Annotated in this window: 50 protein-coding genes; 31 read left to right on the forward strand and 19 right to left on the reverse strand. The window is 43.8% G+C overall.

Annotated features, from left to right (window positions below):
• The first annotated feature begins 112 nt into the window (after window positions 1-112).
• From SE27_RS02780 to SE27_RS02790, 3 genes are all read left to right on the forward strand, one after another.
• The gene (locus SE27_RS02780) at window positions 113-1,309 is read left to right on the forward strand and encodes an MFS transporter (protein ID WP_052251697.1); all 1,197 of its coding nucleotides are present in this window, start codon (window positions 113-115) and stop codon (window positions 1,307-1,309) included.
• Window positions 1,310-1,448: 139 nt separating this feature from the next.
• Complete coding sequence (locus SE27_RS02785) at window positions 1,449-3,851, forward strand: YgiQ family radical SAM protein (protein WP_039620664.1); 2,403 nt, start codon at window positions 1,449-1,451, stop codon at window positions 3,849-3,851.
• Between the two features lie 344 nt (window positions 3,852-4,195).
• On the forward strand, window positions 4,196-4,741 hold the full coding sequence (locus SE27_RS02790) for a DUF2726 domain-containing protein (RefSeq protein ID WP_039620665.1): 546 nt from the start codon (window positions 4,196-4,198) through the stop codon (window positions 4,739-4,741).
• 85 nt (window positions 4,742-4,826) lie between these two features.
• Here the strand turns inward: SE27_RS02790 and SE27_RS02795 are convergent, their stop codons facing one another.
• The 4 genes from SE27_RS02795 to mdtD form a co-directional block, all read right to left on the reverse strand.
• Window positions 4,827-5,186: a RidA family protein gene (locus tag SE27_RS02795; RefSeq protein ID WP_039623762.1), complete on the reverse strand. Its 360-nt coding sequence runs from the start codon at window positions 5,184-5,186 to the stop codon at window positions 4,827-4,829.
• Between the two features lie 414 nt (window positions 5,187-5,600).
• Window positions 5,601-6,656: a DNA polymerase IV gene (dinB, locus tag SE27_RS02800; RefSeq protein ID WP_039620667.1), complete on the reverse strand. Its 1,056-nt coding sequence runs from the start codon at window positions 6,654-6,656 to the stop codon at window positions 5,601-5,603.
• 211 nt (window positions 6,657-6,867) lie between these two features.
• Window positions 6,868-7,653, reverse strand: a complete 786-nt coding sequence (locus SE27_RS02805; RefSeq protein ID WP_052251698.1) for a glycoside hydrolase family 25 protein — start codon at window positions 7,651-7,653, stop codon at window positions 6,868-6,870.
• Between the two features lie 77 nt (window positions 7,654-7,730).
• Entirely contained in the window at window positions 7,731-9,122 is a 1,392-nt protein-coding gene (mdtD, locus tag SE27_RS02810; RefSeq protein ID WP_039620669.1) for a multidrug transporter subunit MdtD, read from the reverse strand.
• A 371-nt stretch (window positions 9,123-9,493) separates the two neighbouring features.
• Here mdtD and SE27_RS02815 point away from each other — a divergent pair, with 371 nt between their 5' ends.
• Window positions 9,494-10,459, forward strand: coding sequence for a hypothetical protein (locus SE27_RS02815; RefSeq protein WP_039620671.1), 966 nt, complete (start codon window positions 9,494-9,496; stop codon window positions 10,457-10,459).
• Window positions 10,460-10,512: 53 nt separating this feature from the next.
• Here the strand turns inward: SE27_RS02815 and SE27_RS02820 are convergent, their stop codons facing one another.
• On the reverse strand, window positions 10,513-11,133 hold the full coding sequence (locus SE27_RS02820) for an LOG family protein (protein WP_039623765.1): 621 nt from the start codon (window positions 11,131-11,133) through the stop codon (window positions 10,513-10,515).
• A 339-nt stretch (window positions 11,134-11,472) separates the two neighbouring features.
• Here SE27_RS02820 and SE27_RS02825 point away from each other — a divergent pair, with 339 nt between their 5' ends.
• From SE27_RS02825 to SE27_RS02850, 6 genes are all read left to right on the forward strand, one after another.
• Window positions 11,473-13,050: a TerC family protein gene (locus tag SE27_RS02825; protein ID WP_039620673.1), complete on the forward strand. Its 1,578-nt coding sequence runs from the start codon at window positions 11,473-11,475 to the stop codon at window positions 13,048-13,050.
• A 79-nt stretch (window positions 13,051-13,129) separates the two neighbouring features.
• Entirely contained in the window at window positions 13,130-13,600 is a 471-nt protein-coding gene (locus SE27_RS02830; RefSeq protein WP_039620675.1) for a YchJ family protein, read from the forward strand.
• Between the two features lie 60 nt (window positions 13,601-13,660).
• Window positions 13,661-14,305, forward strand: a complete 645-nt coding sequence (locus SE27_RS02835; RefSeq protein ID WP_039620677.1) for a trimeric intracellular cation channel family protein — start codon at window positions 13,661-13,663, stop codon at window positions 14,303-14,305.
• 133 nt (window positions 14,306-14,438) lie between these two features.
• Entirely contained in the window at window positions 14,439-15,758 is a 1,320-nt protein-coding gene (gene niaP, locus SE27_RS02840; protein ID WP_039620679.1) for a niacin transporter NiaP, read from the forward strand.
• Between the two features lie 162 nt (window positions 15,759-15,920).
• Complete coding sequence (gene parC / locus SE27_RS02845; RefSeq protein WP_039620681.1) at window positions 15,921-18,140, forward strand: DNA topoisomerase IV subunit A; 2,220 nt, start codon at window positions 15,921-15,923, stop codon at window positions 18,138-18,140.
• Between the two features lie 146 nt (window positions 18,141-18,286).
• Entirely contained in the window at window positions 18,287-19,963 is a 1,677-nt protein-coding gene (locus tag SE27_RS02850; RefSeq protein ID WP_039620683.1) for an AMP-binding protein, read from the forward strand.
• A gap of 42 nt (window positions 19,964-20,005) precedes the next feature.
• Here SE27_RS02850 and SE27_RS02855 read toward each other — a convergent pair whose 3' ends face one another.
• Entirely contained in the window at window positions 20,006-20,392 is a 387-nt protein-coding gene (locus tag SE27_RS02855; protein ID WP_039620685.1) for a hypothetical protein, read from the reverse strand.
• Between the two features lie 106 nt (window positions 20,393-20,498).
• Here SE27_RS02855 and SE27_RS02860 point away from each other — a divergent pair, with 106 nt between their 5' ends.
• On the forward strand, window positions 20,499-20,897 hold the full coding sequence (locus SE27_RS02860; RefSeq protein WP_039620686.1) for an MAPEG family protein: 399 nt from the start codon (window positions 20,499-20,501) through the stop codon (window positions 20,895-20,897).
• A gap of 128 nt (window positions 20,898-21,025) precedes the next feature.
• The gene (gene ppa / locus SE27_RS02865; protein ID WP_039620688.1) at window positions 21,026-21,553 is read left to right on the forward strand and encodes an inorganic diphosphatase; all 528 of its coding nucleotides are present in this window, start codon (window positions 21,026-21,028) and stop codon (window positions 21,551-21,553) included.
• A 110-nt stretch (window positions 21,554-21,663) separates the two neighbouring features.
• Here ppa and SE27_RS02870 read toward each other — a convergent pair whose 3' ends face one another.
• Window positions 21,664-22,968, reverse strand: a complete 1,305-nt coding sequence (locus SE27_RS02870) for an OprD family outer membrane porin (RefSeq protein WP_039620691.1) — start codon at window positions 22,966-22,968, stop codon at window positions 21,664-21,666.
• Window positions 22,969-23,528: 560 nt separating this feature from the next.
• On the opposite strand from SE27_RS02870, the gene SE27_RS02875 reads away from it, so the two are divergent.
• Both SE27_RS02875 and SE27_RS02880 read left to right on the forward strand, forming a co-directional pair.
• A complete protein-coding gene (locus tag SE27_RS02875; protein ID WP_039620693.1) occupies window positions 23,529-24,308 on the forward strand; it encodes a TorF family putative porin in 780 nt (259 codons plus the stop codon).
• Between the two features lie 377 nt (window positions 24,309-24,685).
• Window positions 24,686-25,447 (forward strand): TorF family putative porin, encoded by a 762-nt coding sequence (locus SE27_RS02880; RefSeq protein WP_039623767.1) that lies wholly within the window; start codon window positions 24,686-24,688, stop codon window positions 25,445-25,447.
• Window positions 25,448-25,620: 173 nt separating this feature from the next.
• Here the strand turns inward: SE27_RS02880 and SE27_RS02885 are convergent, their stop codons facing one another.
• Window positions 25,621-27,108 carry a YifB family Mg chelatase-like AAA ATPase gene (locus SE27_RS02885; RefSeq protein WP_039620694.1) on the reverse strand — a complete coding sequence of 496 codons (1,488 nt, stop codon included), beginning with the start codon at window positions 27,106-27,108 and terminating at the stop codon, window positions 25,621-25,623.
• 65 nt (window positions 27,109-27,173) lie between these two features.
• Complete coding sequence (locus tag SE27_RS02890; protein ID WP_039620696.1) at window positions 27,174-27,398, reverse strand: accessory factor UbiK family protein; 225 nt, start codon at window positions 27,396-27,398, stop codon at window positions 27,174-27,176.
• A 279-nt stretch (window positions 27,399-27,677) separates the two neighbouring features.
• Here SE27_RS02890 and glnK point away from each other — a divergent pair, with 279 nt between their 5' ends.
• The 7 genes from glnK to SE27_RS02925 all read left to right on the forward strand — a co-directional run bounded on the left by glnK (window position 27,678) and on the right by SE27_RS02925 (window position 33,835).
• The gene (glnK, locus tag SE27_RS02895; protein WP_039620698.1) at window positions 27,678-28,016 is read left to right on the forward strand and encodes a P-II family nitrogen regulator; all 339 of its coding nucleotides are present in this window, start codon (window positions 27,678-27,680) and stop codon (window positions 28,014-28,016) included.
• A gap of 58 nt (window positions 28,017-28,074) precedes the next feature.
• Entirely contained in the window at window positions 28,075-29,472 is a 1,398-nt protein-coding gene (locus tag SE27_RS02900) for an ammonium transporter (protein ID WP_039620699.1), read from the forward strand.
• 139 nt (window positions 29,473-29,611) lie between these two features.
• Complete coding sequence (gene nrdR, locus SE27_RS02905) at window positions 29,612-30,070, forward strand: transcriptional regulator NrdR (RefSeq protein WP_039620701.1); 459 nt, start codon at window positions 29,612-29,614, stop codon at window positions 30,068-30,070.
• A gap of 20 nt (window positions 30,071-30,090) precedes the next feature.
• Window positions 30,091-31,194, forward strand: a complete 1,104-nt coding sequence (gene ribD / locus SE27_RS02910; RefSeq protein ID WP_039620704.1) for a bifunctional diaminohydroxyphosphoribosylaminopyrimidine deaminase/5-amino-6-(5-phosphoribosylamino)uracil reductase RibD — start codon at window positions 30,091-30,093, stop codon at window positions 31,192-31,194.
• Window positions 31,191-32,483 (forward strand): DNA adenine methylase, encoded by a 1,293-nt coding sequence (locus SE27_RS02915; RefSeq protein WP_039620706.1) that lies wholly within the window; start codon window positions 31,191-31,193, stop codon window positions 32,481-32,483. Before ribD ends, SE27_RS02915 begins: the two co-directional genes overlap by 4 nt.
• 26 nt (window positions 32,484-32,509) lie before the next feature.
• Complete coding sequence (locus SE27_RS02920; RefSeq protein ID WP_039620708.1) at window positions 32,510-33,169, forward strand: riboflavin synthase; 660 nt, start codon at window positions 32,510-32,512, stop codon at window positions 33,167-33,169.
• 108 nt (window positions 33,170-33,277) lie between these two features.
• Window positions 33,278-33,835, forward strand: a complete 558-nt coding sequence (locus tag SE27_RS02925) for a VTT domain-containing protein (protein WP_039620710.1) — start codon at window positions 33,278-33,280, stop codon at window positions 33,833-33,835.
• 26 nt (window positions 33,836-33,861) lie between these two features.
• On the opposite strand, the gene blhA is transcribed toward SE27_RS02925, so the two are convergent.
• Genes blhA through SE27_RS02940 form a run of 3 tightly spaced genes read right to left on the reverse strand, consistent with a single transcriptional unit; the run spans window position 33,862 to window position 36,386 of the window.
• Window positions 33,862-34,509 carry a cell division protein BlhA gene (gene blhA / locus SE27_RS02930; protein WP_039620712.1) on the reverse strand — a complete coding sequence of 216 codons (648 nt, stop codon included), beginning with the start codon at window positions 34,507-34,509 and terminating at the stop codon, window positions 33,862-33,864.
• 28 nt (window positions 34,510-34,537) lie between these two features.
• A complete protein-coding gene (locus tag SE27_RS02935; RefSeq protein WP_039620714.1) occupies window positions 34,538-34,945 on the reverse strand; it encodes a DNA polymerase III subunit chi in 408 nt (135 codons plus the stop codon).
• Window positions 34,938-36,386 carry a leucyl aminopeptidase gene (locus SE27_RS02940; RefSeq protein ID WP_039620716.1) on the reverse strand — a complete coding sequence of 483 codons (1,449 nt, stop codon included), beginning with the start codon at window positions 36,384-36,386 and terminating at the stop codon, window positions 34,938-34,940. Before SE27_RS02940 ends, SE27_RS02935 begins: the two co-directional genes overlap by 8 nt.
• A 159-nt stretch (window positions 36,387-36,545) precedes the next feature.
• Here SE27_RS02940 and lptF point away from each other — a divergent pair, with 159 nt between their 5' ends.
• The 4 genes from lptF to SE27_RS02960 all read left to right on the forward strand — a co-directional run bounded on the left by lptF (window position 36,546) and on the right by SE27_RS02960 (window position 41,651).
• Entirely contained in the window at window positions 36,546-37,646 is a 1,101-nt protein-coding gene (gene lptF, locus SE27_RS02945; protein ID WP_039620718.1) for an LPS export ABC transporter permease LptF, read from the forward strand.
• A 1-nt stretch (window position 37,647) separates the two neighbouring features.
• Window positions 37,648-38,718, forward strand: coding sequence for an LPS export ABC transporter permease LptG (gene lptG / locus SE27_RS02950; protein WP_039620720.1), 1,071 nt, complete (start codon window positions 37,648-37,650; stop codon window positions 38,716-38,718).
• Window positions 38,719-38,900: 182 nt separating this feature from the next.
• Window positions 38,901-40,448, forward strand: a complete 1,548-nt coding sequence (gene gpmI, locus SE27_RS02955) for a 2,3-bisphosphoglycerate-independent phosphoglycerate mutase (protein WP_039620722.1) — start codon at window positions 38,901-38,903, stop codon at window positions 40,446-40,448.
• A 27-nt stretch (window positions 40,449-40,475) separates the two neighbouring features.
• The gene (locus SE27_RS02960; protein WP_039620724.1) at window positions 40,476-41,651 is read left to right on the forward strand and encodes a S41 family peptidase; all 1,176 of its coding nucleotides are present in this window, start codon (window positions 40,476-40,478) and stop codon (window positions 41,649-41,651) included.
• A 5-nt stretch (window positions 41,652-41,656) separates the two neighbouring features.
• On the opposite strand, the gene SE27_RS02965 is transcribed toward SE27_RS02960, so the two are convergent.
• From SE27_RS02965 to gacA, 3 genes are read right to left on the reverse strand one after another with little or no spacing between them, the layout of a single operon-like run.
• Window positions 41,657-43,069, reverse strand: a complete 1,413-nt coding sequence (locus tag SE27_RS02965; protein ID WP_162481314.1) for a sigma-54-dependent transcriptional regulator — start codon at window positions 43,067-43,069, stop codon at window positions 41,657-41,659.
• A 15-nt stretch (window positions 43,070-43,084) separates the two neighbouring features.
• Complete coding sequence (locus SE27_RS02970) at window positions 43,085-44,653, reverse strand: sensor histidine kinase (RefSeq protein WP_039620728.1); 1,569 nt, start codon at window positions 44,651-44,653, stop codon at window positions 43,085-43,087.
• A gap of 24 nt (window positions 44,654-44,677) precedes the next feature.
• Window positions 44,678-45,313: a response regulator transcription factor GacA gene (gene gacA, locus SE27_RS02975; protein WP_039623769.1), complete on the reverse strand. Its 636-nt coding sequence runs from the start codon at window positions 45,311-45,313 to the stop codon at window positions 44,678-44,680.
• Window positions 45,314-45,533: 220 nt separating this feature from the next.
• Here gacA and SE27_RS02980 point away from each other — a divergent pair, with 220 nt between their 5' ends.
• A complete protein-coding gene (locus SE27_RS02980; protein WP_148308913.1) occupies window positions 45,534-46,586 on the forward strand; it encodes a serine hydrolase family protein in 1,053 nt (350 codons plus the stop codon).
• Between the two features lie 101 nt (window positions 46,587-46,687).
• On the opposite strand, the gene thrC is transcribed toward SE27_RS02980, so the two are convergent.
• From thrC to xerD, 4 genes are all read right to left on the reverse strand, one after another.
• Window positions 46,688-47,830 carry a threonine synthase gene (gene thrC, locus SE27_RS02985; RefSeq protein WP_039620729.1) on the reverse strand — a complete coding sequence of 381 codons (1,143 nt, stop codon included), beginning with the start codon at window positions 47,828-47,830 and terminating at the stop codon, window positions 46,688-46,690.
• Window positions 47,831-47,887: 57 nt separating this feature from the next.
• On the reverse strand, window positions 47,888-49,192 hold the full coding sequence (locus SE27_RS02990) for a homoserine dehydrogenase (RefSeq protein WP_039620731.1): 1,305 nt from the start codon (window positions 49,190-49,192) through the stop codon (window positions 47,888-47,890).
• 122 nt (window positions 49,193-49,314) lie between these two features.
• Window positions 49,315-50,130, reverse strand: a complete 816-nt coding sequence (locus tag SE27_RS02995) for a DsbC family protein (RefSeq protein ID WP_039620733.1) — start codon at window positions 50,128-50,130, stop codon at window positions 49,315-49,317.
• Window positions 50,131-50,238: 108 nt separating this feature from the next.
• A complete protein-coding gene (gene xerD, locus SE27_RS03000) occupies window positions 50,239-51,156 on the reverse strand; it encodes a site-specific tyrosine recombinase XerD (RefSeq protein ID WP_039620735.1) in 918 nt (305 codons plus the stop codon).
• A 172-nt stretch (window positions 51,157-51,328) separates the two neighbouring features.
• Here xerD and SE27_RS03005 point away from each other — a divergent pair, with 172 nt between their 5' ends.
• From SE27_RS03005 to ftsW, 5 genes are all read left to right on the forward strand, one after another.
• Window positions 51,329-51,592, forward strand: a complete 264-nt coding sequence (locus SE27_RS03005) for a FeoA family protein (protein WP_039623771.1) — start codon at window positions 51,329-51,331, stop codon at window positions 51,590-51,592.
• Entirely contained in the window at window positions 51,589-53,445 is a 1,857-nt protein-coding gene (feoB, locus tag SE27_RS03010) for a ferrous iron transporter B (protein ID WP_039620737.1), read from the forward strand. The genes SE27_RS03005 and feoB overlap by 4 nt, the downstream gene beginning before the upstream one ends.
• A gap of 42 nt (window positions 53,446-53,487) precedes the next feature.
• Window positions 53,488-53,739, forward strand: a complete 252-nt coding sequence (locus SE27_RS03015) for a DUF6587 family protein (protein WP_039620739.1) — start codon at window positions 53,488-53,490, stop codon at window positions 53,737-53,739.
• Window positions 53,740-53,902: 163 nt separating this feature from the next.
• Complete coding sequence (gene murD, locus SE27_RS03020) at window positions 53,903-55,249, forward strand: UDP-N-acetylmuramoyl-L-alanine--D-glutamate ligase (RefSeq protein ID WP_039620742.1); 1,347 nt, start codon at window positions 53,903-53,905, stop codon at window positions 55,247-55,249.
• A 21-nt stretch (window positions 55,250-55,270) separates the two neighbouring features.
• Window positions 55,271-56,467 (forward strand): putative lipid II flippase FtsW, encoded by a 1,197-nt coding sequence (gene ftsW, locus SE27_RS03025; RefSeq protein WP_039620744.1) that lies wholly within the window; start codon window positions 55,271-55,273, stop codon window positions 56,465-56,467.
• Window positions 56,468-56,815: the final 348 nt, after the last annotated feature.

A 56,815-nucleotide genomic window follows, 5' to 3' on the forward strand; every position in this document is an offset into this window, starting at 1 on the left:
TCATCGCAGGGATTAAAGTCGGTTTATGTCATTAATAAATTTGAGCTTAAGTCAGTAGTATTAATTGTCTAATTCTAAATCAGCGTATACTGACTTGGTATGAGGAGTTTTTATGTCTGATTCCAATCCCACATTAGGTAAAGTTGAGTATGGCTCGAAATCTTTTTTGGCTATTTTATGCGCTTTATTTTTAGCAGGATTTGCCTCATTCTCATCGCTATATTGTGTACAGCCGATGATGCCTATCTTTGCAAAGTTCTTTGCAGTTTCACCGACAGACAGTAGTTTTCCCTTATCTTTTTCAACCATTGCTTTAGCAACCGGACTACTTTTTACCGGATTAATCTCAGATCGCTTTGGTCGTAAAATTATTATGGTTTGGGCCTTATTCTTGGCCGCATGTTTGCTGATTTTTAGTGCAATTTTACCCAGTTGGCATGTATTTTTAGCCACACGCATCCTCATTGGTATTGCTGTGAGTGGTGTTGCTGCAGTCGCTATGACTTATATTGGTGAAGAAATTGCAGAAAAAGATATTGGCTTTAGTATGGGGCTGTATATCTCGGGTACAGCCATTGGAGGAATGGGTGGACGACTGATTGCCGGCATTTTGGTGGATTTTGTTTCTTGGCAGAGCGCAACGTTGATTATTGGTCTAATTAATCTGCTTATTGCGATAATTTTTTATAAAATACTGCCTCAATCACAATATTTCAAAGCCTATCCGATTCAGTTTTCTCGCTTTAAACAGTCTTTTAAAAAAAATCTAGCCGACTCTAAGTTAAGGCTGTTGTTTGCTGAAGGCTTTATTTTGATGGGCTGCTTTGTCACGATCTTTAACTATCTCAGTTATCATTTGTTAGAAGCCCCTTTCACTTTGTCACAAACGTGGATTGGCCTTATTTCAATTGTGTATTTGGCCGGTATTTATAGTTCGCCACGCGCTGCGCGTTGGGGACAACAATTTGGGCGGCATCGAGTGCTGTTGTTCATGTTGATCAGCATGATACTGGGTGTACTGATCATGCTGATTCCCTCCATTTGGGCTATCTGTTTAGGTTTATTGCTGTTCACCTTTTCTTTTTTTGCGGCTCATTCCACGGCCAGTAGTTGGGTTGCGGTGCAATCTTTACAGTATCGTGCTGTGGGTTCATCGTTATATTTATTTAGTTATTATTTGGGTTCTAGTGTGATGGGTAGTGGCAGTGGCCTGATTTGGGAAAACTTTGGTTGGCTCGGCTTGAGTACGTTTATTGCTGTGGTATTACTGTTGGGCTTATTTTTCGCATGGAAACTGCAACCGCGTTGATCTCTTTTTAAGTATAAAAATTTAAACGCTTGTTTTTGTGTGTTTTTTAATCATTAAAGTGAGCAAGATTCATGGTAAAATGACCAACTTTCATCTTTTGATGTCTCCTCTTTTACCTGCCAGCCGAGAATAGCTATTCATGTCTACTGCTTATACTGCTCAGACAGCGCCTACTGCGTTGTTTGATTACGACAAATATTGGGCGTCGTGTTTTGAACCTGCCCCATTTTTGCCGATGTCACGCGAGGAAATGGATCAACTTGGCTGGGATGCCTGCGATTTTATTTTAGTCTGTGGCGATGCGTATATCGATCATCCTTCATTTTGTTCGGGCATTATCGGCCGTACCCTTGAGGCACAAGGCTTTCGGGTGGGCATTATTGCGCAACCGGATTGGACCAATGCTGATGCATTTCGAGTCTTAGGTAAACCGACAATTGCGTGGGGAGTGACTGCCGGTAATATGGATTCGATGATTAACCGTTATACGGCAGATCGTAAAATTCGTTCAGATGATGCCTATTCACCCGATAATCAGGCCAATAAACGTCCTGATCGTGCTGCAACGGTTTATAGCCAACGCTGCCGTGAAGCTTTTCCGGATGTACCTGTTTTGTTGGGCGGTATTGAAGCCTCTTTACGCCGAATTGCGCATTATGACTATTGGTCAGATAAAGTGCGTCGCTCGATCCTGATGGACTCAAAAGCCGACCTATTGATGTACGGCAATGGCGAACGTTCGATTACAGAAGTGATGCATCGCCTCGCACGTGGCGAAAAAATTCATGAGATTACGGATGTGCGTGGCACTGCATTTATTGTCAATAAAAGCAATCGCGCATCAAAAGCCAAGTTTGTTGAAATTGCCTCGAATGATGTCGATAGCGTGGGCCGTGTTGATCCGATCATTAATCCCTATGTGATGACCGAAGATTTAGACGGCTGTGAAATTGAAAAAGACAAGGGCAACTCTTTGACGAAATATCAAAATTTCCAAAAAGAAGTGGTCACTAATCCGATCATTCGCCCCGGCGATGATTTAGATCAAGATACGCAAATTGTGCAATTACAAGCTGCACCGTCTAAAGCAATTAAACATAGATTACCTGCGCGTGAATTGGCGGTGATTCGTCTGCCTTCATTTGAAGAAGTGACTGAAGATCCGGTGTTATATGCCCATGCCAATCGCATTTTGCATTTAGAAACCAATCCCGGTAACGCGCGTGCTTTGGTACAAAAACATGGTGAGCGTGATGTATGGCTTAATGCACCGCCTATTCCGCTCACCACGGAAGAGATGGATTATGTGTTTGATTTGCCTTATGCACGTCTGCCGCATCCATCGTATGGCGAAGCGCGTTTTCCTGCATTTGATATGATCAAATTTTCAGTCAACATTATGCGTGGCTGTTTTGGCGGTTGTACGTTCTGTTCCATTACAGAACACGAAGGGCGGATTATTCAGAATCGCTCAGAAGAATCCATTTTACGTGAAGTGGAAAAAATTCGAGATACCGCTCCGGGCTTTACCGGTATTATTTCCGACTTAGGTGGCCCAACGGCAAACATGTATCGTTTGCAGTGTAAAGATCCTGAGATTGAGAAAAACTGCCGTAAACCGTCGTGTGTGTTTCCAGGAGTGTGTCAAAATTTACATACCGATCATGCACCGCTGACCCAATTGTATCGTAAAGCGCGTAGTCTAAAAGGCATTAAAAAGATTTTGATTGGTTCAGGTTTGCGCTATGACCTAGCGGTATTAAATCCTGAATACGTGAAAGAATTGGTTCAGCATCATGTCGGTGGTTATTTAAAAATTGCCCCTGAACATACCGAGAAAGGGCCATTGTCGAAGATGATGAAACCCGGAATTGGGGCTTATGATCGTTTTAAACAAATGTTTGAGCGTTACAGCAAAGAAGCAGGTAAAGAGCAATACTTAATTCCTTACTTCATTGCAGCACATCCGGGAACCACCGAATATGACATGATGAACTTGGCCATTTGGTTAAAGAAAAATGGTTTCCGTGCCGATCAGGTGCAAACTTTTTATCCATCCCCGATGGCCACCGCCACCACCATGTATCATACCGGTAAGAATCCACTGGCCAAAGTGGCGCGTTATACTGAAAATATTGATATTGTTAAAGGCGATAAGCGTCGTCGTATTCATAAAGCCTTCTTGCGTTATCATGATTCAAACAACTGGCCATTGCTGCGTGAGACGCTCAAAGAAATGGGCCGTGCCGATCTGATTGGTAACTCTAAGCAGCATTTGATTCCGACTTATCAGCCGCAAGGGGTGGAAGGTGAGTATCAGTCAGCCCGTAAGAAAAATTCAACCGTGGCCGGTGATTCGCAAAAACGCACGCATGATAGCGCGCGCCCTGCATCGCATGCGGCTGAATCTACGCGTAAACGACCCCAAAAAGGTCAACTATTAACCCAGCATAGCGGTTTGCCGCCGCGTGAAACGGGTGAGAGCAAAGGCCCATTTGGCGCTAAGCTAAAAGCCAAGGTCAAGCCAAAGTCGAAAGCTTAATGGCGATGTAATAAAGGATGCTTCGGCATCCTTTTTTATTCAGTACAGCGATGTAAAGGGCTTGAGCTGATTTTATCGGAATTGTTAGACAATATTCCTAAGTCGCATTGCATTCGGTTTCAAACTTGCGTTATGTTAAAGCCATGATCTAATCAGGGATGAATAGAGATGAAGGCTAAAAATGAAACAACTGCAATGTTTTGTTAGTTTGTATAATCATCTGGTGATGATTAAATACAATTTGTTGATTTTGAAAATCTAATAAAAATAACCGTTATATACTAAAATTTATAATAATCGGTGGGATACCGAATAGATTATAAAAAGCTTAAAGGAATAAGAGAATGATAATTTATATTTTGATCGGGAGCTTACTCCTGATGTGTGTGCTGTACATGGCATGCAAAGGTATGCAAGGCAATAACAAGCCACAAGATAGCGCTTTAAAGCAACGGGCGATGTTCAATCTGCATGAACAAATGACCTATGCACGGCTCAAAGAAATTTTACCCAACAGCACCATCTTGGCTCATGTGTCTTTTGATGCGTTGCTGACCACTAAATATTCGCGTACGCGGCATAAGTATCGCAATATGGTGGCAGATTTTGTGGTAATGAATCCACAGCATCAAGTGTCGGCCATTATTGCGGTGGATGATCCTATGGTGTTAAAGCGTCCACAAAATGCGCAATATCAAGATGCACTTTTGACTCTGGCCGGTTATCGGGTGATTCGCTATGAAGATGTACCCGAATACGCGCAATTAAGACAAGATTTTCTGCAAGCAGAGACAGCACCTTTACACCCCGAGACTGAGGTGGATGAGATGGGAAAAAAATATAGTTTTTATCCAAATTTACCCACCAAGAAAATCCGTCTCTTGGGTTAATGCCACTGGGCATGCCCATGATTGGTCATGCTCAGCAGTTTCTTAAACAGGCGTTCTTTAGTTCTTTCATTCAAGTGTTTGGGCCTTAAGCCACTGTACGTACTGCTGTGACGGTCATTTCCACCAACACATCCGGCGTGTAAAGCTTAGATTCAACACAGGTGCGGGCTGGTGCTTGACCATCTGCCACCCATGCATCCCAAATTTCATTCATCGCGGCATAATCTTGATCAATATCTTTTAAGAAAATGAGTACAGATAAAATCTGTGTTTTATCTGTACCGGCATCGGCCAATAAGCGGTCAATGTTATCGAGCGTTTGTTGAGTCTGAGATTTAATATCTTGTGCGGTGTCATCGGCCAATTGTCCAGCCAAATGCACCAAATTGCCTGACATAGCCACTTCACAATAACGTTTTTCGATATGAAGGCGTTGTACGGTCATCATTATTCATCCTGTATTTTGCTTGATCAAGCGTTATCTGTTGCACTCAAACACGCTCTGTATAGATTGCGCAGCGGTGTGTGTTGCGCAGTATTTTATCGCATGGCTGAAATTTTCGCGCATTTAACCGGACGTGACAATGCTGAAGTGGACACAAGATGATTTGAGATGAAAGCAGAGGTGTGCCAAGAGGCAGAAGATCAAGATGTGACACAGAGTTGCCCTGTAATATTCGGATTTGATCGTCACGCCAATCACAGGACAGTTTGCTAAAAATAAAGGTGATTTTTAGCAGCTCAGCATACATGGATAAATGCAGCGCGCGGCTAGCGTAGCGCAAAATAGAAACTTTGCATAGTCCGTTGTACGTATTTTGCCCATTTTATTCTGTAGGCTGAAAAAATAAGGATTGATTTACCACAAGCATAGTTGCGGTTGCTCGTCTGAATTGGACAGTTGGTAGACGCCTACCCCAATTAAGCGAAATTTAAGGTGTTCTGACAGCTGCATTTCAATTAAAAGTTGCTGCATGACTTGTTGTAGTTGCTTTTGATTTTCTAACGGATGTTTAAAGCTTTTGCTGTGCTGCAACACTTGAAAATTATTTAATTTAAGTTTAGCCGATACCCCACGCGCGGACAGTTGCTTGTTTTGCAAACTCCTCCAGACTTGTGCCACTAATTGAGGCCAATGGGGCAGACACTGCATCAGGGTTAAGTCTGTTTCAAAAGTGGTTTCTTTGGAAATTTGCCGACGTTCACGCTCTGCTTGTACTGGCCGCTCATCGATACCTTGGCCATATAAATATAATTGCTGACCATATTTACCAAAATGCTGAATTAGCAAGCTTTGCTCAATTTTTTGTAAATCCCCTAAGGTGTGTAATTTTAAATTTTCAAGTTTTTGTTGGGTCACTTTACCGACCCCCGGAATTTTTTTAAGCGGTAAATGCTGAATAAATTCGGCGACATGTTGTGGTTTAATCACAAAAATGCCGTTCGGTTTATGCCAATCGGAGGCAATTTTCGCCAAAAACTTATTTGGTGCCACGCCTGCGGATGCGGTTAAGCCAGTCGCTTGAACAATATCCTGTTGAATGCGCATGGCCACTTCGGTGGCACTGGCAATATTTTGCAAATTTTCAGTAACATCTAAATAGGCTTCATCTAAAGATAAGGGTTCAATTAACAGGGTATAGCGCTGAAAAATCTGATGAATTTGCTCAGAAATTTGACGATATTTTTCAAAGTTAGGCTCAAGCACAATCAGCTGGGGACAGCGTTGTCTGGCTTGTGACATCGACATGGCCGAGCGTAATCCAAACTTACGTGCAGGATAAGAGGCGGCCACCACCACTGCGCGGGGATGATGATAAGACACCACCACCGGTAAGTGCTGTAGCTCGGGTCGATCTTTCAGTTCAACGGAAGCATAAAAGGCATCCATATCGATGTGAATGATTTTTCTCATGCCCTGTGATTGGCTACCGATGGATCAATAAGCATGGCATTGTCTCATTTTTAGTGAATAACGCATAGCATGGCCCTACGCGTGACGACAGCAGCTGACGGTCAGAAATCAGCTTTAATTTTTCTAAGGATGATGGTGGTATTGAATGGTTTAAATTTTTTATCTTCTCTACAGGCTGTTTATCGAGGTATTTCACTTCAGCTTAAGTTCCTTATCTTGGTTTAGGCTGAGGTGTGTTTTTGAGTGGCTGCAGTCCATTTTTGTGTAAAAAGCGATTCCAATCGGCTGTGTCGCCATTAAAGACATTTAAGTCGACGCTTTTCGCAATGCCTTTAATTTCACCCTGATTAGTATGTTGCCAGAATAGCCATTTTGGATTATTTTTGAGTTGTGGCTTGCCTTGATATTCACGAACCCAGAGCGGTGTTTTGCTGAACTGACCTGCCAAGATAATGTTATAAAACGCTTTTGAAATATAGAAAATTGGTTGTTTGCCATAATGCTGATACAGACGATCATGCATCAGTTGAATTTCTTTCAGCAGCTGTTCTTTGGTAAAGGTGTTAATGCACTGCGCATCGTATTCTAAATCTATGACTGGCGGCAAAGCGTCGGTTTTATTGGGCACGGTGGCAATAAAATTCTGTGCTTGAATTTCACCAGAGCGGCATAAACGATAAAAATGATAAGCACCCACGGTTAAGCCATGTTCCCGTGCTTGAAGCCAATATTGCTGAAATTTCTGGTCTTTAAAATCACCACCTTCAGTGGCTTTTAAATAGACAAATTGATATTTTTGTGGCGAAATTTTGGCCCATTGAATATCCCCTTGATGATGTGAGACATCAAAGCCTTGAATGGGATACTGCTGCGCCGCTGCAGGATGCGGATGTAACAGTAAGCTATAAAAAAGTACAGCGATAAAAATAATCACCACACCAAGATAAAGTGCAGCTCGTATTTTAACGTAAGGGTAAAGCCGAGGTTTTAAGGACATAGCTGATTTTGGACTGGCAGTGCTGCCTTATCATAACGCGACTGCGCTGGTTCGCGCAGTCTATTTGTATACAGTGCCTAAACGGATGTATTGCGTGGAATATGCCAAAAAATCGCGGCGGTAATAATATTGATGGCGCCCAAACAGAATAAGGTGGCGTGAAAGGCATTACTGATCTGCGCGATACCATAGTGTGCAGTAAAGATATTGACCAAGGTGCCTGCCAGTGCAACCCCGATACTCATCGACAGCATCATGATCATGGATAAAAAACTATTGCCACTACTGGCATCGCTAGGTGCTAAATCTTTAAGCGTGAGGGTATTCATCGCAACAAATTGCACCGAATTTAACACACCAAAAATAAAGAAATGTACCGTGCGCAGCCAAATTGGGGTGTCGGCGGTGGTGAAGGCTAAACTGGCAATACATGCACCGACCAATAAGGTATTGACCAATAATACCTGTCGATAGCCAAAGCGCTGAATCATCGGTCGAATCAGCGGTTTAGATACCAATGAGCCTAAAACAGTCGGAATCATCATTAAACCGGTAATGAGAGGACTAAACCCGAAAGCCACTTGTAGCATCAGCGGCAGTAAAAAAGGCAAAGCATTCCCGCCTAAGCGTGCAAAGAAATTACCTAAAACACCAATGGTATAAATGCGATTTTCAAACAGCTGTCGCCGAAATAAAGCATTGGCATGGCGGGTGGCATGATAAGCATACAGCGCAACTGCAACCAGCCCACCGACAATAAACAAAGTGCTTAATATGGGTGTTTTATCGGCATCTGCTAGGCTTTCAATGCCCAAAGACAAGCCGACCATGGCCAAGAGCAACAGGATAAAACCCGAAAAGTCGAATTTTTGCACTGTTTTTTCCATCACATTCGGCATGGCTTTAAAGGTGACCAAAATACCCAATAGTCCCATCGGTAGATTAATCAAAAAAATCCAATGCCATGTCGCGACCTCTACCAACCAACCGCCTAAGGTGGGCCCAATTAATGGACCAATTAAGCCGGCCAAACTCATCAGACTCATCGCGGATAAAAACTGGTGACGTGGAATCAGCTTGAGCATAGCCAGTCGACCCACAGGCAACAATAACGCACCGCCTAAACCTTGGATGACCCGAAAAAATAACAATTGTTCTAAACTTTGCGAAAAGGCACAGCCCAAAGAGGCCAAACTAAAAATTACAATCGAAGAAAAATAGATATTACGGATACCAAAACGATCGGCCAGCCAACCGCTTAACGGAATACAGGCCGCCACAGACAGCACATAGGCCACCACCACACTGTGCATATTTAAAGGCTGTTCATTTAAACTGGCGGCCATGGCCGGCAGCGCCGTATTGACAATGGTCGAATCTAAAGCCTGCATAAAAAAGCCGATAGAGACCAAAAACACCAAGAGTCTAAATTCAGGTTGTAGGGCTTGATGGGCAGATGGGGCGTTCATAATCCAGAGAAAGGTAGATTTTTAATCAGTTTAAAGCAATCCAGCCATGATGCTGTAAGAAAAGGTTATATCGCAGTTGTGGAGAGGGAAAGTGATTGCTGATCTCAGTCGCACAGTCGGCTTCAGTAGTAGCAAGTGCAGACTATAGAGACAGTACTTTTCAGCACTCAGTGCCATTAAGTAGGCCATCGATGGCGCTGATCTTAACTCTAGAAAGAATGGTGAAAAATACTCTGGCCACGCCTTTTAACGCTGATAACAAAATCTTGTCTGCATTGTGTCATTAAAATGCCATAAAAATGTCATAATCTGAGCCGAGCGCTTCGGCACTTTGCACGGCTCTTTTAATTGATGAATAAGGTTTGGTTTTTATGACAATCGAGATTTTGATGGTTGTTGGCTTTTGTCTGGCTGCTTATTCAATTGTTGCAAATGATGTGCCACAAACGCTGGGCACCTTTATTTCATCAAATGCGCATCGACCTTGGTGGTTGTTGTGGCTGTATACCAGCAGTATTTTAACCGTGGTGTTGTTGTACGGTTGGTGGGTGTCGGGCGTCGGTGATGCCTCTTATGGACGGCTTGAAACCATTGCCTTTCCTGCATCTGGCATCACGTGGCTGTATATTGTGCCACCAATTATATTAATTATTTTAACCCGCTATGGTATTCCTGTCAGCACCACCTTTTTGGTGTTGACGATTTTCTCTCCCAGCAGTTTAGGTTCGATGCTGACCAAATCAATGATGGGTTATGCCGTGGCCTTTGTGGTCGCCATCATTGTCTATCGTTTTGTGATTAAAGGCATCTCGGTCTATTTCAGTAAAACCCGTGATCATAAACCCTCACATCTGTGGATTGGGGTGCAGTGGGTATCTACAGCTTTTTTATGGAGCCAGTGGCTGATTCAAGACTTGGCCAATATTTTTGTTTATGTGCCGCGTCAAGTCCCGCTGGAGTTTTTGATTTTTGCCATTGTGGTGTTTATTTTGCTGTTGGGCATGATTTTTTACCAACGCGGCGGCGCAATTCAAAAAATTATCGATACCAAAACGGGGGTGGCCGACATTCGTTCAGCCACCATCATTGATTTTATTTATGCGCTGATTCTGTTGGTGTTTAAAGAGTGGAGCAATATTCCGATGAGCACCACGTGGGTGTTCTTGGGTCTGTTGGCAGGGCGTGAATTTGCCATGTCGATGCATTTGGTTGAAGTGAATAAATATCGCACCTCACGCAATGTCAGTAAAGATGCCATGAAGTTAATGATTGGTCTCATTATGAGTATTGTCTTGGCCACCACATTGCCGTGGTTCTATCGGGTGATTTCAGGTTAACACCTGATAGAAATTAAAAAGCGAGCACAGAGCTCGCTTTTTTGATCTTCAATTTAAACGGTAAAATGACTTGGCGCTTCTAGATTTTTAAGCACATTAAACACTTGATCGGCATGCGTGCAGACAATTAATTTGGCCCGATGTTGTGCCGGTAAAAAGCCTTCTGTCACAGCATGATCCAGCTGAGCAATGAGCGCATCATAAAAGCCATTCACGTTATACAGCATCATCGGTTTTTGATGTTGATTGAGCTGTCCCCAAGTGGCAATTTCTAAAATTTCTTCAAAAGTACCTAAGCCACCGGGTAAGGCAACAAACGCACTGGCGCGCTCTGCCATCATGGCTTTACGCTCATGCATATTGCGCACCACGTGTAATTCAGTTAGCTGATTATGTGCAATTTCATAATCTAGCATAAATTCAGGAATTACACCGACGGCTTCCGCGCCATGATTAATCGCTGCATCGGCCACTTGTCCCATCAGGCCAATACTGGCACCGCCGTAGACCAGTCCAAAACCCAAGTCGGCCAGACCTTCAGCAAGGGCGATGGCTTTTTCTTTATAAATGGCTTTATTGCCACAACGCGAACCACAATACAAAGCAATAAGCGGTTGAGTGGTTTGCGCAGTTGGATTGCTCGATTGAGTCGTCATTTTTAATACACTATTCATCATGTTAATTTTCACCATAGCATTTTATTTTTGCCTGCTCTAGCTTAGATAAAGTTTTTGACACCACAGGCTTCATCTGCAAATCACTTTGCAAAGATTTGTTAAAGCTGTGCAGTAAAAAAATAAGCGATAACGCAAAAAAGGATGAATTTCTACTTCATCTTGTTATACTAAAAATCAGTTTCCTAACAAATGAATCAACATGGGTAGTGGTTGTCAACACGCCGAACAGATCAATGGGTCGAAAAAAATTAGTCCCTCGAGTGTTCAAAAAGTATTTACCGATTTTAACTTCAGTGCTCAATCTGCCGTGCTTCAGCCGCAGCAGGAGTACATCCGATGATTTTTGAATGGATGTCCGATCCTGCAGCGTGGGTCGGGCTGGCCACTTTGGTGGTATTAGAAATTGTCCTCGGTATCGACAATCTGGTGTTTATTGCCATTTTGGCGGAAAAACTTCCGCCTGAACAGCGCAATACCGGACGTATTGTCGGCTTAATACTGGCGCTGGTCATGCGCTTGATCTTATTGGCTTCCATTGCTTGGGTTATCACCTTAACTCAACCGATGTTCTATGTGTTGGAGCATGCCTTCTCTGGCCGTGACTTAATTTTGCTGTTTGGTGGTGTGTTCTTGTTGTTTAAAGGCACCATGGAACTGCATGAACGCATTGAAGGCACACAAGCACAAAAAGAAGAAAATCCAGTCCATGCTGCATTTTGGATGGTGATTGTACAAATTGTGGTTTTAGATGCGGTGTTCTCGTTAGACAGCGTCATTACTGCGGTCGGGATGGTCAAAGAGCTGTCGGTGATGATGATTGCGGTGATAATCGCCGTGGGTATCATGCTGTGGGCCTCTAAGCCACTGATGGACTTTGTCAATAAACATCCCACGGTGGTGATTTTATGCTTGGGCTTTTTGATGATGATTGGTTTTTCACTCATCGTTGAAGGCTTTGGTTTTCATATTCCAAAAGGTTACTTATACGCCGCGATTGGCTTTTCGGTGGTGGTTGAATTTGTCAATCAGACCATGCGTCGCAATCAAGAAAAAATGGTCACCACCACCGACTTACGTTATCGCACCGCCTCTGCGGTAATGCGTATGTTGGGCGGTAAAAATGAAGCGCAAAATCATGATTCCGAAGATGTCTTGGCCACGCGTGCTTTTGCAGATGAAGTGTTTAATGAAGACAATGGCGCTTATCACAGTGTGATGGTACAAGGCGTACTGGGTTTGTCGGAGCGCCCTGTTAAATCGGTCATGACCCCACGCCCAGAGCTTGAGTGGATTGATCTAGATGAAGATGAAGCCTCGATTAAACAACAACTGCTGAGCATGACTCACTCGCGTTTAATTATCGCACGTGGTGAATTGGACAATATTGCCGGTATTGTGTTGACGCATAAAGTAATGAATGAATACATTGAAACCGGCGTCCTGAATTTTGAACGTCATTTGCGTGAACCGGTGATTGTGCATGAAAATGCGCAGGTGTTAATGGTGATGGAGCAACTGCGCCAAGCACCGCTACAAATGGCCATTATCTTAAATGAATATGGTTCAATTGAAGGGATCGCCACACCCATTGACGTGTTAGAGGCCATTGCCGGTGAATTTCCCGATGAAGATGAATATGAAACTTCAGCGGAAAGTCTACAAGATGGCACCTTAATTTTAGATGGTTCTACCGATATTCGTCATGTGTCGTTACTGTTAGGCCGCGATTTGGTCGATGACTCTGAACAATACTCGACGCTTTCAGGCTATATCCTGTTTCACTTGGGACGTTTGCCTGAAAGTGGTGCCAAATTAGAAGCGGATCACTATATTTTTGAGGTGGTCACGATGGATGGACATAAAATTGATAAAGTCCATATCATTCCGCAACTAGACACCAAGGCTGAACATTAATTTTAGTGCATCTGATGTTTTAACCGAATTGAATTGATTAAAATAGCCCGCATTGTTGGGCTATTTTTTATAGGAAAAAATGATGTCAGAACATGCCTGTCCCTGTGGACACGGACAGTACGCCAGCTGTTGTCAACCGCTGCATTTAGGTCAGTTGCACGCCAGCAGTGCCGAGCAACTCATGCGTTCGCGTTACAGTGCTTTTGCCAAGCAGCAGATTGATTATGTGTTGCATACCACGGCCATTGGACAACAAGCGGACCTAGATAAAGTGGCCATTCGGGATTGGAGTCAGGCCAATCAATGGCTGAAGTTAGAGCTGTTGCCCCATCCCCTTAAGCTGGATAAACAGCATGCACAGGTTGCGTTTAAAGCGCATTATCATGATGGCACAGCCATGCAACTGCATCAGGAAGTTTCCTATTTTGTGCTACACGCCGACAGATGGTATTTTTTAGATCCCACCACCGAGTTAAAAACAAGCATGAAGCAGCCTTGCGTCTGTGGCTCGGGGAAAAAATTTAAACAATGTTGTGCACGCTATCTATAATTTTATGCCGGATTTATCTTAGAATAGCGCGCATCAATTACCTTCAATGGAAGAAGGGCAATGCTACTTTTGGTCATTTATATTGTTGCAATTACCGCGGAAGCCATGACGGGCGCACTGTCGGCCGGTCGGCGCAGTATGGATTGGTTTGGCGTCATTTTAATTGCCTGTGTCACGGCCTTGGGCGGTGGCTCAGTTCGTGACGTGTTGTTGGGACATTATCCGCTGACGTGGGTCAAGCATCCTGAATATTTGGTTTTAACCTGTGCAGCCGCTTTTGTCACCATTTTAATTGCCAAATGGATGCGGCATTTACGCACCATCTTTTTGGTGTTGGATGCGATGGGACTGATTGGTTTTACCGTGATTGGCTGTCAGATTGCCTTGCAAATGGGCCATGGTTTTGTGGTTTCAGCCGTAGCCGGCGTACTCACTGGGGTTTCCGGCGGAATTTTGCGTGATATCTTATGTAATGACGTTCCCTTGGTGTTCCGCCGTGAACTGTATGCCAGTATCTCTTTTGTTTCGGTAATTTGCTATTGGGTCTGTCAAGAGATTGGTTTTTCCTTAGAAGTGACCGTGATTACCACCTTAGTCTTTGGAATTTCTTTACGCTGTATCGCGATTTACTTTGGTTTAGAGATGCCAAAATTTATCTATAAAGATGATGATGATCAGTCGGCCTCTTCAAAAGATGCCTCTTAGTGCAGTGCGATCAATCGGCTAAAATGCAAAGCCCAAGATGCTGATTTTGTATAACCGTAGATAAAAATAACGTCAAGCCGTAAGGTCATAGATCAAGCAATCGTCATGCTTGCAGTCAGTCAGAGGGCATATTATGGATTTAGTCTCACGTGTACAGCGCTTACCAATTGGTAAGTTTCACTATACTTTGCTTTGGGTGATTGGCTTGGGCTGGATGTTCGATGCCATGGACACCGGACTGATTTCTTTTATTTTGACCACCATGGCAGACGAGTGGCAGATGAGTGCTGCGGAAAAAGGCTGGGTGGTGTCAATTACCTTTGTCGGTATGGCCATTGGTGCCGTGTTTGCCGGTGGCTTGGCCGATCGTATCGGTCGGCGCACGGTATTTGCCATGACGTTGCTGATCTATAGTTTGGCCACTGCTTTATGTGCCTTTGCGCCCAACTTAACATGGCTATTGCTGTTTCGCTTTATTGTCGGCTTGGGGTTAGGCGGGCAATTGCCGGTAGCAGTGACCTTGGTCAGTGAATATATTCCTGCGCATGTACGTGGACGTTTTATTGTCTTGCTGGAAAGTTTCTGGGGCTTAGGCTGGTTGGTTGCGGCTTTAATGTCGTATTTCGTTATTCCCAATTATGGTTGGCACATTGCATTTTTACTGGGTGGTTTACCGGCACTGTATGTGTTTATGATTTTAAAGAAAGTGCCTGAGTCGGTGCCGTATTTAATCAATCGGGGCCGGATTGCAGAAGCACATGCCTTGGTGCAAAAACTGGAGCGTCAATGCGGTGTCGAGGTCATTGAACAGATTGAAGTTAAGGCGGTTGCAGACAAGCAGAGCGTGTCTTTTCGTCAGTTGTGGTCGGGGCCATTGGCACGCCGTAGTTTAATGCTGTGGTTAATTTGGTTTGGTATTGTCTACTCTTATTACGGTATTTTTACGTGGTTACCAAGCTTATTGGTTAAACAAGGCTATAGCATAGTACAGTCCTTTGAATATGTATTGATTATGATTTTGGCGCAATTGCCGGGCTATGTGGTGGCGGCATGGTTGGTAGAAAAACTAGGGCGTAAGCCGACTTTGGCTGGTTTTATTGCCCTCTGTGCCATGGCCGCTTATTTCTTTGGTCAAGCCAATAGCGTCAACATGATTATGTTTTGGGGTTGCCTGATGTCATTCTTTAATTTGGGTGCATGGGGCGTGCTCTATACCTATACCCCAGAGCAATATCCGACCAATATTCGCGCCTTTGGTTCGGGTTGGGCATCGGCCATTGGGCGTATGGGTGGCATCGTAGCACCATTGGTGGTCACTCATATGATGGTAATGAACAACGGTTTTAGTCATATTTTTATTATGTTTACTGTGGTCTTGCTTAGTGTGGCATTGGTGATTGTACTTTTGGGTGAAGAAACCCAAGGCAAAACCTTAGAGTCGATTGGTCTATAAATGTACCGTAGATTTTAAAATATCAAGCTTTAGTTGGCCATTTTGAGCTGACAAGACATAATTTGTCGCACAGCATACGCAGCAGCGCTTGTATCACGTGCTGCTGCGACTTAGCATAAGCGCATAGAGACAATAACGAATTATTTAGGATTTTACGCTTTTATGACCAGCCTTGTGCATCATGCGACAGAAAATCGTTCAGTCGCCGAATTTACCGAACAAGCTTATCTCAATTACGCCATGTACGTCATTATGGACCGTGCCTTACCGCATATTAGCGATGGGTTAAAACCGGTACAGCGCCGTATTGTCTATGCCATGAGTGAGCTGGGCTTAAAAAATAGCGGTAAGCCGAAAAAATCGGCGCGTACTGTCGGTGATGTCTTGGGGAAATACCATCCGCATGGTGACTCTGCTTGTTATGAAGCCATGGTGTTGATGGCGCAGCCATTCAGTTATCGTTATCCGTTTATTGAAGGACAAGGCAATTGGGGTTCACCGGATGATCCGAAATCCTTTGCCGCGATGCGTTATACCGAAGCCAAACTGTCGCTGTATAGTGAAGTGTTGTTGTCAGAGCTGGGGCAAGGCACCTGTGATTGGCAGGACAATTTTGATGGTTCGATGAAAGAGCCGGTCAGTTTGCCCGCCCGTGTACCAAATATTTTACTCAATGGCACCACCGGAATTGCAGTTGGGATGGCCACCGATATTCCACCGCATAATTTACGTGAAGTGATTAAAGGCACCATTGCCTTAATTCGTAATCCGAATTTAAGCGATCAAAAAGTGGCAGAATATATTCCTGCTCCCGATTTACCGACCAAAGCGGAAATTATTACTTCGGCTGAAGATTTGCTTAAAATTCAAAGCACCGGTCGTGGCAGTTACCGTATGCGTGCGGTCTATAGCATTGAACGCAATGAAATTGTGATCACAGAACTACCGTATCAGGTCTCTGGTTCTAAAATTATCACCCAAATTGCCGATCAAATGCAGGCCAAAAAATTGCCGTTGGTCAGCGACATTCGCGATGAATCCGATCATAAAAATCCGACCCGTTTGGTGATCGTACTGCGTTCCAATCGCATTGATGCTGAAGGGGTGATGAGCCATCTGTTTGCCACCACCGATTTAGAATCAAGCTATCGCGTCAACATGAACATGATTGGTGCCGATGCGCGTCCACAAGTAAAATCGATTCGCCAAATTTTATTGGAATGGATTGAAATTCGTAAAAACACGGTCACACGCCGGTTGCAATATCACTTAAATAAGATTGAAAAACGCCTCCATATCTTGGCCGGCTTATTAATTGCCTATTTAGATTTAGATAAAGTGATTCAGATTATCCGCGAAGAAGACCACCCTAAAGCTGAATTGATGGCACATTTTGCCTTAGATGAGATTCAAGCCGAAGCCATTTTAGAACTCAAGTTACGCCATTTGGCCAAGCTTGAAGAGATGCAAATTCGCCGTGAGCAAGAAGAATTAGAAGCACGTGCATTGATTATCCGTGAACAATTGGCCAATCCTGAATCATTAAAAAATCTGATCATCTCTGAACTTAAAGAAGATGCGAAAAGATTTGGCGATGATCGTCGTTCACCGCTCGTGCAGCGTGCTGAAGCACAAGCCATTAACGAGCAGGATATGTTGCCGGCCGATCCGGTGACCGTGGTGTTATCAGAAGCAGGCTGGATTCGTGCAGCCAAAGGGCATGAAATTGACACGGCCAATTTAAACTTTCGCGCCGGCGATCAGTATTTAAGTCATGCGCAAGGGAAATCCAATCAACGGGTCTATGTACTAGATGAAACTGGGCGCAGCTATGCACTGGCGATTAATACCTTGCCTTCTGCTCGCAGTTTAGGCGAGCCACTGAGTTCCAAACTGGCACCTGCCAATGGCGTTGCTTTTGTACAAGTCTTGATTGCAGCAGATGAGCAAGAATTAATTGCAATAAGTTCCAAAGGTTATGGTTTTAAAACCTTTGCAAAACAATTGGATACCAGTGCCAAAGCCGGTAAAGCTTTTTTAACCCTTTCAGATACCGCCAAAGCCTTACCACTGCAAAGCATTGCCGAGCATACTCATTTGGCTTTATTAAGCACCGCCGGACGTTTATTGCTGCTTGATTTGGCTGAATTGCCCATCTTAAACAAAGGTAAAGGAAACAAATTGATACAACTTGAAGGCCAAGAACAAATTTTATCCATGACATTGTGTGGTTTAAATGAAATAGTTCAAGTCGTTGCAGGACAGCAGCAATTAAAACTAAAAGGTGATGATCTTCAAAAGTATATTGGCAAAAGAGCAAGCAAGGGACAGCTCTTACCACGAGGATATCAAAAAGCAAATAAACTGTTCATTCAAAGATAAAACTAGCATCCACGACTTAATATACGTTATATATGATCCATATTCGTGTAAATGGATGCGATGTTATGCATAAACAAGTAGATAATGACGCATAACATTGAAAAACAGTTAGAAACTAAGGATTATAGATTAGAGAGAAGGGCGTTATGGAAAAAATTTGGTTCGCTGAATACCAAAAAATGGGGATTCCTCAAACTGTAGAATTACCAGCAGAAAATACCTCACTTAATGATGTTTTTGAACGTAATTTTCAAAAATTTGGTTCACGTGACGCCTTTATCTTTATGGATAAAGTCTTAACTTTTGATGAGCTAGAAGCAGCAAGCCGTAAATTTGCAACTTATCTACAAAGTTTAGGATTGGCCAAAGGTTCTCGCGTTGCCGTGATGATGCCGAACGTGCTGCAATATCCAGTGGTTGCACTGGGGGTATTTCGTGCAGGTCTCGTCTTGGTCAATGTCAATCCGCTGTATACCTCGCGTGAGCTTGAACATCAGCTGAACGATTCTGGTGCAGAAGTGTTGGTGATTGTTGAAAACTTTGCCACTGTGTATCAAGCCATTATTGGTAAGACGCCAGTAAAACACGTGGTGGTTGCCTCTGTAGGCGATATGTTGGGGGCTTTAAAAGGCACTTTGGTTAACTTTGTTTTACGTTCAGTTCGTAAGCAAATTCCAGCTTGGAATATTCCGGGCCATATCAAATTTAATGCCGCTATGGCAAAAGTCAGTGCCAGCAACTATAAACGTCCTGTTTTAACTTTAAGCGATACAGCCGTCCTACAATATACCGGCGGTACCACAGGGGTGTCTAAAGGTGCAGAATTAACGCATCGTAACCTTGTGGCCAATATGTTGCAGTGCGATGGTATTTTCCAAAGCAAATTTGGCGCTCAAGACGGCTCTAAAGATGACCGTATTTTCTGTGCTTTGCCGCTGTATCATATTTTTGCGTTCATGGTCTGTGCCATGTACGGCATGTATAAAGGCCAAGCCAACGTTCTGATTCCTAATCCACGTGATTTACCTGCTGTGATTAAAGAGCTGGCTAAATATCAACCTTCGTTCTTCCCAGCGGTAAACACGTTGTTTAATGCGTTGGTGAACAACGAAGAGTTTAGACAGCTTGACCACAGCAAACTGAAAATGGCGATGGGCGGTGGTATGGCCGTACTTCCCTCTACTGCAGAAGTATGGAAAAAGATTACTGGCACCAATATTATCGAAGGTTATGGTTTGTCGGAAACCTCACCGGTTGCGACGGCTAATCCGCCTGCATCAAATGAGTTTAGTGGCACCATTGGTATTCCACTGCCTTTAACTGACGTGGCAATTTTAGATGACGATGGCAATGATATGCCATTGGGTGAACAAGGCGAAATTTCGATTCGCGGACCACAAGTCATGAAAGGCTATTGGAACCGTCCGGATGAAACTGAAAAAGTCATGACCAATGGTTTCTTCCGTACTGGTGATATCGGTATTATGGACAGCCGTGGTTATATCAAAATTGTAGATCGTAAAAAAGATATGATTTTGGTGTCGGGCTTTAATGTTTATCCATCCGAAATTGAAGAAGTGGTTTCACAACATCCGAAAGTGCTGGAAGTTGCAGCGATTGGTGTACCGGATGAGAAATCAGGTGAAGTACCAAAACTATTTGTGGTGAAAAAAGATCCGTCTTTAACCACAGAAGAAGTTCTGGCCTATGCCAAAGAAAACTTAACCGGTTATAAACGCCCGCGTTATGTTGAATTTATTGATGAATTACCAAAATCGAATGTAGGCAAAATTTTACGTAAAGATTTACGTAAAACAGCTTAAATCAGATGATAAAAAAAGCGCCGAAAGGGCGCTTTTTTTATTCTAAATTTTATCTTTCATCATCCAACGATCAATATACGGTCGGGCAATGGCAAAAATGGCCACAAAGGTCGACATGGTGCCAAATTGACGCGCAAAGCCTGAAAAGTAAAAGCTGCCATAGCTAAAGAAGTTATCCACTGTACAGTAAACTAAAATCACCAACAGCCAGTAGCTTAATTTTTGCCGACGAATAGCCACCATCCATAAGGCCACAATTAATAAAATCAGCGTGCCTAAGGTGGAGCCAATATTTAAGTTGGCGCAGATCGTGGCGATTAAGAATGCAATAATCGGCAATACAATTTTAAGTACACGATCTACTTTGCCTTGATGTTGGCGCTGTTTTTCAAGTACGTCGAACATTTTTTGCTGATCGGGACTGTCCATCTTGGATCCTTATGAGGCATTGATAAAAACATTATAATTTAACAAAAATTATTGCGGAAACACCATGCTATGATATGTGGCAGAAAATCTTAACGAGAAAAATGAGATGCAAAACATAAGCGGAATAATCTATCTCATCTTAATCGCCTGTTTATTGCCGTATGTCTTTGCCATGATTGCGAAAAAAACAGCCGGTTTTAAAGCCAAAGATAATCAACATCCCCGAGATTTTTTAGCAAAAACCACTGGATTGGCGGCACGTGCCAATGCAGCACAGCAAAACAGTTTTGAAAGCTTGCCGTTATTTATTGCTGCTATTTTAATGGCAGAATATATGGTGATCTCGCAAACCGTCATTATGACGTTTGGGATGGCCTATATTGTATTACGAATCCTGTACGGAATTTGCTATTTAGCCAACTGGGCCACCTTACGTTCTATTGTGTGGCTGTTGTCTTTGCTATGTCCTATTTTGCTGTTGGTATTGGTGATTAAACTGACTTAATCTTTAGTCCAATCATGCAAATATATATTTTGGTCTGACAGATGTATAATCGCCAAGTTATTTAATGTCCAAAAACCGTTATAATCAGTGCGGTTTAAATCAGATTTAACTTGTTCAAGAGTGATGCTATGAGCTACAGCAATATCCCACCGGGTAAAGATGCCCCAAACGACATCTACGTTATTATTGAAATTCCTGCCAATGCAGCACCGATTAAATACGAAATTGACAAAGATTCAGATGCATTATTTGTCGACCGTTTTATGGGTACAGCAATGTTCTATCCAGCGAACTACGGTTATGTGCCGAATACCCTGTCAGAAGATGGTGATCCATTAGACGTATTGGTGGTAACGCCGCATCCAGTAGAGCCAGGTTCAGTGATTCGTTGCCGTCCAGTAGGCAAATTGAATATGGAAGATGATGGTGGTATTGATGCGAAATTAATCGCTGTACCCCACGAAAAATTAAGCCCAATTTATAAAGATGTTCAAGAATATACCGATCTTCCTGAATTGTTGCTCAAACAAATCGAGCATTTCTTTGCACATTATAAAGATCTTGAGCCAGGCAAATGGGTCAAACTTAGCGGCTGGGAAGGCTCTGACGTTGCCAAAGCAGAAATCTTAAAATCGATTGAAGCTGCTAAAAAATAATTTTGCAGCTTAGTTAATAAGTTTAACCTAGGTTCATTCAAAGCTTAAAGCCAATAAAAAACCCACATCATGATGTGGGTTTTTATATCTCTATATTTTAATCGAGAGGATTAAAATAATTTTACAGGGATATCTAACCAAATACGCCATTCATTGGTATCACCGATATAAGGCTTTTGGTAAGCATCACTGGCGCGGTAGTAAGAGTGACGCAGGCGTAAGCTGGCATCTTTAGCAAAGCCAGATTGCATGGTGTATTTAACCTGATTAAAGAACTCACGTTCTTGCGCATTATCGGTAATGAGTTGAGCACGATCAATTTCACCGGCTACATTAATATCCCAACCGTAAACAAAGGCTGTGGTCCAGCTTAAACCTGGTACATTCATTGCAGCAAAGTCATAGCTGTATTGCAGTTGTGCTGATTTTTCACCATTCCCAATAAAATCAGACAAGTATGAGTTCGGCATGTAAATCGTTTGCTGACCATCACCGACACCTTTCCCTAGACCGTAGTCATAACCGGTGTTACCCGTATTTTGCTGGTAAGCGACCATCACATTGTGTGGGCCGGTATTGTAGGTCGCAGAAAGTGCCCAAATATTATTGCTTAAGTTGCTAAGATCATTTGTGGTATGCGAGTAGGTATATGCACTGCCATCTGATTTCTCATCCCACTCGGTATGATAACCACTAAAATCATAAGTCAATGAACTCTTATCTGCCAATGGATAGCTATAGTTGGCATTGACATAATGACGTTCTAAACGGTCTTTAATATCTGTACCGTAATAAGAGGTGCTTAAGTTATCGTTAAATTTATATTTGCCACCCCAAACTATTGCTTGGTCAAGTTCGTTACCATCAGTGGTGATTTGATCTGAATATTGATTTTCAGTAAATTTACCCGCAATCAAACTTAAATTTTTAATTTCATTACTTTGCAGTAATACGCCAGTAAAGTATTCTGGCACTAAACGAGCAGTATTACTGGCCAATACAGGAATATCTAAAACTTGTGTACCATAAGTTGCAGTGGTATTCGATACGCGCGCTTTTACATAACCGCCGCCACGCACCCAATGGTCGTATGCTGATCCATCATTATTTTTTGGAATCATGCCATTGCCTGCATGGGCATTTTCACCCAGCTTGAATGAGGCATCACCAATAATACCTGCACCAAAGCCGATCACGCCTGGAGTAAAGCCAGAGTCGAGTTTTACAATCGCTGTTTGTGCAGTAGAGCGGGTATCTTCAACGCCATTTTTCTTATCACGGCTTAAAAAACCGGTACGAAATAATACTGAACCTGAAGCATCTTCAACAAAACCTTTGGTTTCGCTTTGTTCGCTGGCATAGGCGGTGGAAATAAGTGCCGCCTGAATAAGAATTGCTAAAGTAAGTTTTTGCATTGGGAAAGAGCCTTATACAAAATAAGAAGATTAAATTGCAGGAATTGTATACGTAATGTATAGCAAAAAAATATTTTTTTATGAATTTTATTGAAGAAAAGTTAAGCTTTGTTTACATCGCATTAATAATCATAAATGACCGCTTAATTAAAAAAAAGAAACTCTATATAGAAATATTATTTAAAACAATAATCTAGATTCATAACCTATTTTTTTTATGGTTATTTCTATTTAAAATCACCTTTAAAAAATACGATGAATTGATGATTTTGATTGAATTTGGATTATTAATACTTTGGTCTTACAGTCTTTCAACGTTATTGTCTTGGACTTAAGCGCCTATATTTAAACCAAAATTTGATTATATTTTGGTCAGCTATTGCGCATTAAAAATGAGGATGTATAAGAGTGTTTATTCTGCTACATAGTGGTGCTGAGTTAGAGGCTTGCATATACAAAGATTAGAACAATTTAACCCATAATAATAAAAAAGCTTTAGAATTCGCAGCCTAACTTAATGGCTAAAGCATCATCTATCTTGCATGATGAAAGGGGTAAAAATGCAGCATACTTCACATAAAATGGCGTTATTTTTGGTGCTGGGCTTAAGCACCATAACGGCCTTTGCTGAAGAATTTAGTCCGACCCCAACTCCAGCAGCATCGCTGAGTGGCAGTTTTGCTGTGGTGAATAAATATATTTACCGCGGTGCGGTTGAAAATAATGATGTTGCTTTGCAAGCGGGCATTGAATATGCCTATGGCAATGCTTGGAGTGTGGGCTATTGGGGTTCAACACTAGATTATGATCCATCCGATAGCAGTGAAGATAAAGACCATGGCTTTGAGCATGATTTTTATCTGGCCTATGCCAAGCAGATTAATCCAGATTGGCGCTATAAAGTGCAAACAACGGCCTATTATTATCAAGATGGTGGCAGTGTCTATGCCGAAAATGGCGATAAACGTAGCACCACAGCCTTTGATGTACTGGGCGAATTGGGTTATAAAAATTTGAGCTTGGCAGCAGTCGTGGTATTAAATGATGCTTCTTTTGCCAATGCAGGGGATATTTATTTAAGCGCAGCCTATGCTCAGAATTTACCGCAAGATTTTATTTTGAATACGTCTGTCGGCATGTCAATTTATAACAGCCACCGCGATGACAGTATTATCAGCACACGCAAGGATGTGGCTTTGAATGAAGCACGTATTGGGGTGAGTAAAGAGATTGCACATACCGCAGCTACCGCATCTTTAGACTATGTGATTGGTGGGCAAGATCGTTTGGCTGAACATTTTGATGATCGATGGGTGTTGGGATTAAATTTTAATTTCTAACTGCGTCACTTTTAACGCAGTGTGAAAATATAAAAGTGCGTTTATTGCGTTCAATAAGTGCACTTTTTTTAATTTTAATTAAATACTTGATTGAACAAATTAAGTCTTAAAAATATGTCCGTAAAAATCGGGTGCAATCTGCTTCAACAGTAAAAAATAATAAAGATTTTACGTTTTTTTGAACAATTGAAATAGAAAATTAACGCCCAAAGGCCAGATACTGCCTGCTGGATGAGGTGTCTAAAGCAGTGCTACGGTGCAGCTGAGCCAGTTTTACTGGCCAGTGTATTTGGCTTATAGCCACGTTTATTTTTAAGAACTGGCATAGCAATTGCTAATAACCCATTGAGTCTATAAAAATGATTGGGGATATTCATATGCTTAAAAAATTATTCGTTGCGGTAACATTGACCAGCTTATCTGGCGCAGTCTTTGCCGATGAATCTGCAGGATTACCCTGGGGCTTATCTTTAAGTGGCGCTGCGGCAATCAGCACAGATTATCGTTTTCGTGGCATAACGCAAACAGATACTGATCCGGCAATTCAAGCCGGATTTAGCTTGATCCATCCGTCTGGTCTGTATGCAGGACTTTGGGGTTCAAATGTAAATTTTGGGGTCGATACACCGCATTTAGAGCTTGATCCTTCTTTCGGTTATAGCCGCACTTTAGAGACGTTAAGCAGCAAGCCAATTGTAGATGTCGGTGTGCTGTATTACAGCTACCCCAGTGCCAGCGAGTTAAATTGGGCGGAACTCTACACCAAACTGTCCTTTAAAAATAAGCTACTCGAAGGCGATTATTTATTTACCAATCTTAACTATAGCAATGATTATGCAGGGGTCGGTGCAGATAGCTGGAATTTGAATATGGCCTATTCTGCCCCCTTGGCTTCGAGCGGTTTTTCTGCCCTGATTGGCGTAGGGTATAGCGTGGTTGATGAGGATAAATATAGCTTTAATGGCGATGATCATTATCTGGACTGGAAAGCGGCGCTGAGCTATAGCTTTAAATCGGTATCGGGTGCAACAGCAGAGTTAGCAGCGATAGGAACCAATCTAGAAACTAAGGGGCTATCTGATGCAGCAAAACGAGGGATTGAAACCGGCGCCGTATTCACTTTAAGCAAAGCCTTTTAAGGGTAAAAATCTGAACTTTACTTTGAAAGAAAAAGCCCCGCGCCAGCCAAGCTGTAGTGGGGCTTTTTATATGCTAAACGCGGTTTCTTACTTACTCAATGCTGATCACTTTAGCCGTGCTGATGTATTAAAGAGTTGTTGATGTGTGTTGATTTTTAAACTACTGAATCAGGCTAATTTTGTTGTGCGCGGTAAGATAAAGCTTCACTTAAATGTGTAGTTTGAATATCGGTATGCTGCGCCAAGTCTGCAATACTGCGGGCCACGCGTAATACCCGATGATAGCCACGTGCTGATAGATTTAAGCGCTGCTGCGCCATCTCCATCATTTTTTCTGCCTGCGCATCCAGTATGGCAAATTGTTCTAGCTGCTGCGGTGTTAAGGCATGATTTAAGCACTGTTGGCGCTGCATTTGTAAGGCGTAGGCCTGAATCACGCGTTGCCGTACAGTATCTGAATTCTCCACTGTAGTTTTATTTTGTAGCTCATTGGCGTGTAAAGGGGGTACATCAAGATGTAGATCAATGCGGTCAAGTAGCGGACCAGAAATACGATTTTGATAGCGTTTAATGGCCTCACTTGAACATTGACAGCGCACATCCTGATTAAAGGCATAGCCGCAAGGACAAGGATTCATTGCCGCAATCAATTGAAAATTTGCCGGAAAAGTGGTTTGTCTCGATGCCCGTGAGATCACAATTTCTTTCGCCTCTAAGGGCTGTCTTAGCACCTCTAAAACCTTGCGATCGAATTCGGGTAATTCATCTAAAAATAACACGCCCAAATGTGCCAGCGTAATTTCTCCGGGCTTTGGATGAGAGCCGCCACCAACTAAAGCCACAGCTGACGCGGTATGATGTGGGGCGCGAAAAGGCCGCTGCCCAAAAGGGTGGGCGGTATTGGACACTGAATAGATCCGCGCCACTTCTAAGTTCTCTTGGCTGTCTAAAGGCGGTAAAATACTGGCCAGACGTGAGGCCAACAAAGTTTTACCCGTCCCCGGTGGCCCTTTAAACAGTAACGAATGGCCGCCAGCTGCGGCAATCTCTAAGGCGCGCCGTGGGCGAAGTTGCCCTTTGACATCGGCTAAATCAAATTTATAGTGCTTAGTGGCAGCAACCTCAGCGGCGGTATAGGGCTGAATAATCTGCTGCTGAGATAAATGTTCACAGACCTGCTTTAAATGCTGTGCGGCAAAAACCTGAAAATTGGGCAGTTGGCAGGCGTGTTCAGCATTTTGTGCCGGTACAACCAATTGATGCGCAGCCTGTTGGCAGGCCATGGCAATACTTAAAATACCGCTTACGGGACGCAGTTGTCCATCTAAAGCCAATTCACCAATAAACTCTAATCCATCGGTGGAATGTTCCGCAATTTGTCCGGATGCCATCAAGATGCCCAAGGCAATGGGTAAATCCAGCCGTGAGCCATCTTTGGGTAAGTCCGCCGGCGCTAAATTGATGGTCAGGCGTTTGGTCGGAAATAAAAAGCCACTGTTAATAATGGCCGAGCGCACCCGATCTTTACTTTCACGTACTGCAGCTTCAGGCAGTCCAACAATGGTCAAAGAGGGCAGTCCTTGACTGACATGGACTTCAACCTCAATTAAGGGGGCATGCAGCCCAAGCAAACCTCGGGTATAAATTTTAGCAAAAGACATTCTTTTTATTCCATTATTTTGCGTTATTTTTAGTCGTTTTGTCTTTTAATGCACCAAAGAGGTGCTTATTTATGTTTTATTTTCAGTTCTAAATGTTCAACTTGTTGCAGTAAGTGCGCTAATTTTAAGTTGGCATTATCCAAAGCAATACGTTGGCGCTGGATTTCATCTTTCGAGACCAAATCCATCTTGCTGACCGCTTCATCGAGCAAAGCACGTAAATTATGTTCAATGTCTTTTTTTGGCTGATCGAGTTGTTCCATAATCGCCTGTAGTAACGTTTCAATCATTGTGATTCCATAACGATGTAAAAGTGTTTGGCAGTGTAGCATTGCTTAAACAGAGACCATAGGGCTTGTATATGAGATATGCGTTTTTTCGATGAGTAAAATCGTAAATTTTATCGTAAAAAGCATTATTTTTTAAAGACCGCAGCATCTTTAAAAGCGTAAAATAGGGTATAAAGAAAACTCGTGTCGAACATTTCTATTTTCCCCCAACCTTAGAAATTTTGGCACGAAATTTGAACATAAAACCTTACTGGTGAAAGAAGCCGAAGGAAAACAAACATGAAACTTGTAACTGCAATTGTAAAACCCTTTAAATTAGATGACGTGCGTGAAGCGCTCTCTGAAATTGGTGTTCAAGGCATCACTGTGACTGAAGTTAAAGGCTTTGGTCGTCAAAAAGGGCATACTGAACTTTACCGCGGCGCCGAATATGTGGTTGATTTCTTGCCTAAAGTGAAAATTGAAATCGCCATTAGCGATGATATGGTCGAGTCGGTCATTGAGTCGATTACACGTGTGGCCAGCACCGGTAAAATTGGTGATGGTAAAATTTTTGTGACTAACCTTGAACAGGTTATTCGTATTCGTACCGGCGAAACGGGTGCAGATGCGGTGTAACTTGGCACGAAGTTTGCTGAGTTACTCGTAGCTCGAAAAACTAGGTTGGGGGACACGAATGAAAAAAATACTGCTTGCGCTGAGTCTATCAGGCGCGCTTTTATCTGCTTCTGTTGCATCGGCTGAAGAAACTGCACCGGCAGCCCTTGCCGCTGAGCAGCTCAACATTGATCACGCGGATGATCGTCCATCAAATAATATCCCATTGGCTGTAACGTCTGTTGCAGCCGAACCCATCCCCGTTTCAAATCAAGCGAAATTAGACAGTGGCGATACCGCGTGGATTTTAGTTTCAAGCGCATTGGTCTTATTAATGACCATTCCGGGTTTGGCTTTATTCTACGGCGGTATGGTGCGTAAGAAAAATGTTCTGAGCACCATGGCGCATAGCTTTGTGGCTGCGGCCATCGTCAGTATGAGCTGGGTGTTGGTGGGCTATAGCTTGGCTTTTAGTCAAGGCAATGCCGTCATTGGTGGCTTTGATAAAATCCTGCTTTTGGGGATCAGTCCGAATGCCTTAACCGGTACTGTTCCAGAAATTCTATTTGTTCTTTTTCAAATGACCTTTGCCATCATCACTGTGGCGATTATTACTGGTTCAATCGCTGAGCGCATGAAATTTAGTGCTTTTGTGGCTTTTATCAGCGTCTGGAGCGTGCTGGTTTATGCTCCCATTGCACATTGGGTGTGGGGTGGTGGTTGGTTGGCTGGTCATGGTGCATTGGATTTTGCTGGCGGTACGGTGGTGCATATTAACTCGGGTGTGGCCGGTTTAGTGGCCGCGTATATGCTGGGTAAGCGTATGGGCTTGGGGCGTGAATCTATGGCGCCGCACAATATGACCTTAACCGTGATTGGTGCCAGTTTATTGTGGGTCGGTTGGTTCGGTTTTAACGGCGGTTCTGCACTGGGCGCCAATGGTTCAGCCGCTTATGCGTTAATGGTAACGCAAATTGCTGCCGCATCTGCTGCCATTGCATGGTTAATTACGGAAAGAATCGTCCGAGGAAAAGCATCAGTGTTGGGCGGCGTATCGGGTGCAGTGGCCGGTCTGGTGGTGATCACTCCCGCCGCTGGTTTTGTAACGGTCAGTGCCGCTTTAGTCATGGGCATCATCGGGGCTGTGGTGTGTTTTTGGGCCATTACCGTGCTGAAAAATCGCTTAAAAGTCGATGACTCGTTAGATGCGTTTGGTCTGCATGGCGTGGGAGGGATTGTCGGGGCGATTTTAACCGCATTTTTTGCCAGTGATTTCATTATGGGCGATAAAGCACCGGTCAATATGCTGCATCAATTGTGGGTACAAATTGAGGGCGTACTGGCCACCGTGGCTTATTCTGCTGTGATGACGTTTATCATTCTTAAAGTGATTGATTTAGTGATGGGTATTCGCGTGGTGGCAGATGATGAACGGATGGGCCTTGACTTAAGTCAACACGGCGAACGGATCGAATAAGCACTGGGTCGGATTATCAATATATTGTGTGAAACAGCCCTTCTGGGCTGTTTTTTTACTATATGTTGCGTAAAACTCTACAAAGGATAGAATTTTTGCTACACTTTAAATCCGATTGGATTTGTTCAATTAAACCGCTATGCATTGCCCATTCTGCAACACCGCAGACAGTAAAGTCATTGATTCGCGTTTGGCCGCTGAAGGTTGTCAGATTCGTCGACGCCGTGAATGTATCAGCTGCGCGGAACGTTTTACCACCTTTGAAACCTATGAAGTGGTGATGCCACGGGTCATTAAATCTGATGGGAAAAGCGAGCCTTTTGACGAAGCGAAAATGCGCCGTTCCTTGATGCACGCTTTGCAAAAACGCCCCGTCACCCAAGAACAAATAGAAACCGTACTCAGTGATATTCAATTGCAAATTCGTCGCTTAGGCGAGCGTGATGTAAAATCGCGCACCATTGGTGAAATTGTGATGCAATCTTTATTTGCTTTGGATCATGTGGCTTATGTGCGTTTTGCTTCGGTCTATCAAGATTTTCAAGATGTAGAGGCTTTTCGGCGTCAAATTGAACAAATGCAGCAGCGTGAACATTAATCAATAAATAGAGTCTGAACATGTCTAAGTTAAGCCAAGCCGCCATGCCGCAGGATCAGCTGTGGATGCAACGTGCCATTGCGTTAGCGCGACTTGGCCAATACAGCACCAAGCCCAATCCAAATGTGGGCTGCGTGATTGTGAAAGAGCAGCAATTGCTAGGTGAAGGCTTTCATCCACAAGCAGGGCAGCCGCATGCCGAAGTCTTTGCTTTACGTCAAGCGGGTGAACATGCGCGCGGTGCGACTGCATACGTCACCTTAGAGCCGTGTGCGCATTATGGCCGTACGCCGCCATGTGCCAAAGGTCTGGTTGAAGCCGGTATCGCCAAAGTGGTGGTGGCCTGTTTAGATCCCAATCCTTTGGTGGCTGGTAAAGGTCTACAGATTTTACAAGATGCCGGTATTGAGGTCATCGTGGGCGTGGCTCAGGCGGAAGCAGAACAACTCAATTTAGGCTTTTTAAAAGCCATGGCCACGGGCATGCCGTATGTCCGGCTAAAAGTGGCATCAAGTTTAGATGGCCGAACCGCAATGGCCTCGGGTGAATCAAAGTGGATTACCGGCACTGAGGCACGCCAAGATGTGCAGCACTGGCGCGCTATTTCTGCGGTGGTCATAACAGGTATCGACACGGTACTGGCAGATGATTGTCAGCTGAATGTGCGGCAGTTGACTGGTGTTGAGCAGATCAGCAGTATTGTTCAACCCAAACGCCTGATACTCGATCGACAAGGGCGCCTGCCTTTAACCGCCAAAATATTGCAACAGCCAGACACGGTCATGGTGATGGGGCCTTTTCGGCAATCATTGGCCGACTTAGGTGTACAACAATTCGCAGTACAATCCTTAACAGATTTATTACAGCGCTTAGTGACCGAGCATCAAATATATGATGTCTTGGTTGAAGCAGGCGCAACACTATCCACGGCTTTTTTACAAGCGCAGTTGGTCGATGAAATGATCAGTTATGTGGCACCGACTTTGTTAGGTCAAACAGCACGTGCAATGTTGAATACGGAATTTAGCCGTATGGCAGAGCAACTTCGATTTAAGCTCATGGACGTCACCCAATTGGGCAATGATGTGCGCTTAAGGTTAATTCCTTTGCAAGAGACAATATGAATTTAGAGTCTTCGGTTTATCATAAACGTCGTCATTCAGCACGTACCACAGATGAATATCTTTTTAGCCAGTTGGTGCCTTATTTAGGCAATAAACGCCGGTTACTGCATTTAATTTTAGAAGCGCTAGAGAGTACGGGAACCTTAGTACAAAAAGACGGCCGCGCGCCCATTTTTGCTGATTTTTTTGCCGGCTCCGGCGTGGTCTCACGTTTGGCGCGGCAAAATGGCTATCGGGTGATTGCCAATGATTGGGAACCGTATAGCCATGCGCTCAATAGTGCCATTTTATGCTGCACTGAAGCACCGGCTTTTAAAGAGTTGGGAGGCTATCAAAAGGCTCTGGATCAGTTAAACCGCTTGCCGGAAGTGAATGGCTGGGTCACGCATAATCTGTGCCCGCGCAATGATGAAATTTATGATCCAAGCCGCGATCGTTTGTTCTTTAAACGCCGCAATGGCATGCGTATAGATGCCATGCGTCAGCAAATTGCCGCTTGGCAGGCGCAAGGTGCGATCAATGATGTCGAGATGAGTGCATTGCTGGCACCGCTGCTGTATTCGGCCAGTTTTGTCAGCAATACCAGTGGGGTATTTAAAAGCTTTCACCATGGTTGGGGCGGTAAAACCCAAACGGCTTTAGAACGGATTGAATCTTTACTGTGGCTTACGCCGAGTCGTTTTTGTCCGGTGGGCGAGGTCAATAAGCCGGCGGCTGAGATGTGGTGCGTCGATGCGCAACATTTGGCCAATCAAATGAGTAGTTTTGAAGTGGATGTGGCGTATTTAGATCCGCCTTATAATCAACACGCTTATAGCAGTAATTATCACGTGTTAAATGCGCTGACGCTGTGGGATCAAAATGATTTACCCACACCAGATACCAAAGGGTATAAAAGTGGTATTGATCGCGCATGGCGTAAAGAACGTCCGAGTCAGTACAATTCCTCTAAATACGCCAAAGAAGCGTATGAGAAATTAGTGGCGACCATTAAGGCGCGTTATATTCTGACCAGTTATTCAACCGATGGTAATATTGAAGCGGCTGATTTGCTGCAAGCCAATTTAAAACGTGGCCGTGTCACTTTGTTAACCCAAGATGTACCGCGTTACCGCGTCAGTAAGCAGCGTCAGTCGGAACGTGCGCGCGTACTGGAATTTATTGTGATTACCGATACGCATGCCAAATCGGGTCCACCATTGCGCCAGCTTTTAGGTCAGTTGTATCATTTTGCAGAACTGGGCGGCGTGGACACGACCGGCGTCAGCACCCAATTGGCATTGTGGTAAAATCTAGCCCAAATGAGAGAAAGAATATGTTTACAGGCATTATTGAAAGTTTAGGCAAAGTTGAAAGTGTACAAAGTGTCGGCGGTGATGTGCGTTTACGCATTGGCACCACGCTGGATATGTCAGATGTACATTTGGGCGACTCGATTGCCACCAATGGTATTTGTCTAACCGTAGTTGAGTGGGGTGAAAACTGGTACGCCGCCGATGTATCGCGTGAAAGTTTAAACCGCACCACATTGGGCAGTTGGAAAGTCGGACAACGCGTTAATGTGGAAAAAGCCATGTTGCCCACCACACGTTTTGGGGGTCATATTGTCAGTGGTCATGTCGATGCGGTCGGTGAAATTACGGTGGTGCGTGAAGATGCGCGTTCTATTTATTATGAAGTTACTGCGCCTGCGGCCATTGCCAAATATTTAGCCGAAAAAGGTTCCGTCACAGTGGACGGTATTAGCCTGACCATCAATCATTTACGTGGCAGTGTGATGAGTCTAAATTTAATTCCGCATACGGCTGAACGCACCAATATTGGCACGTGGAAAACCGGCGCTCAGGTTAACTTAGAGGTTGATGTGTTGGCGCGTTATATTGAACGTTTAATGCTGGGCGATAAAGCAGCACACAGCGAGCCACAATCAAAAATGAGCATGGCCTTTTTGGCAGAAAATGGCTTTTCGAAATAAAAAATGCTTTAAAAACAGTCTGGTTGATAAATTAGACTGTTTTTTTTGTTTTTATCAATCATTTTTAGTAAGTTATGCACAGACTAACGCTGAACTGGGTCGCCACACATGCTGGATTTTTTAATACATATTGAACAATGGTTGCCCACTTTAATTGAGCATTATGGTCTGTGGATCTATGCCATTTTATTTTTAATTATTCTGATTGAAACCGGTTCTGTGTTTATGTTTTTCTTGCCGGGGGACAGTCTATTACTGGCCATTGGTGCGTTGTGTACCACCACCGATGTGATGCATTTAATCTATATTGGCCCACTGCTGTGTATCGCTGCCATCTTGGGTTATATCATTAATTACTATACCGGCCGGCTTCTGGGATTTAAGTTCTTTCATGCGCATTCACGTTTTCTGAAGCCAGAATATATTGCCAAAACGGATCGTTATTTTACCCAACATGGCGGTAAAACCATTTTAATTGCGCGTTTTGTACCATTTGTGCGGTCTTTTGCGCCGTTTGCCGCAGGTGCAGGGCAGATGAATATCTTCAGTTTTATGCTGTATAACATTCTTGGCAGCGTGGTATGGATTAGCTTATTGCTGGCGATGGGCTATGGTTTGGGCAATATATTGGGCGTGGCTGTCGATTTGTTGCCGCCTACAACTTAACCATCCTAGCTGCGGACTGCTTTAAATCATGAAGAGGCTGATGATTGACTCGGCGGTTGATCAGAGAAATTTGAATGACTTAATACATAGTCAATTTCCTCTTTACTGGCTTGATGTAAGCGCGCACGAAATACCGTCACAGCTTGTTCAATCAGTGTTTCGGCTTCAAGTTCTAAACGTAACCGTACACTGTCTAACTCCGATAACATTTCAGTATCAGTCATCGAAATCAGCCCTTTGCTAAAATTAAGCGCTGAAGTTTCAGGATTTTGATGATAGCGCGCAGTATAGGTTTGCGTCTCATGCTGTAAATTTTGACGAATCAAATTTAAGCTCTGACTTTGTTGTGCGAATTGTCGTGCTTCATCTAACAGCAATGCTTGTGCATAATTGGCTTGTGCCGCACGTTTTTTGGCCAAAGAATTTTCGAGCGCCTGTTGCCGGCGCAGCCGCGCAGCTTCAATTAATTGCGCTTTACGCTCAGCATAGGCCTGTTCAATTTTTTCATCGGAGTGTTGCTGCGCCTGTGCATCCTTTTCTAACCATTTTTGAATATTGGTTTCCGGTTTGAGTACTGCGCAGATACGCTGAAGGTCATCGAGAAATGCCTGACGAACAGCATCCGGTACATCTAACCAGCGCTGTTTAAAATCTGGACCGACATTTAACGCCACCGCGTATCTCCTTAATTCAATTGATCAGCTAAAGTTTAAAAGTTCGTGCTTCAATACCCAAGCGGCGATATTGTTTGAATTTCTCACGACCTTGTTGTTTTGCCAATTCATTATTTTCAATGATTTCTATAATGTGACTAAATTTATCAATCTGTTCAAGCGCTTGATTGTTAAAATTAAACACAATCCAATCCGATTCTGCCGGTAGCCGAGCTGAAATACAAATCGTGGCTGAGTCCTGCTCAATACCATGTGCGATAAAACTGCTGGCATCAAAGGTCCACAATGCTTCATCAAGCTGCTGTTGCAGATTTGAATCTGGACAATATAACCAAATACGTTGCGTGCCTTTTAAAATTTTACGGCACAAACGACAAGTGCTGTGCACTTGCCGTTCATCACTTTTTTCAAACAGATAAAAGCTGACCTTAGCCATTGGACTGCGCACGATTGGCTAAAAATTGTAGCAAGAGTGGCACTGGACGACCGGTTGCGCCTTTGGCTGCACCTGAATTCCACGCTGTACCGGCAATATCTAAATGCGCCCAGCGATATTCACGGGTGAAGCGTTGCAAGAAACAAGCCGCCGTGACAGCACCGGCTTTCGGACCACCAATATTGGCAATATCTGCAAACGGAGAGTCCAATTGTTCTTGATAATCTTCAATCACGGGCATGCGCCACACACGGTCAAAACTGCTTTGGCCGGCGACTTGAATTTCGTTGGCCAATGCATCATCTGGGGTAAATAAGCCGGTTAAGACCGAACCCAAGGCCACCACACAGGCACCAGTTAAGGTGGCAATATCAATTACCAACTCAGGTTTGAAACGTGCAATATAGGTTAAGGTGTCGCAAAGTACCAAACGACCTTCGGCATCAGTATTGAGAATTTCTACCGTTTGACCACTCATACTGGTGACAATATCGCCCGGACGTGTGGCACGAGCTGAAGGCATATTTTCTGCTGCGGCAATTGCACCCACCACATGAATCGGTAATTTAGCCTCACACAGCGCGCGCATGGTGCCTAAAACTGAGGCTGCACCGCACATGTCGTATTTCATCTCATCCATGCCTGCGCCTGGTTTAAGCGAAATGCCGCCCGTATCAAAAGTTACGCCTTTACCGACCAAGACTACCGGTGCTTGTTCAGTGTTCATTTTATATTCTAATGTAATCACACGTCCTGGACGGTCAGAGCCTTTACTCACGGCCAAAAAGGCATGCATGCCCAATTCTTCCATTTGTGACTCATTGATGACTGTCACTTTCAACAGCTCAGGATATTCAGCGGCCAAGGCGTGTGCTTGTTCCGCCAAATATTCTGGAAAACACACATTAGCGGGACGGTTGGCCAAATCACGTGCCCAGTTTTGTCCAGATTGCACAGCATGAATCAGCGTCAGTTGTTGTGAGTTTAAGGTGCTGTTGTTGGAAATGAGTTCAATTTCTTGCAATAAAATGGCATCTTTTTTGGATTTATATTCATCAAAGGCGTAACCGGCTTGCGTCAGCGCCAAAGCGAATAAATAGTGCTGTTCTGTAGGTAGCGCGCTGATATCAATACTGATGTGTTGGAATTTTTTTTGTGCAGCTTTTAAAATCGTTTGTGCAATTTTGGCCAATTTAGCCGGTTGTAACTCACAGGCTTTGTCTAGTCCGACCAGCATGCTGTTGTCACACGCAGGGACTTTGGCAATTAAGGGTAAACATTCTGCTAGGCTGGCTTTAAATTGTGTAGCATTTATTAATTGATTTAAGTTATTGATTTCGTAAGTAGAAGATGCCTTTTGCAGGTGTTCAGAATCAACCAATATCAACAAAAATGGACTAGACGCCTTGGCTTGGAATGACGTATTAATTGTGAGTTTCATATTCTGTATTCATACCTTTGAAAGTTTGCAAACCATTAAACCATTGAAACATTTCTATGAATAGCGTTTCAATGCACAACAACAGTATAGGTTTTATATTTTCAACATTCGGGTAAACTAACACAGGTTTTTATTGGCCTCTTTTTGGGAAGAATTAATTTGATTATTCGACGGTATCTGGTCAAGCAAGTGGCATCTACCTCGGTGGTGGTGATTGCTTTGTTGACCTTAATTATGATGGGTGGTCGACTGATCAAATACTTTGGCGTGGCCGCACAAGGACGTTTAGATGTTGGCATCTTGTTTAGTATTGTGGGCTATCGCTTACCGGAATTTTTAACCTTAATTCTTCCTTTGGGCTTTTTTATTGGCTTGATGTTGGTGTTTGGTCGTCTATATGTCGATCATGAAATGGCGGTTTTAAATGGCAGTGGCCTTAGCCGTAACCAAGTGGGACGTTTACTGATTCCGCTGACGGTGGTTTTTTTAGCCGTACAAATGGCCTTAATGATTTGGATGTCGCCTTGGGGATTACGTCAGTTTGAGGCCTTAACCACCAATCAAGCCGTGAGAACGGGTTTTGACTTGGTGCGGCCTAAAGAGTTTATCTCCTCTGGGCCTTACACTATTTATGCCGGTGATTTATCTGAAGATCGTCGTAATTTAAAAGATGTATTTTTCTACCAACGTGCCACCGGACCCGACAAACCCGACATTATGATTTTGGCCAAAGAAGCCACACGAGTAGAAGCGGCCAATGAAACCGCCAGTATTGTCGATTTATCCGAAGGCCGCCGTTATGAGATTTTCCCCGGCAAACCCAAATATAGCCAAGCTGAATTTCAGTCTTATCGCTTGCGTTTAGAAAGTGACCAAGAAGCCAAATTTGAAAGTACTGAAGTAGAAGCTTTGCCGATTGGCAAACTGTGGCAAAACCGAGGCGATGCCGTGGTGGACAGTGAATTGGGTTGGCGCATTTTTGTGCCTTTTTCGGTGCTGGTGGCTTTGGCTTTGGCCATTGCCTTGTCTGAAGTTAGTCCGCGGCAAGGACGTTATTTAAAACTGTTTCCGGCTTTATTGATTTTTGCCAGCTTAATTGTGGCGTTAATGGCCATTAAAACCCGCGTCAGTAAAGATGAAATGGGCATCGTGGCCTATCCGTTGATCTTACTGTTCTATGGTGTAGCTGCTGCCTTGTTCTCGCGTAAGCAAAAGCTGGCCCCTAAAATTAAGAAACGTATTCAACAGGCGAGGTCTTAAAATGTTAGCACGTCGAATTATTGCCAAACATGTGACCAGTACCACCACTTACGCCATGTTGGGTGCAACCGTTATTTTATCGGCATTACAGGTTTTATTTACCTATTTGGGTGAATTGAGTGCGCTAAATGAAAGCTACACCGCATGGCGTGCCCTGTTGTATGTGCTGTGGAGTGCGCCAACGTATATATATCAAGTATTGCCAATTGCCGCCTTAATTGGCGCGGTGCTGGGTTTGGGCAGTTTAGCGTCTAACAGTGAATTAATTGTCATGCGTTCAGCCGGCATTAGTCTATGGCGTATTGTTGGTTGGGTGATTCGCTCAGCATTAATTTTGGTGCTGTTGTCTTTTGCGCTGAGTGAATGGGTAATCCCGTATAGCACTGAGCAGGCCAAAAGCGTTAAAGATCATCGCAGTGTCAATGCCTTAGGTGAAGTGAATGGATACTGGACACGTGAAGGGCAGCGTTTTATCTATATTGATTATGCCAACGCCAAAGGGCAGCTTAAACACGTGCAAGTGGTTGACTTTGATGACAGCTATCACCTAAAAGGCGTATTGAATGCGCAGCAAGGGCAGTTTGTAAAAGATGGCGCTTGGAAGCTCAATGGCACTTCACAGATGGATATTTTAGCGCAAGGCAATTCAACCCTAGTGCAAGCAGATCAGTTGCCGTTGTCACTAGCATTACAGCCTAAATATGTCCATATGGTGACGATTGATCCTGAAGATCTATCACCCAGTCAGCTGGTCAGTTTTATGAGCTATATGCATGAGTATAGCCAAGTGCCAAAAACCTATCGCTTGGCATTTTGGCAAAAAGTGGCTTCACCTTTTGCGCTGATTGCTTTGGTTTTAATTGCCTGTTCATTTATTTTTGGCCCCTTACGTCAACAATCAATGGGATTTCGTTTGGTGATTGCCTTATTTATTGGTTTAGGCTTCTTCTATCTGCAAGACTTTTTGGGTTATGCCAGTTTGGTTTACGCGCCATCACCGGCGTGGTTTGTGTTTATTCCGATTGTGCTGATGACGTTACTGGGTGCTTATTTACTGCGCCGTGCGCGCTAAGCGTCGTGAACAATAGAGCAATTGCGGTTTTGATCGATTCAACAGTAGGCTTGAATCGAGTCACTGCTCTAACACGTGTAATAAAAATACATGAATAACAGTGCAGCTGTGCTGTAGATAGCGTCTTGACCGGCAGTTCGGTCAGATATACTGATGACATTGTAAATAAAAGAGTGCTGATTATGACGGATGCAACGGCGGGTAAAACGCCTCACGTTTTGGTGATTATGGATGGCATCGGCCATCGCGAAGCAGTTGAGGATAATGCCTATCTGGCCGCCAAACGACCCAATTTAACCGCTATGCAAGCCAAGCATCCGCATAGTTTGATTTCAGGTTCAGGTGAAGATGTGGGTCTGCCAGATGGTCAAATGGGCAACTCTGAAGTGGGTCACATGAATTTGGGTGCAGGACGCGTCTTGTATCAAGATTTCACCCGTATCAGTAAAGACATTCGCACTGGTGCTTTTGTAGAACATGCAGTATTGATTGATGCGGTTGACAAGGCCAAAGCCAAGCAAGGCGCGGTGCATATTTTGGGGCTATTGTCCGCAGGCGGTGTACATGCGCATGAAGACCATATTGTAGCCATGTGCGAATTGGCATTAAAGCGCGGTGCAACAGTCTATCTGCATGCATTCTTGGATGGCCGTGATACGCCGCCCAAAAGTGCACAACCTTCGTTAGAAAAATTAGATGCAGTGTTTGCGCAATATCCGAATCAAGGCCGTATTGCCACGTTAATTGGGCGCTACTTTGCCATGGATCGTGACAATCGTTGGGATCGTGTTGAACAAGCTTATCGTTTATTAACTGAAAGTCATGCAACACGTGTGGCCAGTACTGCGGTTGAGGGGTTGGCACAGGCCTATGCAGCCGGTGAAAGTGATGAATTTGTTAAAGCCACCCGTATTGGCGCGCCAGCTCAAATTCAAGATGGCGACAGTGTTATTTTTATGAATTTCCGTGCCGATCGTGCGCGTGAAATTACCAAAGCCTTTGTCGAAAAAGATTTTGCCGGTTTTGAGCGCAAAGTCGTGCCGAATTTGGCTGAATTTGTGATGTTAACGCGTTATCAGGCCAGCATTGATGCGGCAGTGGCTTATATGCCGCAAGAGTTAAAGAATTCATTGGGAGAGTATTTATCCAGTTTAGGCAAAACCCAACTGCGCATTGCAGAAACTGAAAAATATGCTCATGTGACCTTCTTCTTTAGTGGCGGCCGAGAAGATGAATATCCGGGTGAAAAACGTATCTTGATACCTTCACCGAATGTCGCGACCTATGATCTTCAGCCAGAAATGAGTGCTTTTGAAGTGACCGATGAATTGGTGGCAGCCATTAACTCACGTCAATATGATTTATTGGTGGTGAATTTTGCCAATGGCGATATGGTGGGCCATACCGGTATCTTTGATGCAGCGGTTAAAGCGGTTGAGGCCGTTGACAGCTGTTTGGGCCGTGTCTATGAAGCGGTGATGGCGCAAAAAGGCCACATGCTGATTACTGCCGACCATGGTAATGTCGAGCAAATGCAAGATTATCATAGTGGTCAAGTGCACACGCAGCACACCACAGAGGCGGTACCGTTTATTTATGTCGGTCCAACCGCAGCCACCATTGCGGACGGCGGTGTTTTGGCCGATGTGGCGCCAACTTTACTCACGTTGATGCATATTGCTGTACCTGAAGAAATGAAAGGTCGTAATTTAATTCACTTAGACGCATAACATTGATTGGATAGACAAGGTGAAAGAATGACTCTACAACGTTGCAAGATGGCAGTGCTTACTGCCGCACTAGGGATGTGTATGAGTCATTCAGCCCTCGCTGCATCCAAAGCTGCAGCAGTGTTGGATTTTGATGATGCGATTGAAGAAAACTATGCCGAAGTACCGGTCGAGTCGATTCAGCAATTTGTGCAAATTTATAGCATTGTTAAAGAAAACTATGTCGATGAAAAAAATGATGAAGCGCTGTTTCAACAGGCCATTACCGGTTTGGTTGGCGGATTAGATCGTTATTCACGTTTTTTAAGTGCCGAAGATTATAAGCAATTATTACAATATACCGAAGGTGATCTGGCATCGGTCGATTTTGATTTGGTCTACGATGCGCAGCAGCATCAGTGGCTGATTCAAGGCTTAAAGAGCAAGGCCGATTCTACCAAGCAAGGGCTACGTAACGCTGTAAGTGTGTTTAAAATTGATGATCAAGAATTAAAAAAACTCAACCATGAACAGGTCAGAAGTCTACTCAATGGTTCGGTGGGTTCGACCTTAAATATGCAGTTAACCCCAAGCAGTCGTCCGATTGTCTTGGTGCGCAACAAAAAAATAGAAACCGATATTCAAGCCAGTGTCTTGCACAATCAGGTTTTACTGATCCAAGTGAAAGTTTTTCAGCAAGATACCGCCAATGAAATTAAACGCTTGATTGAGGAGTATTCATCTAATCGTTTAAAAGCGGTGTTGATTGATTTAAGAAACAATCCCGGTGGATTGTTATCCGCGGCAGTCGAATCAGCCGATCTGTTTTTAAATCAAGGTGTGATTGTCTCGACCAAAAGTCGCTCTGAGGGCGATCAACAATTCCAAGCTTTACCCAGTCTTGAGTTTCAAAACTTAAAAGTGGGTATTTTAATCAATAATCGCTCGGCCTCCGCAGCAGAAGTCTTTACCGCAGCGTTAAAAGATCATGACCGTGCTTGGGTGGTGGGGGAGAAAAGTTACGGCAAAGGCGTGGTGCAAAAACTATTTCCACTGTCGAATGGGGCTGCGTTACAAATGACGGTTTCGCATTATTACACCCCGAAACAACAAATGATTGAAGGCATTGGAATTCAGCCCAATCAACAATATGCCCTGCAAGCCGACATGAAAGAAGACAGCTATTTAGAGCATGTGGCAGAGATTATTTTGAACCATAAATAACCGCGTTATTCTTCATCGGTATCGAGACCAAATTTCTTTAATCGATAACGCAAAGAGCGAAAAGACATGCCCAGTTTTTTCGCGGCCAGTGTTCTGTTCCAATGGGTTAAATTGAGTGCGTTGAGTAAAATATCTTTTTCAATATTTTCCAAATACAGCTCTAAGCCTTCCTCAGGTAACTTTTTACTTGAGACCAACCCGCCCGCGCTAAGGTTCGGTTGTGCTTGTTGATCGGCGAGCGAGCTGACACTGGCATAACGCAGCGGCGCACTTTGCAGATGCGGCAAATCAATTTTTTCATCATCACTTAAAGTGATGGCACGTTCCATAATATTGCGCAGTTCACGCACATTACCGGGATAATACTGATGCAGCAAAAAGTCCTTGGCGCGCTCGGTCAGCGGTTTAGGCGGCGTTCCCCATTCTTGACTAATTTTGTCAATAAAATGATGCGCCAATAATAAAATATCATCACCGCGTTCACGTAGCGGCGGAATCACCAAATCCATAACGTGAATACGAAAGAACAAATCCTGTCTAAATCGACCTTGTTGCACCAACAATTCTAAATCTTGATGACTGGCACTGATAACGCGAAAGTCGACATCCACTTCAGCATCTGAGCCGACTGGACGAATCCTTTTTTCTTGCACTGCACGCAGCAATTTCACCTGCATACTCAAAGGAAGTTCCGCAATTTCATCTAAAAATAGACTACCGCCATGTGCGGATTGAATCAGACCTTGTTTGTCTTGGGTGGCACCGGTAAAGCTGCCTTTTTTATGCCCGAATAGCTCGCTTTCCATCAGCTCTGTCGGGATAGCGCCACAGTTAATGGCAATAAAAGGGCCATCATTGCGGTTGCTTAAACGGTGCACCAAATTGGCAATCACTTCTTTGCCGGTACCCGATTCACCGGTGATAAACACCGGCGCTTGCGAGCGCGCAATTTTATTTAAGGTAACCCGCAATTGCTGAATGGGTAGCGATTGACCAATCAATAATTTTTGCTCTAAACCATGTGTAGAATAACTGAGGTTTTCAAGCGGTTTATTCAAAGCCTTTTGCAGCAGCTGTTCGAGATGTTTTTGATTAATCGGTTTACTGACAAAATCAAAGGCACCGGCTTTTAATGCCGCCACCGCAATATCCATATTGCCATAGGCGGTTAGTACCGCGACAGGCAAGGCGGAAAAATGTTGATTGATCCATTCCACCAGTTGCAGGCCATTGCCATCCGGTAAATTTAAGTCGGTTAAGCAGGCATCATAACGATGCTCTAATAAGAGTTTTTTCGCTTGTTCAAGACGATAGGCTATATGCGTTTGAATGCCCATCCGTGATAGAGAGATTTGCATCAATGTACATAAATCTTCTTCATCATCGACCAGTAAAACCAGCGGCTGTTGTTCCAAAATTCCACCCCAAAAAAATTAATTTAAAGCCACAGCAGGACACTCTATTTGAAAGCATGCCCCCTGTTTTTGTGCTACATAGCTGAGCTTGGCCTGATTGGCCTCACAGAAACTATGGGATAAATACAATCCTAAACCAGTTCCCGTGATTTCGGTAGTAAAAAACGGTTGGAATAAATAAGTTAAGTCTTTGGCATCGACCCCTGAACCAAAGTCACGCACTTCAATACGCGCATTGGCTTCATGTCTATACAAATTTAATTCAATATGAAAATGTCCCGCGGCATTGTGCCGAATGGCATTGCGAATCAGATTAATCAGAATTTGTCGGAGCTGTGCTTCATCGAAAATAATCGCCATTGGACTGCTTATCGTGCATTGAATTTTTGTTGCAATATCGGCCAAATCTTCTTGGATAAATCGGGGAATAAAGTCATTCAGTAAAATACTGGCAGGATAGGTTTCTTTATTTCGCACCATACTTAAGGTGTCTTGAATGATGCTATCAATACGCTGTGCCTGTTTGCTAATCATTTGGCTGAGCTGCTGTTGTTGCTGTGCAGGGCTATCCGGCAGCAATTCGTTGGCTTGAACAATCGCCGCCAAAGGATTACGAATTTCATGGGCAATACTGGCAGATAGTTGCCCCAAAGCCGCCAGTTTAAGCTGTTGTACCCGTTGGTTGAGCTTACGTGCATCTTGCAGCACCAATAAAGTTAACGATTGACGCGGCACCATGAGTTTTTGTACTTCAATGTGCATATGGTAGTGACTGAACTGTGATTCAAATTGGAATTTTTCACCATCTTTTAATTGTTCAAACTTAATCAGTTCAAATAAATCCGGTTGTGCTTGGCGCAAAGGATATTGGTCATAAGCATACAGCGGTGGGATACCCAGCAACACACACGCCGCCGGATTACTCAGCACAATATTGCAGCTCTCATCTAACACCAAATAGCCGAGCTCAATTTGTTCTAAAATATAACGATTCAGATTTTGTAGACGATCTAATTCTAAGGATTGTGAAAAATTTAAATTCTCTAGCAGTTGAAAGCGTCGCACTGCAACTTGTGCAGTGGCATAGACCACAAAAAATAAAAAGGCCAGTAAAGCACTGTTGCTGATATTATTTAAAGATGAAAAAGCCAGTAAATTACCTAGAAAAAGCTGGTAAATCACGCTGATGACCGCAATCAGGGTAATCAGTAGCGCCTTGTGTGCATCAAGCAACAAGGAGGCAGCAAAAATAATAATCACAAACAATAAACTTAACTGTAGATTGGGTCCATCCACCGCCAAGGTTAATAAACTTAATGCCAGTACATCTACTGCAAATAACCCAATCAATTGCTGTGGAATATTCAGATTAATTTTTTTAAGCACAACCCCTTGAATACAGCTCATGATTACATAGGTAATCAATACATAAAAATAAAGCTGCGGGTATTGGTAATCATGGGTTAAGCGCGGCGCCGTAATTAAGAAAATCATCAACAGGCAGGTTGCAACAATCAATCTGTAGACGCTATACCAGTTGCCTAAATGATACTGATTAAGCTCAGAGTGTGTGCTGTTTGGCTTCATGTGTTTTGTCTACACGCTATAAACTTAAGGTTTGATGAGTCCATAGCGAATGGCCAAATGGGTTAATTTAACATCGCTGTCTAAATTTAATTTTTCAAAGATTCGATAGCGATAGGTGTTTACGGTTTTGACGCTGACAAACAGTTTATCGGCAATCTCTTGTGCGCTGATACAATTGACCACCATCATTGCCACTTGCATTTCTCGTTCAGACAGCGCATCAAAAGGTGACTGCTGGGTATCAGATAAATAAGAGCTGGCCAGTTGCTCTGCAATATCGGCACTAAAATATTTACCGCCTTGCATGACTTTATTGATGGCACGCACCATTTCAGTGACGGGAGCACCTTTGGTGATATAACCTTTGGCACCCGCTTTAAGCAGCAAGGAAGGATAAGGTTCTTCTGCTAAGCCACTGACCGCTAAGACTTTGGTTTCAGGCGCAGTTTGCAATAAACGCCGTGTGGTTTCGACTCCGCCAATGCCGGGCATATTGACATCGAGTAACACCACGTTGGGAGGCTGGCGACGGACCAAACTAATGGCTTCTTCTCCAGATTCAGCTTGACCAATCACTTCAATATCCGCATGGTCTTCAAGCATACGGCAGATTCCGGTACGTACTAATTCATGGTCATCTACCACTAAAACTGTGATCACCGAGTTCTCCCTGAAATAAAAAAAAGCATCTTTTTTGTTACATAAAGCAAAATAAGCTTGCAATGAAACGACAAAATTAGCAATCCTATTCTTCATCTTTAAATGAAATGTTGTATATAAACGTGGACGCTGAAAAAATGTTCACCTTTGTGTATAAATGTAAGGCATATTTAAGGTCATATACAAATGTATTTTACCTTCCGGAGTTGAGTAAATCATCGTGAAAAATTCAAACAAATCTTTAATGCATGTGCTGGGTGTTTCTATCTTGCTGAGCATCAGTTCAAGCAGTTTTGCAGAACTCATCATGAATACTCCGGCAGGTAATGGTCAGGCGGCTTTAAATTGGTCGTCTAACGAAGCGGAGCAATTGTTAAATGGTGATTTTCTTGCTTTAGCGGATGAAGTTTCACCGCAAGGTTCCACTAAAATTACCACTTCTGTACGTAGTGCAAATGGGGTGGTTGCTCAGTCTGCACCCAAAAGCGTACAGATTTTAAATAATTCAAGTTATAGCACGCAACCTTCGGTCAATGCGCGCGCAGCCTTGGTGATGGATTCGCAAACCGGTGAAGTACTGTACAGTAAAAATTCAAATGCTGCTTTGCCAATCGCTTCAATCACCAAATTGATGACCGCCGTGGTGATTGCCGATGCGCGATTGAACATGTCTGAAACCATTACTTTGCAATCGATTGATTTTGCGGGTGCAGGCGGCAAGAACTCCAGTTCAACTTTACGTGCTGGTGACAGCATGAATCGTGCTGAAGCCTTATTAATGGCATTGATGAAGTCTGAAAATCCAGCGGCAGCTGCTTTGGCGCGTACTTATCCCGGTGGACGTGCCGCTTTCATTTCTGCGATGAACAGTAAAGCCAAGTCACTCGGCATGAATTCAGCACATTATGTGGAATCGACCGGACTCGATCCGCATAACGTCGCTTCTGCCCGTGATTTAGGAATTTTGGTCAGCGCAGCGTATCAATATGGTTTGATCCGTCAATTCTCAACCACTGCCAGCCATGACTTTAACTTGGGCTATCGTGTATTGAAATCCAATAACACCAATGCTTTGGTTCGTAATGGCGGTTGGAATATTAATATCTCTAAAACCGGCTATATTAATGAAGCAGGACGCTGTGTGGTCATGCACACCACCTTAAACAACCGTCCGGCAGTGGTGGTGTTGTTAGGTGCAGATACCTCTGCGGCGCGCACCAATGACGCAACACGTTTAATGGGTTGGGTCTCTCAATTGCCAAAACGTATCTAAGTTTTATCCTCTCAATCGGGCGATGAAATATTCATGGCTCGATTAAAAAAGCCCCGTAGCATCAAGATACGGGGCTTTTTTATGGCTAAGAATAAAAATTATTAGTCCATATTGGCCAAGATGGAAGATTTCACTTCACTCATGGTGGCATCAATGGTCAGCATCACGGCATCTGAACATTGTTTGATGGCGCTATCTGGATCTTTTAAGCCATTACCGGTCACGGTGCAGACAATGACTGAACCTTCCGCAATTTTACCGGCTTTAATGTCACGGATGGCACCGCCCAACGAGGCAGCAGAAGCAGGTTCTACAAACACACCTTCGTACATCGACAAGAGACGCTGTGCTTCTAAGATTTCAGTATCGGTCAATTCATCAAACCAACCGTTAGAATCACGTACCACTGCTTTGGCATGATGCCAGCTTTGTGGATTACCAATACGAATTGCTGTGGCGACTGTTTCAGGCAGCTCAACGGGTGCGCCGCGTAAAAACGGTGCAGCACCTGAAGCTTGATAACCGAGCATCACTGGCAAACCTTCAGGTTTAGGGCCGGTAAATTGATCGGTTGCTGCATCGTAAATCACTTGTTCAAACTGAGCCACCGGCTGATTAGCAATTGCTTCGGTATAGCCCATCCAGTGTGCAGTGATGTTGCCTGCATTACCCACGGGTAGGCAATGATAATCCGGTGCACGGCCCAAAGCCTCTACAATTTCATAAGCAATGGTTTTTTGACCTTGCAAACGATATGGATTGATCGAGTTCACAATGGTCACTGGGGCTTGATCGGCAATTTCTTTGACCAAACGCATACCATCATCAAAGTTACCGCGAATTTGCATGGTGATTGCACCATACATCATGGTTTGTGCCATTTTACCCATGGCAATTTTGCCTTCGGGAATCAGCACAAACGCTTTGATGCCTGCACGTGCTGCATACGCGGCAGCAGCAGCAGAGGTATTGCCGGTGGAAGCACAAATAATTGCTTTAGAACCTTCTTCTACCGCTTTGGTCACAGCCATGGTCATGCCACGGTCTTTAAATGAACCTGTCGGGTTTAAGCCTTCATACTTCACATAAATTTCAACATCTTTACCAATAATACGTGGAATATTCTCAAGTTTAATCAGAGGCGTGTTGCCCTCACCTAAAGAGATTGCACGCGTGGTTGCAGATACTGGTAAACGGTCACGATAACGGTCAACTAAACCAGTATAACGATTGGCATTAGACATGATGATGTTCCAAATGTGGGTAGAGCTTGGCAAGGGGAAAGCATCCCCTCAACCCGATTAATTATCCAGCGATTCTAAACGAATTCGTATAATTTCGCCATGAATGAAGGGTAATGCTTGAATTTGTTGTAACGCCGCATCCATTTTCGCTTCAACCACCGGATCGGTCATAATCACGATCGGTATCAGATCTTTTAAGCGCGGTTGTTGCATGATGGCATCAATACTAATCCCTGCACGGCTTAAAATGGTGGTGACATCAGCCAACACGCCCATCTGATCTTCAGCGTTAATGCGAATGTAATAGCCGGTGGTCATCTCTTCACGGCTTAAAATGGTTAAGTCGCTTAAAGCTTCAAAGGCCAGTTGTGGAATGGTGCCTGCACCATCTTCGGTATAGGCAATATCACGCACAATATCGACAATATCGGCCACTACTGCAGATGCGGTTGGGCCTTCGCCTGCGCCTGCGCCATAATATAAGGTCGGGCCAACCGGATTGGCCTGTACCAAGACTGCATTTTTAACCCCGTTCACATTGGCCAGTAATTCTTCTGCCGGAATTAAGGTCGGATGAACACGCAGCTCAATCCCTTTGGCTGCACGACGGGCAATGCCTAAATGCTTGATCCGGAAACCCAGTTCTTCTGCATACTTCACATCTTGTGCCGTAATTTTACTGATGCCTTCCGTAAAGACTTTATCGAACTGTAAAGGAATACCAAAGGCAATGGAGGCCAAGAGGGTTAATTTATGCGCAGCATCAATGCCTTCTACGTCAAAGGTGGGATCTGCTTCGGCATAGCCCAACTCTTGCGCTTCTTTGAGTACATCTTCAAAAGTACGGCCTTTTTCACGCATCTCGGTGAGAATAAAGTTACCTGTACCATTGATAATGCCGGCCAGCCAATCAATTTTATTGGCCGCTAAACCTTCACGAAGAACTTTAATAATCGGAATGCCACCGGCAACCGCAGCTTCATAGGCAATTTGAACTTTATTCTCATCCGCCGCTTTAAATAAGGCGGTACCGTGTTCTGCCAGCAAGGCTTTATTGGCCGTGACAATATGTTTGCCATGTTTCATGGCTTCCATAATAATTTCATAGGCAGGATGAATCCCACCCATAACTTCAACCACCACATCCACATCTGGCTGACGTACAATTTCCAGTAAGTCGGCACTTTGTTGAATGCTGTCTGCAAGGTCTAAGTCGGGACGCGAACGACGCGTACCGACGTAGGTAATTTCAATTTCTCGCCCTGTGCGACGTTTAATTTCAGCAGCGTTTTCTTTTAATAGTTTAAGGGCACCACCACCCACAGTCCCAAGACCGAGGATTGCCAGACGAACTGGTTTCACGTCACACTCCAATATCTAATCAATTTTAAGCGAAGCTAGATCATAGCTAAAAAAGACAGCAGACTCTAGGAAGAAATGCGTTTATCTTCAGCTATAAAAATTAGTAAATTAACGAATAAAAATTAGTTATTTAAACGCTCTGCCAATTCTTGTGCTGAGAGATAACCGCCCAAATAGACGCCATTTACATCGTAAATTGCCGGTGTACCATTCACGCCCATATTTAGACCCAATTGATATTGCGCTCGAACTGGATTTTTACAGTTGGCCGTAGGGAGCGTCGCACCGGTAATGGCTTGAGCAAAAGCGGCTTGGCGATCTGCACTACACCAAATGCTTTCCATGGTTGGCATAAATTGTTCACCGCGTGGCCAAGCGATATAACGCACTTCAATGCCTTTGGCATTAATTTCGCTCATCTGTTCATGCAATTTGTGACAATACGGACAGCTTGAGTCGGTAAAGACATACACCACATGCTGAGTTTTGCCTTTGGCCGGATAGACCAATAGATCTTCAGTTTTTAACTGCGCCAAAAGTTTTTTATTGCTGGCCGCTTGAAGGTTTTCACTGACATTGTGTACTTTAGTGTCACCCAAACGCAGCACATCACCTTGGATAATATATTGACCATCTGCGGTTGCATATACCGATGACATGCCTTCTAAATTTACCCAATATAAGTTAGGCACTTCAGTCGGTTTGATTTCCAATACTTTGGCATTGATATTGGCTTTTTTAAAATGCTGTTGTAGCGTTTTAATCAGACGCTGTTGGGCATTGCGTTCTGAGAGATTCGACGCTTCGCCAGTTGCTGGTGTGCTGGCGGTTAAAGTGCTCTGCTTTTGTTCATCATTATTTGAATTAGAACAAGCAGTCACAGCCAAGCTGCTGGCCAAAGCACAAGCCATAAAAATATTTGAGCGGGTAAATAGCATAAATAACCCTTTCTTTGAATGATCAATAAAAATTGATGGTTAGCATAGCAAAAAATTCGTCGCGCTCGTTAACACTTCTTGAGCGTAGATGAAAAATCCAGCGCATCTTTAAGCACGCGGATGATGTGCGGCATGCAGTTGTTGCATCCGAATTTGTGCCACGTGGGTATAAATTTGTGTGGTGGATAGATCACTGTGTCCCAACAACATTTGTACCACACGTAAATCGGCACCGTGATTGAGCAGATGGGTGGCAAAGGCGTGACGTAACGTATGCGGTGATAGTTCCGCTTGTACATCGGCCAGTAGCGCATAGCGTTTAATGGCATACCAAAAATTTTGCCGACTCATAATGCCGCCGTGTTGGGTTAAGAACACATAGTCGGTGGCAGATTTATATAAACTTGGTCGCGATTCTTGTAAATATTTTTCAATCCATTCGCATGCCACTTGGCCCAACGGCACCAAACGTTCTTTATTGCCTTTACCCACAATGCGTAAGTAGCCTTGTTTTAAATTTATCAACTCCAAGCGTAAATTGAGTAATTCCGTGACGCGCAGTCCGCAGGCATACAACACCTCTAGCATGGCACGATCACGTAAACCCAGTACAGTGTCGGTATTTGGGGCATCAATTAATGCTTCAACTTCTTGCTCAGAGATGTCTTTGGGCAAGGCACGGCCAATTTTAGGCGTCTTATGGGTGGCCACCGGATTGTCAAAACGTAATTTTTGTTCACGTAAAAATTTATAAAAAGAACGCAGTGCCGACAATGCACGTGCAATCGAGCGTGGACTTTTGCCTTGTTTGGTTAATGTTAACAAAACGTCCGCGACATCATCACTTGACCAATCCAGCATTAAACGGGCACTACATTCACTACATTGAATTAAATCAGATAGATAAGCATTGCGCGTATGCGGACTGACAGTGTCTGCAATTAAATAATCTCGAAAGCCATGTAAAAAACTTAAATGAGCAGGAATTGCCACAGGAGCCGGAATACGCGGTTTTTTATTGAGCATATCAGTTCTACATTGAAGGAAAAATCCAAGTTTTTCTTGGTGTTGTTTAATTTAAAACAATTCTTTGGTTCTGTCGATGTGGCAGCGCAAGATGAGAATTGGAATCAAACCTTACTTGGTAATTATTCTCATTTGTTTGTATACTGGTGAAAATATTTTAGGATTAGATGCAGTGCGTTTATCTGATTTAAAAGTGAAACAAACCGCCATTATTTGTAAAGTGAATCGCGCTATAACTAATGACAGTACTCAAAATGATATGGTTGCCAGTCGCTTAGAGACCTTGGGATTTGTAAGCGGCACTAAAGTACAGGTGATTACCAAAGGTATCTTTGGCGGTGATCCTATTTTGATTCAAGTTGGATTTACTCGATTCGCACTGCGTAAAGTTGAAGCTGAAAAAATTGAAATTAATCTTGAGGGAGCCCCTGCATGAGTGATGCGCTGCGTATTGCCCTCGTAGGTAACCCCAATTGCGGTAAAACATCTTTATTTAATCATTTAACCGGCACACGGCAAAAAGTGGCCAACTATGCCGGTGTCACCGTCGAGCGTAAAGTCGGGCAGTTTAATTTACCTTCGGGGCAATCGGTTCGGGTTTTGGATTTACCCGGCACCTATAGTTTAGATGCCACCAGTCCCGATGAAGCCATTACCCGTGATGTGGTACAAGGCAAGATTGCTGAAGAGGCCGCACAAGACGCCTTTTTATGTGTGGTCGATGCCACCAACCTTAAACTGCATTTGGGTTTGGTGCTGGAAATGATTGCGCTTGGTCGGCCAATTTTGGTTGTGCTGAACATGATGGATGAAGCGCGCCGCCGTGGTATGCAAATCAATACGCAAAAACTGGCGCAGCGCTTAGGCGTGCCCGTGGTTGAAACCGTGGCAGTGCGTCAATCCGGTATCGCCAACTTGATGAATGCGCTGGAGCAAGGCAAATACGCTGTACCCCAAACCGAGCTCAGCGGATTAAGCGGCAGTCAGCATCATAAAATTGAAACCATTTTACAGGATGTGGTGCATTCAGTAGATCAAGAAGATAAACGCTCAGATTTTCTCGATAAAATATTTTTACATCCGGTCTTTGGCCTGTTAAGTCTGACCATAATGATGTTTGTGGTCTTTCAAGCGGTATTTGCTTGGGCTGCGCCGTTTATGGATGGGATTGAGACGTTTTTTGCTTGGTTTGGTGAGATTGTGCGCGGCTATATTTCTCATCCACTGCTCAACAGTTTGGTGGTGGATGGCATTATTTCCGGTGCGGGCAGTGTGGTGGTGTTCTTACCGCAAATTCTGATTCTATTCTTCTTTATTTTGGTCTTAGAAGAATCAGGTTATTTACCGCGTGCCGCATTTTTGCTGGATAAGCTGATGTTTAAAGCCGGTTTAAGTGGCCGCGCCTTTATTCCGTTATTGTCCAGTTTTGCTTGTGCCATTCCGGGCATTATGGCCACGCGCAGTATCAGTGATCCACGAGATCGTTTGACCACCATTTTTGTGGCACCGCTGATGACCTGTTCGGCGCGCTTACCGGTGTATGCCTTATTGATCGCGGCCTTTATTCCAGAACAGATGATTTGGGGTGTGTTTAATCTACAAGGCTTGGTGTTGTTTGCCTTATATATGGCCGGCATTGTCAGTGCGCTAATCGTCTCGTTTGTTTTAAAATTCTTTCAAAAAGACAAATCACAACATATGTTGCTGATGGAATTGCCCAGCTATCGACTGCCAGATATTAAAAGTATTTGGATTGGTTTACTCGATCGCGCCAAGATTTTCTTAAAACGCGTCGGTGGCATTATCTTTGCCCTGTCAATTCTGCTGTGGTTTTTGTGTACTTTTCCGCAGCCGCCAATCGGCGCAACTTTACCTGCAATTGATTATTCACTGGCCGGTATGTTGGGTCATGTGTTGCAACCGATCTTTGCACCATTGGGTTTTAACTGGCAAATCTGTATTGCGTTAATTCCGGCCATGGCGGCACGTGAAGTGGTGGTGGCAGCACTGGGTACTGTGTATGCCTTATCTGCGGTTGGAGATGATGCCATCGCACAAGGACTGTCTTCAATCATCAGTAGTGATGGCCCTTTGGGTTGGTCAGTAGCCACCGGTTTGTCATTGTTGGTGTGGTTTATTTATGCACCGCATTGTTTGGCCACCTTAGCCACAGTCAAACGTGAAACCGGCTCATGGAAAACCGTCAGTGTGATGACCGCTTATTTATTTGGTTTGGCCTACGCGATGTCTTTTTTAACCTATCAAGTGGCATCGCATTACTTGGCCTAATCCAAGGGCTTACGCCAAAAATACTGTCTACAGGAGATGAAGATGATTGAAGTGATTATTATTGCAGCCTTGGTGATGTGGAGTGCGCTGGTGGTCTTTAAAAAAGTCTTCCCGCGTAGTGCAAACAGCGTCTTTTTACAGTTATCCACGCTCTGTCATCAGCAGGGTTGGTTGACACTGGCCAAATGGTTCACCCCAAAAGCGGTAGCCGGTTGTGGTGGCGGTTGTAGTTGTCCGGCCAGTGAAGATCAAGCGCAGAAAACTGCACCACTACAAGCGGTAAAATGGAAGTAAGCGTTTAATTTAAGTGCGCAATCAAAAAACCGTCATCGTTATGACGGTTTTTTTACGCGCTGACACAAAAAAAGAGTCATAAAGTCAAAACAGAAAAAGCATTCAAAAGAGCAAAGTGCTAACATTTTGGCAGTTTGAAAACATCGCAAAATATGGGGTAAACATGTTAATTCAACGTGGTGGATTAAAAGTCGTTGCAGGACTCGGTATTTCTGGAGTTGCAGCGGTGAATTTCTTACATAAACAAGGCTACCGTGTTGCCGTGACCGATTCCCGTTTGATTCCGCCTGGACATGATCAAATCCCTGACGATGTTGAAACCCGTTTTGGTCAATTCGATCAAGCACTGTTATTACAAGCAGAAGAAATTATCATTAGCCCTGGACTCGATCCACAATTGGCAGAAATTCAAGCTGCTGTGGCACAGGGTATTCCGGTGGTCAGTGAAATTCAAATTTTACGACGCTTTACCGATAAACCGATTATGGCCATTACCGGCTCTAACGCCAAAAGTACCGTCACCACTTTAATTGGTTTGATGGTACAAGCGGCAGGCGTAAAGGTTGCCGTTGGCGGTAATTTGGGGCGCCCTGCTTTGGAGTTAACTCAAGATGACCCAGAGTTATATATCTTAGAGTTATCCAGTTTTCAATTGCAAACCACCTCAAATTTAGCGGCCGACGTGGCTGTGGTGCTGAATATTAGTGAAGATCATTTAGATCGACACGGCGATATGTTTGCTTATCACACCGCTAAACATCGAATTTTTCAAGGCGTGAAAAAAGTGGTCTATAACCGTGACGATTCATTGACCCGTCCGTTGGTACCCGATGTCACCCCGATGCAAAGTTTTGGCCTCAATGCACCGGATATGAATCAATATGGGGTTTTAAAAGACACCGATGGCACCTTATGGTTGGCACGCGGTCGTGAGCGTTTGCTTAAAAGTAGCGATATGTATATGCAAGGCACGCATAATGTTGCCAATGCCTTGGCGTGTCTGGCTTTAGGTGAGGCCATCGGCTTGCCGCTTAGTTCAATGTTAGAGACCTTAAAAACGTTTAAAGGACTAGAGCATCGCTGTGAGTTTGTGAAAGAGCAACACGGAGTGCGGTATTACAATGACTCCAAAGGCACCAATATTGGGGCCACTTTGGCCGCGCTTGAAGGTTTAGGTGCCGCTATTGAACCTCAGCAGGGCAAAGTAGCGATTATTCTAGGCGGGCAAGGTAAGGGTCAGGATTTTAGCGCTTTACAGAATGCCTTAAGCAAATATGCCAAAGTGGCCATCTTAATTGGTGAAGATCAGGCGCTGATTGAACAGGCGATTAAAGACACTACCACACTGATTCATGCGGACTCTTTACAACAGGCTGTTGAGTTGTGCCAGCAGCACACCCAAGCACATGATGTGGTGCTGTTGTCGCCGGCATGTGCCAGTTTTGATATGTTTAAAAGTTATACTGACCGTGGCCACCAATTTGTAAAATGTGTGAACACACTTGCCTAAAAGAATGATAAGGAACGTTGTATGGCTGGGTTAGCTCAGACGACCATAAATAAAATGAGTCAGGTGTATCAACGCTTGGAAACTAAAATTCCAGCCGAAATTACCCCACGAAATGTATTGCTGTTTTGTGTGATTGCTTTGCTGTGTATCGGCTCAGTTATGGTGGCATCGGCCTCGATGCCCTATGCGGATCGATTACACGAAAATGCTTTTCACTATGTGCTTCGACATGGCATTTCCATTGTCGTGGCATTGGTGGCCGCCACGTTGGTGTATAAAGTTTCACTCAATGTTTGGTTCAATAACACCTTTCCACTGTGGATTATGACCATCTTATTGCTGGTGGTGGTGTTACTGGTCGGGAGTGAGGTCAATGGTTCAACGCGCTGGATTCGTATAGCCGGATTTACCCTACAGGCATCGGAAGTGGCCAAGGTGATGATGGCGATCTTCACCGCCGACTATGTGGTACGACGATCAGCCGAGGTGCGTAATAATCTCTCCGGTCTGTTCCGCTTGGGCGGCGTCATGGTTATTACCGTTGGGCTAATTTTGGCTGAGCCAGACTTAGGTGCCACCGCAGTAATCGTGTTGATGATTTTGGGCGTATTCTTTTTGGCCGGTGCACCCCCAATTCAGTTTATTGGTTTTATGCTGGCGATTATTCTGGGCTTAGGCGCAGCAATTATCTTCGAGCCTTATCGCTTAAAACGTGCTTTATCCTTTACCGATCCTTGGGCGGATCCTTTAGGAACCGGATATCAATTGTCGAATGCCTTGATGGCCTTTGGACGCGGTGAATGGACTGGCGTAGGTTTAGGGCATAGTATTCAAAAAATGGCCTATTTACCGGAAGCGCACACCGACTTTATGTTGGCGATTTTAGGTGAAGAGTTTGGTTTCTTTGGCATCAGCATGGTGTTGTTACTGTCATTCACCATGCTGCTGTGCTGTATTAAAATTGGTCATCGTGCCTTACAGCATCAGTATTTACGTGCGGGTTATTTGGCTTATGGCATCAGTATTATTTTCTTGCTGCAAATTTTGGTGAATGCAGGCATGAATATGGGAATGTTGCCGACCAAAGGCTTAACCTTGCCGTTTATCAGTTATGGCGGTTCATCTTTAATTATGTGTGCAGTGATGATTAGTCTCATTTTGAAAATTGATGCTACTACGCAAAAAACCAATCCAAGTAAAGAAGAATCAAGTTTTTAACGTAATTCTTTCTGATGGATACGGCTTAAGTCTGTGTTCAAAGGCGGCTTTATATCGAGAGAGAATCATCCTAAGCCACTTCTCTTTTTTAACCAAAAGGGGGGAGTGGGTTAGATTAAAATACCCAGCAATATCGAGGTTGCTCTTGGCGTGAATACACACGTGGCCTTGTGCATAGAAGCTTCAGAAATAGCTTTATTACGAGTGCCTTAGTTTTCAGCAAATACCTAAAAACTGCATTCAATGATTTCTCATCTCAAACTGAATGTTTAGTAACCTGAGTTCGACGAAATATTTTAGCTTTTTAGCAAGTTTTGGAAAGTTGGCTTATTTGGATTTAAGCAATAA

The sequence above is a fragment of the Acinetobacter harbinensis genome (genome assembly GCF_000816495.1).
Taxonomy (GTDB): Bacteria; Pseudomonadota; Gammaproteobacteria; order Pseudomonadales; family Moraxellaceae; genus Acinetobacter; species Acinetobacter harbinensis.

Coding starts and splice junctions, on each gene's coding strand:
- SE27_RS02780 (WP_052251697.1), top strand. CDS start 113: ATGTCTGATTCCAATCCCACATTAGGTAAAGTTGAGTATGGCTCGAAA.
- SE27_RS02785 (WP_039620664.1), top strand. CDS start 1,449: ATGTCTACTGCTTATACTGCTCAGACAGCGCCTACTGCGTTGTTTGAT.
- SE27_RS02790 (WP_039620665.1), top strand. CDS start 4,196: ATGATAATTTATATTTTGATCGGGAGCTTACTCCTGATGTGTGTGCTG.
- SE27_RS02795 (WP_039623762.1), bottom strand. CDS start 5,186: ATGACCGTACAACGCCTTCATATCGAAAAACGTTATTGTGAAGTGGCT.
- dinB (WP_039620667.1), bottom strand. CDS start 6,656: ATGAGAAAAATCATTCACATCGATATGGATGCCTTTTATGCTTCCGTT.
- SE27_RS02805 (WP_052251698.1), bottom strand. CDS start 7,653: ATGTCCTTAAAACCTCGGCTTTACCCTTACGTTAAAATACGAGCTGCA.
- mdtD (WP_039620669.1), bottom strand. CDS start 9,122: ATGAACGCCCCATCTGCCCATCAAGCCCTACAACCTGAATTTAGACTC.
- SE27_RS02815 (WP_039620671.1), top strand. CDS start 9,494: ATGACAATCGAGATTTTGATGGTTGTTGGCTTTTGTCTGGCTGCTTAT.
- SE27_RS02820 (WP_039623765.1), bottom strand. CDS start 11,133: ATGAATAGTGTATTAAAAATGACGACTCAATCGAGCAATCCAACTGCG.
- SE27_RS02825 (WP_039620673.1), top strand. CDS start 11,473: ATGATTTTTGAATGGATGTCCGATCCTGCAGCGTGGGTCGGGCTGGCC.
- SE27_RS02830 (WP_039620675.1), top strand. CDS start 13,130: ATGATGTCAGAACATGCCTGTCCCTGTGGACACGGACAGTACGCCAGC.
- SE27_RS02835 (WP_039620677.1), top strand. CDS start 13,661: ATGCTACTTTTGGTCATTTATATTGTTGCAATTACCGCGGAAGCCATG.
- niaP (WP_039620679.1), top strand. CDS start 14,439: ATGGATTTAGTCTCACGTGTACAGCGCTTACCAATTGGTAAGTTTCAC.
- parC (WP_039620681.1), top strand. CDS start 15,921: ATGACCAGCCTTGTGCATCATGCGACAGAAAATCGTTCAGTCGCCGAA.
- SE27_RS02850 (WP_039620683.1), top strand. CDS start 18,287: ATGGAAAAAATTTGGTTCGCTGAATACCAAAAAATGGGGATTCCTCAA.
- SE27_RS02855 (WP_039620685.1), bottom strand. CDS start 20,392: ATGGACAGTCCCGATCAGCAAAAAATGTTCGACGTACTTGAAAAACAG.
- SE27_RS02860 (WP_039620686.1), top strand. CDS start 20,499: ATGCAAAACATAAGCGGAATAATCTATCTCATCTTAATCGCCTGTTTA.
- ppa (WP_039620688.1), top strand. CDS start 21,026: ATGAGCTACAGCAATATCCCACCGGGTAAAGATGCCCCAAACGACATC.
- SE27_RS02870 (WP_039620691.1), bottom strand. CDS start 22,968: ATGCAAAAACTTACTTTAGCAATTCTTATTCAGGCGGCACTTATTTCC.
- SE27_RS02875 (WP_039620693.1), top strand. CDS start 23,529: ATGCAGCATACTTCACATAAAATGGCGTTATTTTTGGTGCTGGGCTTA.
- SE27_RS02880 (WP_039623767.1), top strand. CDS start 24,686: ATGCTTAAAAAATTATTCGTTGCGGTAACATTGACCAGCTTATCTGGC.
- SE27_RS02885 (WP_039620694.1), bottom strand. CDS start 27,108: ATGTCTTTTGCTAAAATTTATACCCGAGGTTTGCTTGGGCTGCATGCC.
- SE27_RS02890 (WP_039620696.1), bottom strand. CDS start 27,398: ATGATTGAAACGTTACTACAGGCGATTATGGAACAACTCGATCAGCCA.
- glnK (WP_039620698.1), top strand. CDS start 27,678: ATGAAACTTGTAACTGCAATTGTAAAACCCTTTAAATTAGATGACGTG.
- SE27_RS02900 (WP_039620699.1), top strand. CDS start 28,075: ATGAAAAAAATACTGCTTGCGCTGAGTCTATCAGGCGCGCTTTTATCT.
- nrdR (WP_039620701.1), top strand. CDS start 29,612: ATGCATTGCCCATTCTGCAACACCGCAGACAGTAAAGTCATTGATTCG.
- ribD (WP_039620704.1), top strand. CDS start 30,091: ATGTCTAAGTTAAGCCAAGCCGCCATGCCGCAGGATCAGCTGTGGATG.
- SE27_RS02915 (WP_039620706.1), top strand. CDS start 31,191: ATGAATTTAGAGTCTTCGGTTTATCATAAACGTCGTCATTCAGCACGT.
- SE27_RS02920 (WP_039620708.1), top strand. CDS start 32,510: ATGTTTACAGGCATTATTGAAAGTTTAGGCAAAGTTGAAAGTGTACAA.
- SE27_RS02925 (WP_039620710.1), top strand. CDS start 33,278: ATGCTGGATTTTTTAATACATATTGAACAATGGTTGCCCACTTTAATT.
- SE27_RS02935 (WP_039620714.1), bottom strand. CDS start 34,945: ATGGCTAAGGTCAGCTTTTATCTGTTTGAAAAAAGTGATGAACGGCAA.
- SE27_RS02940 (WP_039620716.1), bottom strand. CDS start 36,386: ATGAAACTCACAATTAATACGTCATTCCAAGCCAAGGCGTCTAGTCCA.
- lptG (WP_039620720.1), top strand. CDS start 37,648: ATGTTAGCACGTCGAATTATTGCCAAACATGTGACCAGTACCACCACT.
- gpmI (WP_039620722.1), top strand. CDS start 38,901: ATGACGGATGCAACGGCGGGTAAAACGCCTCACGTTTTGGTGATTATG.
- SE27_RS02960 (WP_039620724.1), top strand. CDS start 40,476: ATGACTCTACAACGTTGCAAGATGGCAGTGCTTACTGCCGCACTAGGG.
- SE27_RS02970 (WP_039620728.1), bottom strand. CDS start 44,653: ATGAAGCCAAACAGCACACACTCTGAGCTTAATCAGTATCATTTAGGC.
- thrC (WP_039620729.1), bottom strand. CDS start 47,830: ATGTCTAATGCCAATCGTTATACTGGTTTAGTTGACCGTTATCGTGAC.
- SE27_RS02995 (WP_039620733.1), bottom strand. CDS start 50,130: ATGCTATTTACCCGCTCAAATATTTTTATGGCTTGTGCTTTGGCCAGC.
- xerD (WP_039620735.1), bottom strand. CDS start 51,156: ATGCTCAATAAAAAACCGCGTATTCCGGCTCCTGTGGCAATTCCTGCT.
- feoB (WP_039620737.1), top strand. CDS start 51,589: ATGAGTGATGCGCTGCGTATTGCCCTCGTAGGTAACCCCAATTGCGGT.
- SE27_RS03015 (WP_039620739.1), top strand. CDS start 53,488: ATGATTGAAGTGATTATTATTGCAGCCTTGGTGATGTGGAGTGCGCTG.
- murD (WP_039620742.1), top strand. CDS start 53,903: ATGTTAATTCAACGTGGTGGATTAAAAGTCGTTGCAGGACTCGGTATT.
- ftsW (WP_039620744.1), top strand. CDS start 55,271: ATGGCTGGGTTAGCTCAGACGACCATAAATAAAATGAGTCAGGTGTAT.